This window comes from Bacillus sp. ABP14 (assembly GCF_001831375.1).
GTDB classification, from domain to species: Bacteria; Bacillota; Bacilli; order Bacillales; family Bacillaceae_G; genus Bacillus_A; species Bacillus_A paranthracis.
On the sequence record NZ_CP017016.1, the window covers coordinates 737,501 to 793,925 of the forward strand.

At 36.6% G+C, this 56,425-nt stretch carries 57 protein-coding genes, 20 tRNA genes, 2 rRNA genes, 1 pseudogene and 4 riboswitches (2 of these 84 cut by a window edge); of the genes and pseudogenes, 63 read left to right on the top strand and 17 right to left on the bottom strand.

Annotated features, from left to right (window positions below; all coding sequences use genetic code 11):
* The 24 genes from BGI23_RS03720 to BGI23_RS03835 form a co-directional block, all read left to right on the top strand.
* A 23S ribosomal RNA gene (locus tag BGI23_RS03720) occupies window positions 1-935 on the top strand; it begins 1,988 nt to the left of the window's first position.
* Between the two features lie 101 nt (window positions 936-1,036).
* Window positions 1,037-1,152 (top strand): 5S ribosomal RNA (rrf, locus tag BGI23_RS03725).
* 5 nt (window positions 1,153-1,157) lie between these two features.
* Window positions 1,158-1,233: transfer RNA gene (locus tag BGI23_RS03730), tRNA-Val, on the top strand.
* A gap of 8 nt (window positions 1,234-1,241) precedes the next feature.
* A tRNA-Tyr gene (locus tag BGI23_RS03735) sits at window positions 1,242-1,325 on the top strand.
* An 11-nt stretch (window positions 1,326-1,336) separates the two neighbouring features.
* Window positions 1,337-1,411, top strand: a tRNA-Gln gene (locus BGI23_RS03740).
* A 4-nt stretch (window positions 1,412-1,415) separates the two neighbouring features.
* Window positions 1,416-1,491, top strand: a tRNA-Lys gene (locus BGI23_RS03745).
* 14 nt (window positions 1,492-1,505) lie between these two features.
* Window positions 1,506-1,586 (top strand) — tRNA-Leu (locus tag BGI23_RS03750).
* A gap of 29 nt (window positions 1,587-1,615) precedes the next feature.
* A tRNA-Gly gene (locus BGI23_RS03755) sits at window positions 1,616-1,690 on the top strand.
* A 16-nt stretch (window positions 1,691-1,706) separates the two neighbouring features.
* A tRNA-Leu gene (locus BGI23_RS03760) sits at window positions 1,707-1,795 on the top strand.
* 3 nt (window positions 1,796-1,798) lie between these two features.
* Window positions 1,799-1,872 (top strand) — tRNA-Arg (locus tag BGI23_RS03765).
* A gap of 10 nt (window positions 1,873-1,882) precedes the next feature.
* A tRNA-Pro gene (locus BGI23_RS03770) sits at window positions 1,883-1,956 on the top strand.
* 15 nt (window positions 1,957-1,971) lie between these two features.
* Window positions 1,972-2,044, top strand: a tRNA-Ala gene (locus BGI23_RS03775).
* 20 nt (window positions 2,045-2,064) lie between these two features.
* Window positions 2,065-2,157 (top strand) — tRNA-Ser (locus BGI23_RS03780).
* Between the two features lie 51 nt (window positions 2,158-2,208).
* A tRNA-Ser gene (locus tag BGI23_RS03785) sits at window positions 2,209-2,301 on the top strand.
* 27 nt (window positions 2,302-2,328) lie between these two features.
* Window positions 2,329-2,405 (top strand) — tRNA-Met (locus tag BGI23_RS03790).
* 3 nt (window positions 2,406-2,408) lie between these two features.
* Window positions 2,409-2,484 (top strand) — tRNA-Asp (locus tag BGI23_RS03795).
* A gap of 9 nt (window positions 2,485-2,493) precedes the next feature.
* Window positions 2,494-2,569: transfer RNA gene (locus BGI23_RS03800), tRNA-Phe, on the top strand.
* 9 nt (window positions 2,570-2,578) lie between these two features.
* Window positions 2,579-2,651 (top strand) — tRNA-Thr (locus BGI23_RS03805).
* Between the two features lie 6 nt (window positions 2,652-2,657).
* A tRNA-Trp gene (locus tag BGI23_RS03810) sits at window positions 2,658-2,728 on the top strand.
* 10 nt (window positions 2,729-2,738) lie between these two features.
* Window positions 2,739-2,815: transfer RNA gene (locus BGI23_RS03815), tRNA-Ile, on the top strand.
* A gap of 8 nt (window positions 2,816-2,823) precedes the next feature.
* Window positions 2,824-2,898: transfer RNA gene (locus tag BGI23_RS03820), tRNA-Asn, on the top strand.
* 1 nt (window position 2,899) lies between these two features.
* Window positions 2,900-2,971: transfer RNA gene (locus BGI23_RS03825), tRNA-Glu, on the top strand.
* Between the two features lie 130 nt (window positions 2,972-3,101).
* Window positions 3,102-3,521 carry a CBS domain-containing protein gene (locus BGI23_RS03830; protein ID WP_000199015.1) on the top strand — a complete coding sequence of 140 codons (420 nt, stop codon included), beginning with the start codon at window positions 3,102-3,104 and terminating at the stop codon, window positions 3,519-3,521.
* Between the two features lie 294 nt (window positions 3,522-3,815).
* On the top strand, window positions 3,816-4,967 hold the full coding sequence (locus tag BGI23_RS03835; protein ID WP_000648924.1) for a DUF3965 domain-containing protein: 1,152 nt from the start codon (window positions 3,816-3,818) through the stop codon (window positions 4,965-4,967).
* Between the two features lie 224 nt (window positions 4,968-5,191).
* On the opposite strand, the gene BGI23_RS03845 is transcribed toward BGI23_RS03835, so the two are convergent.
* Together BGI23_RS03845 and BGI23_RS03850 are read right to left on the bottom strand one after the other, a co-directional pair.
* Window positions 5,192-5,530 carry a hypothetical protein gene (locus BGI23_RS03845; RefSeq protein WP_070805254.1) on the bottom strand — a complete coding sequence of 113 codons (339 nt, stop codon included), beginning with the start codon at window positions 5,528-5,530 and terminating at the stop codon, window positions 5,192-5,194.
* A 5-nt stretch (window positions 5,531-5,535) separates the two neighbouring features.
* On the bottom strand, window positions 5,536-6,696 hold the full coding sequence (locus BGI23_RS03850) for an SH3 domain-containing protein (RefSeq protein ID WP_044790929.1): 1,161 nt from the start codon (window positions 6,694-6,696) through the stop codon (window positions 5,536-5,538).
* 269 nt (window positions 6,697-6,965) lie between these two features.
* A riboswitch (TPP riboswitch) is annotated at window positions 6,966-7,078 on the top strand.
* A gap of 60 nt (window positions 7,079-7,138) precedes the next feature.
* Window positions 7,139-7,241, top strand: a riboswitch (TPP riboswitch).
* Between the two features lie 82 nt (window positions 7,242-7,323).
* On the opposite strand from BGI23_RS03850, the gene tenA reads away from it, so the two are divergent.
* From tenA to kdpDN, 18 genes are all read left to right on the top strand, one after another.
* On the top strand, window positions 7,324-8,019 hold the full coding sequence (gene tenA / locus BGI23_RS03855; RefSeq protein WP_000666831.1) for a thiaminase II: 696 nt from the start codon (window positions 7,324-7,326) through the stop codon (window positions 8,017-8,019).
* Window positions 7,988-8,737, top strand: a complete 750-nt coding sequence (locus BGI23_RS03860; protein ID WP_070805255.1) for an ABC transporter ATP-binding protein — start codon at window positions 7,988-7,990, stop codon at window positions 8,735-8,737. The genes tenA and BGI23_RS03860 overlap by 32 nt, the downstream gene beginning before the upstream one ends.
* Window positions 8,737-9,489 (top strand): ABC transporter permease, encoded by a 753-nt coding sequence (locus BGI23_RS03865; protein ID WP_044790963.1) that lies wholly within the window; start codon window positions 8,737-8,739, stop codon window positions 9,487-9,489. The genes BGI23_RS03860 and BGI23_RS03865 overlap by 1 nt, the downstream gene beginning before the upstream one ends.
* The gene (locus BGI23_RS03870; protein ID WP_070805256.1) at window positions 9,486-10,487 is read left to right on the top strand and encodes an ABC transporter substrate-binding protein; all 1,002 of its coding nucleotides are present in this window, start codon (window positions 9,486-9,488) and stop codon (window positions 10,485-10,487) included. The genes BGI23_RS03865 and BGI23_RS03870 overlap by 4 nt, the downstream gene beginning before the upstream one ends.
* A gap of 10 nt (window positions 10,488-10,497) precedes the next feature.
* The gene (gene tenI / locus BGI23_RS03875; RefSeq protein ID WP_000787179.1) at window positions 10,498-11,118 is read left to right on the top strand and encodes a thiazole tautomerase TenI; all 621 of its coding nucleotides are present in this window, start codon (window positions 10,498-10,500) and stop codon (window positions 11,116-11,118) included.
* On the top strand, window positions 11,111-12,220 hold the full coding sequence (gene thiO, locus BGI23_RS03880) for a glycine oxidase ThiO (RefSeq protein ID WP_000335189.1): 1,110 nt from the start codon (window positions 11,111-11,113) through the stop codon (window positions 12,218-12,220). The genes tenI and thiO overlap by 8 nt, the downstream gene beginning before the upstream one ends.
* A 15-nt stretch (window positions 12,221-12,235) precedes the next feature.
* On the top strand, window positions 12,236-12,439 hold the full coding sequence (thiS, locus tag BGI23_RS03885) for a sulfur carrier protein ThiS (RefSeq protein ID WP_001049505.1): 204 nt from the start codon (window positions 12,236-12,238) through the stop codon (window positions 12,437-12,439).
* Between the two features lie 2 nt (window positions 12,440-12,441).
* Complete coding sequence (thiG, locus tag BGI23_RS03890) at window positions 12,442-13,212, top strand: thiazole synthase (RefSeq protein ID WP_070805257.1); 771 nt, start codon at window positions 12,442-12,444, stop codon at window positions 13,210-13,212.
* The gene (gene thiF, locus BGI23_RS03895) at window positions 13,205-14,224 is read left to right on the top strand and encodes a thiazole biosynthesis adenylyltransferase ThiF (protein WP_001065442.1); all 1,020 of its coding nucleotides are present in this window, start codon (window positions 13,205-13,207) and stop codon (window positions 14,222-14,224) included. The genes thiG and thiF overlap by 8 nt, the downstream gene beginning before the upstream one ends.
* A 15-nt stretch (window positions 14,225-14,239) precedes the next feature.
* Complete coding sequence (thiD, locus tag BGI23_RS03900; protein WP_070805258.1) at window positions 14,240-15,052, top strand: bifunctional hydroxymethylpyrimidine kinase/phosphomethylpyrimidine kinase; 813 nt, start codon at window positions 14,240-14,242, stop codon at window positions 15,050-15,052.
* An 84-nt stretch (window positions 15,053-15,136) separates the two neighbouring features.
* A riboswitch (cyclic di-AMP (ydaO/yuaA leader) is annotated at window positions 15,137-15,284 on the top strand.
* Window positions 15,285-15,377: 93 nt separating this feature from the next.
* Complete coding sequence (locus tag BGI23_RS03905) at window positions 15,378-15,764, top strand: hypothetical protein (protein WP_000424093.1); 387 nt, start codon at window positions 15,378-15,380, stop codon at window positions 15,762-15,764.
* Window positions 15,765-15,780: 16 nt separating this feature from the next.
* On the top strand, window positions 15,781-16,011 hold the full coding sequence (locus BGI23_RS03910) for a hypothetical protein (RefSeq protein WP_061131342.1): 231 nt from the start codon (window positions 15,781-15,783) through the stop codon (window positions 16,009-16,011).
* A gap of 260 nt (window positions 16,012-16,271) precedes the next feature.
* Window positions 16,272-16,417: riboswitch (cyclic di-AMP (ydaO/yuaA leader) on the top strand.
* A 98-nt stretch (window positions 16,418-16,515) separates the two neighbouring features.
* The gene (locus tag BGI23_RS03915) at window positions 16,516-16,620 is read left to right on the top strand and encodes a SipW-dependent-type signal peptide-containing protein (RefSeq protein WP_000887889.1); all 105 of its coding nucleotides are present in this window, start codon (window positions 16,516-16,518) and stop codon (window positions 16,618-16,620) included.
* Complete coding sequence (gene kdpF / locus BGI23_RS03920) at window positions 16,620-16,697, top strand: K(+)-transporting ATPase subunit F (RefSeq protein WP_223153441.1); 78 nt, start codon at window positions 16,620-16,622, stop codon at window positions 16,695-16,697. Before BGI23_RS03915 ends, kdpF begins: the two co-directional genes overlap by 1 nt.
* Before the next feature lie 19 nt (window positions 16,698-16,716).
* Complete coding sequence (kdpA, locus tag BGI23_RS03925; protein ID WP_070805259.1) at window positions 16,717-18,384, top strand: potassium-transporting ATPase subunit KdpA; 1,668 nt, start codon at window positions 16,717-16,719, stop codon at window positions 18,382-18,384.
* 13 nt (window positions 18,385-18,397) lie between these two features.
* Window positions 18,398-20,488 (top strand): potassium-transporting ATPase subunit KdpB, encoded by a 2,091-nt coding sequence (gene kdpB / locus BGI23_RS03930; protein ID WP_070805260.1) that lies wholly within the window; start codon window positions 18,398-18,400, stop codon window positions 20,486-20,488.
* A 16-nt stretch (window positions 20,489-20,504) separates the two neighbouring features.
* A complete protein-coding gene (gene kdpC, locus BGI23_RS03935; protein ID WP_070805261.1) occupies window positions 20,505-21,086 on the top strand; it encodes a K(+)-transporting ATPase subunit C in 582 nt (193 codons plus the stop codon).
* Window positions 21,087-21,142: 56 nt separating this feature from the next.
* Window positions 21,143-22,297 (top strand): KdpD-like non-kinase potassium sensor, encoded by a 1,155-nt coding sequence (kdpDN, locus tag BGI23_RS03940; protein WP_083322650.1) that lies wholly within the window; start codon window positions 21,143-21,145, stop codon window positions 22,295-22,297.
* Window positions 22,298-22,321: 24 nt separating this feature from the next.
* Here kdpDN and BGI23_RS03945 read toward each other — a convergent pair whose 3' ends face one another.
* Window positions 22,322-23,503: an MFS transporter gene (locus tag BGI23_RS03945; protein WP_070805263.1), complete on the bottom strand. Its 1,182-nt coding sequence runs from the start codon at window positions 23,501-23,503 to the stop codon at window positions 22,322-22,324.
* Between the two features lie 139 nt (window positions 23,504-23,642).
* Between BGI23_RS03945 and BGI23_RS03950 the strand changes: the two genes are divergently transcribed.
* Both BGI23_RS03950 and BGI23_RS03955 read left to right on the top strand, forming a co-directional pair.
* Window positions 23,643-24,104, top strand: coding sequence for a MarR family transcriptional regulator (locus tag BGI23_RS03950; protein ID WP_070805264.1), 462 nt, complete (start codon window positions 23,643-23,645; stop codon window positions 24,102-24,104).
* Window positions 24,105-24,232: 128 nt separating this feature from the next.
* The gene (locus tag BGI23_RS03955) at window positions 24,233-25,087 is read left to right on the top strand and encodes a patatin-like phospholipase family protein (RefSeq protein WP_070805265.1); all 855 of its coding nucleotides are present in this window, start codon (window positions 24,233-24,235) and stop codon (window positions 25,085-25,087) included.
* A gap of 124 nt (window positions 25,088-25,211) precedes the next feature.
* Here BGI23_RS03955 and BGI23_RS03960 read toward each other — a convergent pair whose 3' ends face one another.
* A complete protein-coding gene (locus BGI23_RS03960; protein ID WP_000482728.1) occupies window positions 25,212-26,513 on the bottom strand; it encodes an NCS2 family permease in 1,302 nt (433 codons plus the stop codon).
* A 201-nt stretch (window positions 26,514-26,714) separates the two neighbouring features.
* On the opposite strand from BGI23_RS03960, the gene BGI23_RS03965 reads away from it, so the two are divergent.
* The 3 genes from BGI23_RS03965 to BGI23_RS03975 all read left to right on the top strand — a co-directional run bounded on the left by BGI23_RS03965 (window position 26,715) and on the right by BGI23_RS03975 (window position 28,766).
* Window positions 26,715-27,581, top strand: a complete 867-nt coding sequence (locus tag BGI23_RS03965) for an SDR family oxidoreductase (RefSeq protein WP_070805266.1) — start codon at window positions 26,715-26,717, stop codon at window positions 27,579-27,581.
* Between the two features lie 67 nt (window positions 27,582-27,648).
* Window positions 27,649-28,410 carry a L,D-transpeptidase gene (locus tag BGI23_RS03970; protein WP_070805267.1) on the top strand — a complete coding sequence of 254 codons (762 nt, stop codon included), beginning with the start codon at window positions 27,649-27,651 and terminating at the stop codon, window positions 28,408-28,410.
* 104 nt (window positions 28,411-28,514) lie between these two features.
* Entirely contained in the window at window positions 28,515-28,766 is a 252-nt protein-coding gene (locus BGI23_RS03975; protein WP_000834195.1) for a hypothetical protein, read from the top strand.
* Between the two features lie 33 nt (window positions 28,767-28,799).
* On the opposite strand, the gene BGI23_RS03980 is transcribed toward BGI23_RS03975, so the two are convergent.
* The 9 genes from BGI23_RS03980 to BGI23_RS04020 form a co-directional block, all read right to left on the bottom strand.
* Window positions 28,800-29,015: a DUF1540 domain-containing protein gene (locus tag BGI23_RS03980; RefSeq protein ID WP_001115394.1), complete on the bottom strand. Its 216-nt coding sequence runs from the start codon at window positions 29,013-29,015 to the stop codon at window positions 28,800-28,802.
* Window positions 29,016-29,087: 72 nt separating this feature from the next.
* Window positions 29,088-29,507 carry a thioredoxin family protein gene (locus BGI23_RS03985; protein ID WP_070805268.1) on the bottom strand — a complete coding sequence of 140 codons (420 nt, stop codon included), beginning with the start codon at window positions 29,505-29,507 and terminating at the stop codon, window positions 29,088-29,090.
* A 12-nt stretch (window positions 29,508-29,519) separates the two neighbouring features.
* Window positions 29,520-29,939: a disulfide formation protein C gene (locus BGI23_RS03990; RefSeq protein ID WP_070805269.1), complete on the bottom strand. Its 420-nt coding sequence runs from the start codon at window positions 29,937-29,939 to the stop codon at window positions 29,520-29,522.
* Window positions 29,940-30,104: 165 nt separating this feature from the next.
* Window positions 30,105-30,353, bottom strand: a complete 249-nt coding sequence (locus BGI23_RS03995; protein ID WP_001195458.1) for a YhdB family protein — start codon at window positions 30,351-30,353, stop codon at window positions 30,105-30,107.
* Between the two features lie 117 nt (window positions 30,354-30,470).
* Window positions 30,471-30,983 (bottom strand): PCYCGC domain-containing protein, encoded by a 513-nt coding sequence (locus tag BGI23_RS04000; RefSeq protein WP_070805270.1) that lies wholly within the window; start codon window positions 30,981-30,983, stop codon window positions 30,471-30,473.
* A 45-nt stretch (window positions 30,984-31,028) separates the two neighbouring features.
* Complete coding sequence (locus tag BGI23_RS04005; RefSeq protein ID WP_070805271.1) at window positions 31,029-32,138, bottom strand: GerAB/ArcD/ProY family transporter; 1,110 nt, start codon at window positions 32,136-32,138, stop codon at window positions 31,029-31,031.
* Window positions 32,139-32,154: 16 nt separating this feature from the next.
* Window positions 32,155-33,237, bottom strand: coding sequence for a Ger(x)C family spore germination protein (locus BGI23_RS04010; RefSeq protein WP_070805272.1), 1,083 nt, complete (start codon window positions 33,235-33,237; stop codon window positions 32,155-32,157).
* Entirely contained in the window at window positions 33,234-34,751 is a 1,518-nt protein-coding gene (locus BGI23_RS04015; RefSeq protein ID WP_000467475.1) for a spore germination protein, read from the bottom strand. The genes BGI23_RS04010 and BGI23_RS04015 overlap by 4 nt, the downstream gene beginning before the upstream one ends.
* A 124-nt stretch (window positions 34,752-34,875) precedes the next feature.
* Window positions 34,876-35,472 (bottom strand): hypothetical protein, encoded by a 597-nt coding sequence (locus BGI23_RS04020; RefSeq protein ID WP_070805273.1) that lies wholly within the window; start codon window positions 35,470-35,472, stop codon window positions 34,876-34,878.
* A 232-nt stretch (window positions 35,473-35,704) separates the two neighbouring features.
* Between BGI23_RS04020 and BGI23_RS04025 the strand changes: the two genes are divergently transcribed.
* The 13 genes and pseudogenes from BGI23_RS04025 (at window position 35,705) to BGI23_RS04090 (ending at window position 47,177) form a co-directional block, all read left to right on the top strand.
* Complete coding sequence (locus tag BGI23_RS04025) at window positions 35,705-36,265, top strand: nitroreductase family protein (protein ID WP_000214808.1); 561 nt, start codon at window positions 35,705-35,707, stop codon at window positions 36,263-36,265.
* Window positions 36,266-36,379: 114 nt separating this feature from the next.
* Window positions 36,380-37,798: a stage V sporulation protein SpoVR gene (gene spoVR, locus BGI23_RS04030; protein WP_070805274.1), complete on the top strand. Its 1,419-nt coding sequence runs from the start codon at window positions 36,380-36,382 to the stop codon at window positions 37,796-37,798.
* 135 nt (window positions 37,799-37,933) lie between these two features.
* Window positions 37,934-39,303: pseudogene (locus BGI23_RS26955) on the top strand (IS1182-like element ISBth7 family transposase); the annotation flags it as partial.
* A 197-nt stretch (window positions 39,304-39,500) separates the two neighbouring features.
* Window positions 39,501-40,778 carry a neutral/alkaline non-lysosomal ceramidase N-terminal domain-containing protein gene (locus tag BGI23_RS04045; RefSeq protein ID WP_070805276.1) on the top strand — a complete coding sequence of 426 codons (1,278 nt, stop codon included), beginning with the start codon at window positions 39,501-39,503 and terminating at the stop codon, window positions 40,776-40,778.
* Between the two features lie 149 nt (window positions 40,779-40,927).
* Window positions 40,928-42,592, top strand: a complete 1,665-nt coding sequence (gene cdr / locus BGI23_RS04050; RefSeq protein ID WP_070805277.1) for a CoA-disulfide reductase — start codon at window positions 40,928-40,930, stop codon at window positions 42,590-42,592.
* Between the two features lie 185 nt (window positions 42,593-42,777).
* On the top strand, window positions 42,778-43,041 hold the full coding sequence (locus BGI23_RS04055) for a metal-sensitive transcriptional regulator (RefSeq protein ID WP_000456204.1): 264 nt from the start codon (window positions 42,778-42,780) through the stop codon (window positions 43,039-43,041).
* 88 nt (window positions 43,042-43,129) lie between these two features.
* Window positions 43,130-43,690, top strand: coding sequence for a sulfurtransferase TusA family protein (locus tag BGI23_RS04060; RefSeq protein WP_070805278.1), 561 nt, complete (start codon window positions 43,130-43,132; stop codon window positions 43,688-43,690).
* A gap of 38 nt (window positions 43,691-43,728) precedes the next feature.
* Window positions 43,729-44,859 (top strand): MBL fold metallo-hydrolase, encoded by a 1,131-nt coding sequence (locus BGI23_RS04065; protein ID WP_070805279.1) that lies wholly within the window; start codon window positions 43,729-43,731, stop codon window positions 44,857-44,859.
* Between the two features lie 47 nt (window positions 44,860-44,906).
* Complete coding sequence (locus tag BGI23_RS04070) at window positions 44,907-45,137, top strand: sulfurtransferase TusA family protein (RefSeq protein WP_002035794.1); 231 nt, start codon at window positions 44,907-44,909, stop codon at window positions 45,135-45,137.
* Between the two features lie 30 nt (window positions 45,138-45,167).
* A complete protein-coding gene (locus tag BGI23_RS04075) occupies window positions 45,168-45,527 on the top strand; it encodes a rhodanese-like domain-containing protein (RefSeq protein ID WP_001092321.1) in 360 nt (119 codons plus the stop codon).
* Between the two features lie 14 nt (window positions 45,528-45,541).
* Window positions 45,542-45,838: a rhodanese-like domain-containing protein gene (locus tag BGI23_RS04080; protein ID WP_044790960.1), complete on the top strand. Its 297-nt coding sequence runs from the start codon at window positions 45,542-45,544 to the stop codon at window positions 45,836-45,838.
* Between the two features lie 61 nt (window positions 45,839-45,899).
* Window positions 45,900-46,379 (top strand): DsrE/DsrF/DrsH-like family protein, encoded by a 480-nt coding sequence (locus tag BGI23_RS04085; RefSeq protein WP_000437728.1) that lies wholly within the window; start codon window positions 45,900-45,902, stop codon window positions 46,377-46,379.
* 33 nt (window positions 46,380-46,412) lie between these two features.
* A complete protein-coding gene (locus BGI23_RS04090; RefSeq protein ID WP_070805280.1) occupies window positions 46,413-47,177 on the top strand; it encodes a sulfite exporter TauE/SafE family protein in 765 nt (254 codons plus the stop codon).
* Between the two features lie 186 nt (window positions 47,178-47,363).
* On the opposite strand, the gene BGI23_RS04095 is transcribed toward BGI23_RS04090, so the two are convergent.
* The gene (locus BGI23_RS04095; protein WP_044790707.1) at window positions 47,364-47,804 is read right to left on the bottom strand and encodes a hypothetical protein; all 441 of its coding nucleotides are present in this window, start codon (window positions 47,802-47,804) and stop codon (window positions 47,364-47,366) included.
* A gap of 148 nt (window positions 47,805-47,952) precedes the next feature.
* Window positions 47,953-49,155 carry an LCP family protein gene (locus tag BGI23_RS04100; RefSeq protein ID WP_070805281.1) on the bottom strand — a complete coding sequence of 401 codons (1,203 nt, stop codon included), beginning with the start codon at window positions 49,153-49,155 and terminating at the stop codon, window positions 47,953-47,955.
* 314 nt (window positions 49,156-49,469) lie between these two features.
* Here BGI23_RS04100 and BGI23_RS04105 point away from each other — a divergent pair, with 314 nt between their 5' ends.
* Window positions 49,470-50,468 carry a YhdH/YhfP family quinone oxidoreductase gene (locus BGI23_RS04105; protein WP_070805282.1) on the top strand — a complete coding sequence of 333 codons (999 nt, stop codon included), beginning with the start codon at window positions 49,470-49,472 and terminating at the stop codon, window positions 50,466-50,468.
* Window positions 50,469-50,503: 35 nt separating this feature from the next.
* Here the strand turns inward: BGI23_RS04105 and BGI23_RS04110 are convergent, their stop codons facing one another.
* Together BGI23_RS04110 and BGI23_RS04115 are read right to left on the bottom strand one after the other, a co-directional pair.
* On the bottom strand, window positions 50,504-52,159 hold the full coding sequence (locus BGI23_RS04110) for a Na/Pi cotransporter family protein (protein WP_070805283.1): 1,656 nt from the start codon (window positions 52,157-52,159) through the stop codon (window positions 50,504-50,506).
* A 331-nt stretch (window positions 52,160-52,490) separates the two neighbouring features.
* A complete protein-coding gene (locus tag BGI23_RS04115) occupies window positions 52,491-53,693 on the bottom strand; it encodes an MFS transporter (RefSeq protein ID WP_070805284.1) in 1,203 nt (400 codons plus the stop codon).
* Window positions 53,694-54,011: 318 nt separating this feature from the next.
* Here BGI23_RS04115 and BGI23_RS04120 point away from each other — a divergent pair, with 318 nt between their 5' ends.
* The gene (locus BGI23_RS04120; RefSeq protein ID WP_070805285.1) at window positions 54,012-55,100 is read left to right on the top strand and encodes a DUF871 domain-containing protein; all 1,089 of its coding nucleotides are present in this window, start codon (window positions 54,012-54,014) and stop codon (window positions 55,098-55,100) included.
* A 73-nt stretch (window positions 55,101-55,173) separates the two neighbouring features.
* On the top strand, window positions 55,174-56,425 hold the 5' portion of the coding sequence (locus BGI23_RS04125) for a BglG family transcription antiterminator (protein ID WP_070805286.1). The gene runs 689 nt beyond the window's last position; only the first 1,252 of its 1,941 coding nucleotides appear in the window; the start codon lies at window positions 55,174-55,176; its stop codon lies off the right edge, out of view.

Sequence of the window (56,425 nt, forward strand, 5' to 3'; positions counted from 1 at the left end):
CACGAAAGGTGTAACGATTTGGGCACTGTCTCAACCAGAGACTCGGTGAAATTATAGTACCTGTGAAGATGCAGGTTACCCGCGACAGGACGGAAAGACCCCGTGGAGCTTTACTGTAGCCTGATATTGAATTTTGGTACAGTTTGTACAGGATAGGCGGGAGCCTTTGAAACCGGAGCGCTAGCTTCGGTGGAGGCGCTGGTGGGATACCGCCCTGACTGTATTGAAATTCTAACCTACGGGTCTTATCGACCCGGGAGACAGTGTCAGGTGGGCAGTTTGACTGGGGCGGTCGCCTCCTAAAGTGTAACGGAGGCGCCCAAAGGTTCCCTCAGAATGGTTGGAAATCATTCGTAGAGTGCAAAGGCATAAGGGAGCTTGACTGCGAGACCTACAAGTCGAGCAGGGACGAAAGTCGGGCTTAGTGATCCGGTGGTTCCGCATGGAAGGGCCATCGCTCAACGGATAAAAGCTACCCCGGGGATAACAGGCTTATCTCCCCCAAGAGTCCACATCGACGGGGAGGTTTGGCACCTCGATGTCGGCTCATCGCATCCTGGGGCTGTAGTCGGTCCCAAGGGTTGGGCTGTTCGCCCATTAAAGCGGTACGCGAGCTGGGTTCAGAACGTCGTGAGACAGTTCGGTCCCTATCCGTCGTGGGCGTAGGAAATTTGAGAGGAGCTGTCCTTAGTACGAGAGGACCGGGATGGACGCACCGCTGGTGTACCAGTTGTTCTGCCAAGGGCATAGCTGGGTAGCTATGTGCGGAAGGGATAAGTGCTGAAAGCATCTAAGCATGAAGCCCCCCTCAAGATGAGATTTCCCATAGCGTAAGCTAGTAAGATCCCTGAAAGATGATCAGGTTGATAGGTTCGAGGTGGAAGCATGGTGACATGTGGAGCTGACGAATACTAATAGATCGAGGACTTAACCATATAATATGAAGCAATGTTATCTAGTTTTGAAAGAATATAAAAAACTTGTTGACTTTTAAAGCTAAATAAGTTATAATGATTCTTGTCTTAAATGAATACAGTCTGGTAATGATGGCAGAGAGGTCACACCCGTTCCCATTCCGAACACGGAAGTTAAGCTCTCTAGCGCCGATGGTAGTTGGGACCTTGTCCCTGTGAGAGTAGGACGTTGCCAGGCAAAATGGAGGATTAGCTCAGCTGGGAGAGCACCTGCCTTACAAGCAGGGGGTCGGCGGTTCGATCCCGTCATCCTCCACCATATATGTCGGAGGGGTAGCGAAGTGGCTAAACGCGGCGGACTGTAAATCCGCTCCTTCGGGTTCGGCAGTTCGAATCTGCCCCCCTCCACCATTCTTAATTAATGGGCTATAGCCAAGCGGTAAGGCAACGGACTTTGACTCCGTCATGCGCTGGTTCGAATCCAGCTAGCCCAGCCATTAAGAGCCATTAGCTCAGTTGGTAGAGCATCTGACTTTTAATCAGAGGGTCGAAGGTTCGAGTCCTTCATGGCTCACCATTTTAACAAAATATGCGGGTGTGGCGGAATTGGCAGACGCACTAGACTTAGGATCTAGCGCCTTTGGCGTGGGGGTTCGACTCCCTTCACCCGCACTTTTAATAAAATAACTCATACATGTCTTGCGGAAGTAGTTCAGTGGTAGAATACAACCTTGCCAAGGTTGGGGTCGCGGGTTCGAATCCCGTCTTCCGCTCCAATTTTCAATATGACATGCCGGGGTGGCGGAACAGGCAGACGCACAGGACTTAAAATCCTGCGGTGGGTGACCACCGTGCGGGTTCGACCCCCGCCCTCGGCACCATATGCGCCCGTAGCTCAATTGGATAGAGCGTTTGACTACGGATCAAGAGGTTAGGGGTTCGACTCCTCTCGGGCGCGCTTTTAATAACGGGAAGTGGCTCAGCTTGGTAGAGCACCTGGTTTGGGACCAGGGGGTCGCAGGTTCAAATCCTGTCTTCCCGATATTCCCAAAAACATGGGGCCTTAGCTCAGCTGGGAGAGCGCCTGCCTTGCACGCAGGAGGTCAGCGGTTCGATCCCGCTAGGCTCCACTTTATTTATTATATGTCTCGGAGGTATACCCAAGTTCGGCTGAAGGGATCGGTCTTGAAAACCGACAGGCGGTGAGAATCGCGCGGGGGTTCGAATCCCTCTACCTCCTCCATTTTCTTTTAAAATGGTTTAGACATAAATAATAAAATATTTTTTCCTTCATGGAGGTATACCCAAGTTCGGCTGAAGGGATCGGTCTTGAAAACCGACAGGCGGCGAGAGTCGCGCGGGGGTTCGAATCCCTCTACCTCCTCCATTTTTTATAAAGTAAATATTTTATCATCGCGGGGTGGAGCAGCACGGTAGCTCGTCGGGCTCATAACCCGAAGGTCGCAGGTTCAAATCCTGTCCCCGCAACCAAATGGTCCCGTGGTGTAGTGGTTAACATGCCTGCCTGTCACGCAGGAGATCGCCGGTTCGACCCCGGTCGGGACCGCCATTTATGTTTGGCTCGGTAGCTCAGTCGGTAGAGCAGAGGACTGAAAATCCTCGTGTCGGCGGTTCGATTCCGTCCCGAGCCACCATTTTTTTATGCCGACTTAGCTCAATTGGTAGAGCAACTGACTTGTAATCAGTAGGTTGGGGGTTCAAGTCCTCTAGTCGGCATCCTTTAGGGGCATAGTTTAAAGGTAGAACTGAGGTCTCCAAAACCTCCAGTGTGGGTTCGATTCCTACTGCCCCTGTAAAGTATATGGGCCTATAGCTCAGCTGGTTAGAGCGCACGCCTGATAAGCGTGAGGTCGATGGTTCGAGTCCATTTAGGCCCACCATATATTATTCCGCAGTAGCTCAGTGGTAGAGCTATCGGCTGTTAACCGATCGGTCGTAGGTTCGAGTCCTACCTGCGGAGCCATGGCCCGTTGGTCAAGTGGTTAAGACACCGCCCTTTCACGGCGGTAACACGGGTTCGAATCCCGTACGGGTCATAAAAAAAGAGTCAGCAATATGCTGACTCTTTTTTATTGTGCGTTCATTCTCCTTTATCAACTGATTTTCCTGAAATAAATAAAGGGATTTAGGAAAAGCTATGGTATGTATAAAAAGGAGGAGATACAAATGACACGAGTGAGAGACTTGATGAGCACTCATATTGTACAGTGTACACCGTTAGACAATGTATATGAAGCTGCTGTAAAGATGAAAGAAGAATCGATTGGATTGATTCCGGTTGTTGAAAATGAACAAGTTGTTGGTCTTGTTACGGACCGAGATTTAGTTGTTCGAGGGATTGCTGAAAAACATCCTGGATCTAATAAAATTACAAATGTAATGACAAAAAACATTGTCTCAGTTTCTCCAGATGATCCTATTGAAAAGGCTACAGAGTTAATGGCACAGTATCAAATTAGACGATTGCCAGTAGTTGAGAGTGGTCAACTCGTTGGGATGTTAGCACTAGGAGATTTAGCTATAAAAGAATCGGCAGATGATCAAGCGGGATTTGCTTTAAGTGAAATATCAGAGCATACGGAATGAAGTGAGACTTTAATTAGTGTAATACGTTACGTATAAAAATCAGATACATTATTCTAGTATATAGGGTTAAGCTAATATGTTAGCATGATGTATCTGAGCCATTATATAATAAGTATACAGTTAGTAATTTCGACAGTTTATTTAAATTTGTCATTCCTAATTATAAATAAGAGAAAAAATGATATACTGATAGATATAAGTATTATGATTGATTTCGAATATAACAATATTTATTGTTAATGATGTGATAATGGATTAATATTTCCTATGTAGATAAAAGGGAAGGGGAATTATATGAAGGCTGTACAGCGCGATCCAAATTGGAATTTGGTTACAGATACATATATAGAACCAAATAATTTCGCTGAATTATTTTCTTTGCTTGTACCTTGTCATCCAAAAGGTGAAGGGAAAGAACGAACTATATTAGTGTGGAAAGAAAAAGAATTTTATAAAGAAGAAAATTTAGCGGCATTTATCGTATATGGAATGAATAAAGCAAAGAATTTACCGCAATTTCATAAAGACGAAATTCCAACTTTAGTACGTATTCTTCGCTTATGCCAAGAAATTGGTTGGTATGAAGAAGCGAATACTTTTATGGTAACTCAAGGGCTAGCTGAGTTTGTTCATACTTCATTGGAATATGAAACGTGGGATCTTTTGACGCAGGCGGTTGCTTTAAACTATTTAATAATTAAATATCGTATTGGTGAATTAACTGATGGAGATGTAGAAATTTGGGATAGAGTTAAATTTAATGAGAAATGTATAACAGACTGTAAACATTTATTATCCCATAAAGAAGTATTAGAATTTACATTTTTTTATATGTGTAAGAGAGCTAAGTCACTATCAAAAGAGCAATTAAATAGTGATATGATGAGTTTAGCGATGTATTGTAATACTTTTGTTTATGACTTATATACATATGATTTATTACGAAAGTATCGTAAGTGTACAGACTTTCTATCATATTATGGACCTAGTCAAGCGGTGTTAGCTTGCCAAAGGGCTGTACTTTCTCAAATTTCAGATCGATTAGACCCACTCAAGACTACTCATGTAGATGATTATTTATATGTAATGAAAGATATGATGGAGCATATGACGATAGGGATAATGGATCGATATGATCATTTTATTGGAAAGTTATTATCATATGTGCCATTTTTTGAAATGATCCAAGTTCCACAACATGCATATTATTGTGAAGAATTATTGTATATTTGTAAGGGCATTAAATATAAAGAAGAAATATTACGCAATTATATATTTATACAATTACATGACTGTTTACCATCTTTCTTTAAACTGTTTCTTAAAAATAAGCGTTATGCAACGATTCATGATATTCTGTTCTATTGGTGTGATGATGAACAAAGAATGAGCTTAGAGAAAAAATATAATCTTAGCTTTATTTATGAAAAATATGCTTGTGGATAAAGGGCACTTTCTATATAAATTAAAAAGGATCTCAATTGTGAGATCCTTTTTTTATTAGTAAAGCAAGGAGAATGTAATTAAGACGAGAAATAACATTCCATAAAGGAGAAATTGTGCCGTATAGCTTCCTTGTATACCAAAAAAAGTATTTGTTTTTTTGTATAAATTCAATATATATTTTATCGGATTATCTTTGAAAGATTGGTACACAGTGTCTCCTCTTTCTAAGCTTCTTGTTCGTGTTTTTTGCTATTAGGGACATGAATGTATCTAGCTATGAATAATAAAACAGCCATAAAAAATACGGGAAATACGGTAGATAAATAAAAACCATTACTAATAATATTTGTTATTAAAGCACTTAATAGAAAGATGGCATTATAAATATGGGCAATTTTTTGTTTTAGTTGAACTTGAAAAGCTTCCATCATAATTTCTAAAGCAACAAAAGCAATGATAATAGATAAAAATACAGTATTTGTATTATAAATTACTAAGCAACAGATTAAGCCTAAAAAGGCTAAGTATTCAATTAAGAGAGGTATATTGATATTGCGTGGCATACAATTTACCTAACTAAATATGGCAGTGGGTTTACTGCATTTGTTTTTTCAAAATTCCATTCTCCATTGTGTAATTCAAAATGAAGATGTTGCCCGTATGAATGACCTGTGTTTCCCATATGACCTACTAATTGTCCAGCTTGTACTTGATCACCAGCTTGTACAGTGCGATCTTTCATGTGAGCATAGACTGTTGTATATAATTTCCCGTTTATTTGATGGGCGATGAACACAACATTGCCATAGCTAGCTGAATAATATGATTTCACGACTTTACCTGCCGCCGCAGCCTGGATAGAGACATTACCCTGAGCTGCGATATCTATACCATAATGCATTTGTTCCCAGCGCATATCAAATGTTGAGCTAATTTTTCCTTGAGTAGGGAATTTGAAAACGGCTGGAATGGAAGTAGGTTGAGCCGTTTGAGCTTGTGATTGCGTTTGATTTTGCACTACATAATGCTTTGCCACATATCCGTATCCTGTGCCAAAACGAATTTTATACCAAGTTCCTACAGTTTCCACTACTTGTAATTGTGTACCATTTTGTAATGAACCAAGTAGTGCGCTACTTGTACTAGCATTGCTACGCACATTAAGTTTAGGTGTTGCAACTGTGTATTTCGTATTATTTTGAACTGTGATGCCTTTTACTAAAGGCTGTGAACCATTAGATACGAATGCCTTTTGTACGTAACCTGTTTTGCCATTATGTAAAATTTTATACCATTCACCTTGTTCTTCTTGAATAGTAACGAATTTCCCATTTGGTAATACATCTAAAATTGAAGATTCTAAATTAGGTTCAGAACGAACGTTTAATGCATTGGCATTGACGATATATTGATTATTAGATTGAAGTTTGTTTTTTAGTAGAATAGAATCTTTTTGTACGTAACCTACTTTATTATTAACAGATACTTTATACCAGCCATTAGTTGTTTCAAGTATATTCACTTTCGTATTAAAGCGAATTGTATCAATTGATGAGCTATTTGCGTTATCTTTTGTATGTAAGGCTACTTGATCGACTTTGACATATCCAGTTTTCACATTAGATAATTGTTCAGCGTTGGCTGTTTGTACATTTGTTTCTCCCATAGAAGGAAGTAAAGAAGCAATTGCGACAGTAGTTGCTGTTAAAGCAGTAGCTTTCATATTCATATAATAGAGACCTCCTCTAGTTGTATAGTTGTAATTTTATTATAGTATAAAGATATAATATAGTGGGTGTATTCACATAAATGTAATATGAAATCAATATAAAAATAAATTTTTTGAGGATAATGATTCCTTTTTATCCAATTCATTAGGATAATAATTTCTAAGATAGAATATAAGTATTATATGGTTTTGTTATTTTGTTGACAATTGAGAAAATTAAAACAGTTGATGATGTCTTATTACGGTGTTATACTGACAGTGATAATTTTATAGTTTGCTAGGAGAGCTGGTGTTGCCAGCTGAGAGTAAGACCTTAAGTCTTTGATCCTTTTTATTACCTGATCTAGATTATGCTAGCGTAGGGAAGCAATTCGGACACTAATAATGAGTCCCCGTTTCTTTGCGTATAGAAACGGGGCTTTTTTATTTGAAAATTTCATATTGAAACCACTAGGGGTGCTTGTTGTGCTGAGAGAGGAATAATCCTTAACCCTTACAGACCTGATCTAGATAATACTAGCGAAGGGAAGTGGAGCAACGAATAAATTATAATTTTATTTGCTGTAACCACTTCTTATTTAGAAGTGGTTTTTTATTTAGATATATAAATTGAAAGGGGATAGAGAAATGAAATTTTGCGATAGATTATTAGAAACTGTACAACCAGTTTGGGAGATGAGTCATAATCATCCATTTGTTGTAGGTATGGGGGATGGTACGTTAGAAAAGGATAAGTTTCAGTATTATATTATTCAAGATTATTTATACTTGTTAGATTATGCAAAGTTATATGCGATCGGTGTTGTAAAGGCAACAAATCCACAAGTTATGGGGAAATTTGCTGAACAAATTGATGGGATATTAAATGGAGAAATGACAATTCATAAACAGTATGCAAAAAGACTTGGAATTTCTATAGAGGAGATAGAGTCTGCAAAGCCATCTGCTAAAAATTTAGCTTATACAAATTACATGATGTCTGTATCTCAAAATGGCACACTTGCGGAATTAATAGCAGCACTTCTTCCATGTATGTGGAGCTACTGGGAGATTGGAAAGCGTTTAAATGATATTCCTGGAGCAAGAGATCATGAGTTCTTTGGTGAGTGGATTCAAGGCTATAGCTCTGAAGAATATGGCAACCTTTGTGTTTGGTTAATCGATTTATTAAATGAAATGGCAGTTGGAAAGTCTGAAAAAGAGCTAGATCGATTAGAGGAGATTTTCCTATATTCCAGTCGATTTGAATATTTATTCTGGGATATGTCCTACCGTAAGGAGATGTGGGGATTTGAGGAGCAAGAACATACTACAGTTTCATAATGTTTCTTTTCATTATGATGAGAAGCCAATCATTAATGAATTAAATGCTTCTATACAAGATAAAGAGTTTGTAAGCATTATCGGACCGAGTGGATGCGGGAAAAGTACTTTATTTCGCCTTATTACAGGTTTAGAAGAAGCGAGTACGGGACAGATAGAACTAACAGAAACAAAGAGCCATCCTGTAGGGTATATGCCCCAAAAAGATATGCTCCTGCCATGGAGAACGATTATTGAGAATGCGGCCCTGCCGCTAGAGTGCCAAGGTGTACAGAAGAAAGAAGCACAAATAAAGGCAAAGGAACTGTTACACAAATTTGGTTTACAAGGGTATGAGGCAAAATATCCGAAAGATTTATCTGGTGGTATGAGGCAACGCGTATCTTTCATTCGAACTTTATTAACAGGCGGGGAGATATTGCTGTTAGATGAACCGTTTAGCGCGTTGGATGCTTTAACGAAGGCATCTTTACAGGAATGGTTGTTTGAACAATGGAAAGAGTGGGAAAAAACAATTTTATTTATCACTCATGATGTGGAAGAAGTATTGTTTCTTTCTAATCGAATTTTAGTGGTAGAGCAGCAACCGATAACTACTTTAACCGAGAGGATTGTACCGCTTGATCATAATCGGACAAGAAAAGATTTATATAAACCGGAAGTATTAGCGCTGAAAGATGAGCTTCTTAGTATGTTGCAAAGGCAGGTACTCGTATGATGAACCGGTTGAAGGAGCTATTACCTGCTCTTACACTTTCTAGTATTTTACTTGCTCTTTGGGAAGTAGGCGCAAGAATTGTAGATGAAATGTACATTTTACCGTCACCGTCTGCAATTGTAATGAAGATATGGAAACTAAAAGACATATTATTTACGGTTCATTTGCCAGCAACATTATATGTCGTTTTAATAGGGGTGGCTATTTCTATCGTACTTGGGGTAGGGCTAGCGATGTTAATGAATGCGAGTAATTGGATGGAGAGAGCATTTTATCCATTATTAGTTGCCTCACAAACGATTCCTATTACAGCGCTTGCTCCGCTTTTCGTTTTATGGTTTGGATATACGATCTGGAGTAAGGTTGTTGTTACGGTTTTAATTACGTTTTTCCCAATTGCGGTCAATACGTATGACGGGCTACGCAGTACGAAAAAAGAATGGGAAGAGCTTTTAGTTACGTACGGGGCAACGAAAAAAGATGTTTTTCTTAAATTAAAATTGCCGTCTGCTCTTCCTTATTTTTTCTCAGCTTTAAAAATTGCAGTACCGCTTAGTGTAATTGGGGCGGCAATTGGTGAATGGCTCGGTGCACAAGCGGGGCTAGGATATTTCAGTAAGAGAATGATGACGCAATTAGACGGGGCAGGTGTATTTGCACCCATTGTATTGTTATCATTATTAGCTATTTTCTTCGTCGTACTTATTTCGGTATTAGAAAAGAAATTCATTAGTTGGAGGAAGCATTCATGAAATTTTTAAAACGCATCTTTGTGCTTACATTATTAGTTGCAATGATTGCTGGATGTTCGAGTAATTCAGCATCAGATAAGAATAAAAAAGAGAAAGAAATAACGTTCATGCTTGATTGGTACCCAAATGCGGTACATAGCTTTATTTATGCGGCAATTGAAAAAGGTTACTTTAAAGAAGAAGGAGTAAAGGTAAATATTAAATTCCCTTCTAATCCGACTGACCCATTAACGTTAGCAGCTGCAGGAAAAGTAACAGTTGGCTTATATTATCAGCCAGATGTTGTCATGGCAAAAGCAAATGAACAAATTCCAGTGAAATCAATTGGAGCCGTCGTACGTTCACCATTAAATCATGTTGTATCGCTGAAGTCTGCAGGCATTCAATCGCCAAAAGATTTAGAGGGTAAAACAGTTGGATATTCTGGAACACCTTTAAGTGAGATGTATTTAAAAACGATGGTAAAAGAAGCTGGTGGTAATCCAGATACAGTGAAAGTAGTCGATGTTGGTTTTGATTTAGTACCAGCATTAATTACGAAAAAAGTGGATGCGGTAACAGGAGCATATATTAACCACGAAGTACCTGTTATGCGTCATGAAGGTCATGAACCAGCATACTTTAATCCAGCAGATTATGGTGTACCGAATTATCATGAGCTCGTATTTGTAACAGGTGATAAGACATTGAAAAAAGATAAAGAAGCTTTGCAAGCTTTCTTGCGTGGTACGAAAAAAGGCTATGATTTCATGAAGAAAAACCCAGATGAAGCATTGAATATTTTATTAAATCATCAAGAAAAAGAAAACTTCCCACTTGTGCCAGAAGTTGAAAAGGAAAGTATGAAAATTTTATTAGAGAAGATGGAAACGAAAGATGAGCCATTTTTATCAGATTCAAAAGAGTCATGGGAGAAACAAAATAGATGGTTGAAAGATAAAGGAATGACGAAAGAAATCGTTCCGGCCGATGAGTTATTCGAAAACATTTTAAAGTAGGCGAATGAATATGAAAAATGAGCTTCATGTAATCTCAAATGGTCACATGTCATTCGAAGAGTTAGTGAATGTAGCGATGCAAATTGAAAGTGAAATTGATTATTTGCATATTCGTGAGCGTGAGAAAAGTACGAAGGAATTGTATGAAGGTGTGGAAAGTCTTTTGAAGAAGGGCTTTCCAGCATCGAAAATAGTGATAAATGATCGAATTGATATTGCTATTTTATTAAATATTCCGCGCGTGCAGCTAGGATATCGAAGCGCAGATGTAAGGTCAGTGAAAGAAAAGTTTTCTTATTTGCATGTCGGTTATTCTGTGCATTCTTTAGAAGAGGCGATTGATGCATTTAAGAATGGCGCGGATTCACTCGTCTATGGTCATGTATTTCCGACAGATTGTAAAAAAGGTGTGCCAGCGAGAGGGCTTGAAGAAATTTCAGACATTGCAAAGTGTTTATCCATACCGATTACAGCAATTGGAGGAATCACTCCGGAAAACACTGGAGATGTTCTTACTAACGGCGTCAGTGGTATTGCTGTTATGTCTGGGATTATAAGTAGTAGTAACCCGTATAGCAAAGCGAAATCTTATAAGGAATCAATAAGAAAGTGGGCGGAAAAACATGTGTAAGAAGTATGATGTAGCGATAATTGGCGGTGGTGTAATTGGTAGTTCAGTTGCACATTTTCTAGCAGAAAGAGGCCATAAAGTAGCGATTGTAGAGAAGCAACAGATTGCATCTGAAGCCTCGAAAGCAGCCGCTGGTTTACTTGGGGTGCAGGCAGAATGGGATGAATATGACCCGCTATTTGAACTTGCTAGAGAAAGCCGTGCTATATTTCCACAACTTGCAGAAGTTTTACGCGAAAAAACAGGCATCGATATTGGGTATGAAGAGAAAGGCATTTATCGCATTGCTCAAAATGAAGATGAGAAGGAAAGAATTCTTCACATTATGGATTGGCAGCAGAAAACCGGTGAAGATTCTTACTTTCTAGCGGGAGATCGTTTGCGAGAGAAAGAGCCGTATTTATCTGAGTCAATTATAGGGGCTGTATATTATCCGAAAGATGGTCATGTTATTGCACCAGAGCTTACGAAAGCATTCGCACATTCCGCATCATTTTCGGGCGCTGATATATATGAACAGACAGAAGTGTTTGATATCCGTATTGAAAATAATAAAGTGAATGGAATTGTGACGAGTGAAGGCATGATCACTTGCGAGAAAGTTGTTATTGCGGGTGGCTCATGGAGCACGAAGTTACTAGGTTATTTTCACCGCGAATGGGGTACATATCCAGTTAAAGGAGAAGTAGTAGCGGTAAGAAGTAGAAAACCACTTTTAAAGGCGCCTATTTTCCAAGAAAGATTTTACATTGCACCAAAGCGCGGCGGACGTTACGTAATTGGAGCAACGATGAAGCCCCGTACATTCAATAAAACTGTGCAACCAGAGAGTATTACTTCTATATTAGAGCGCGCGTATACAATATTGCCAGCATTAAAAGAAGCGGAATGGGAAAGCGCATGGGCAGGATTAAGACCACAGTCGAATCATGAAGCTCCTTATATGGGAGAGCATGAAGAAATAAAAGGTTTATATGCTTGCACAGGCCATTATCGAAACGGCATTTTATTAAGTCCTGTTTCTGGTCAATATATGGCTGATTTAATAGAAGGAAAGCAGGAGAATCACTTGCTAGATTTATTGCTTTCTAAAACAGTTTAGAAAGGGGATGGAAGTTTGAATTTAAAAATTAATGGTAATCAAATTGAAGTGCCAGAGAGTGTGAAAACAGTAGCTGAGCTACTTACACATTTAGAGTTAGATAACAGAATTGTTGTAGTAGAGCGTAATAAAGATATTTTACAAAAAGATGATCATACAGATACATCTGTTTTTGATGGAGACCAAATTGAGATTGTAACTTTCGTAGGAGGCGGTTGATTATGTTAAACATTGGACCATTTTCATTTCATTCTAGACTTTTATTAGGAACAGGCAAATTCCCTGATTTTGATGTGCAGCAAAAGGCAATTGATGTATCTGAGGCAGAAATTTTAACGTTTGCAGTACGTCGTATGGATATATTTGATGCAAAGCAGCCTAATTTATTAGAGAAACTTGATGTAAAAAAATATACGTTATTACCGAATACAGCCGGAGCAAAAAATGCTGAACAAGCTGTTCGTATTGCAAAATTAGCAAAAGCTTCAGGGCTTTGCGACATGATAAAGGTAGAAGTTATTGGTGATGATAGAACGTTATTACCTGATCCGGTAGAGACGTTAAAGGCATCTGAAATGTTACTAGAAGAAGGATTTATCGTACTTCCGTACACATCTGATGATGTTGTATTAGCACGTAAATTACAAGAACTTGGCGTGCATGCGATTATGCCAGGAGCATCTCCAATTGGATCAGGACTTGGTATTGTAAATCCATTGAATTTGAGCTTCATTATTGAACAAGCGACAGTACCAGTTATCGTTGATGCTGGTATCGGTAGCCCGGCTGATGCGGCATTTGCGATGGAATTAGGAGCAGATGGTGTGTTATTAAATACAGCTGTATCAGGAGCAAAAGATCCTATTAAAATGGCACAAGCAATGAAATTAAGTATTGAGGCAGGCCGTTTAGGCTTTGAAGCAGGTCGTATTGCACGTAAACGTTGTGCAACAGCGAGTAGTCCTTTAGAAGGAATGAGCGTAGTTGAATAATCGATATTCTCGCCAAGAATTATTTTCTCCGATTGGGGAAGAAGGCCAGCAAAAGATAAGAGAAAAGCATGTGCTCATTATCGGCGCAGGCGCACTAGGTAGTGCAAATGCAGAAATGTTTGTAAGAGCAGGTGTTGGCACAGTAACGATTGTTGACCGGGATTATGTCGATTGGAGTAATTTACAAAGGCAGCAATTGTATGCAGAGAGTGATGTGAAAAATAATCTTCCGAAAGCTGTAGCAGCGAAGAAGCGTCTAGAAGAGATTAATAGTGAAGTAAGAGTAGAAGCGCTCGTTCAAGATGTAACAGCTGAGGAATTAGAAGAACTCGTTACAAACGTTAATGTAATGATTGATGCAACTGATAATTTCGAAACGCGTTTCATTGTGAATGATATAGCACAAAAATATTCTATTCCATGGATTTACGGAGCATGTGTAGGGAGTTACGGCCTTTCTTACACAATCCTTCCTAGTAAAACGCCATGTTTATCTTGTTTATTACAATCGATTCCGCTTGGCGGAGCGACATGTGATACAGCGGGGATTATATCGCCTGCTGTATCTCTCGTCGTTTCTCATCAAGTAACGGAAGCTCTTAAACTATTAGTAGAAGATTACGAATCGCTTCGAGATGGACTTGTATCGTTTGATGTATGGAAGAATGAATATTCATGTATGAATGTGCAAAAGCTTCGTAAGCACAATTGTCCTTCGTGCGGAGAGAATGCCTTGTATCCGTATTTAAATAAAGATAATACATCGAAAACAGCAGTTTTATGCGGGAGAAATACAGTTCAAATTAGACCACCTCATAAAGAGGAAATAGATTTTGAACGATACAAAGAGCTGCTGAATGATCGTGTGAATGATTTAAATGTAAATCCATATTTATTATCATTTTCTGTGGAAGAAAAGAGATTAGTTGCTTTTAAAGATGGTCGTGTACTTGTACATGGAACGAAAGATATAAGCGAAGCAAAAACGATTTATCATCGATATTTTGGATAGAAAAGGATGAGTGGGATGAAAGTAAATAAAGCTTTAACAATTGCAGGTTCTGATAGCGGAGGCGGTGCTGGCATTCAAGCAGATTTAAAAACATTTCAAGAGCTTGGCGTGTATGGGATGACGGCTATTACGGCAATTACTGCTCAAAACACGATTGGCGTTCAAGGGGTATATCCAGTTTCGTTAGAAGGTATTACGGAACAGTTGAATTCAATTGGTACGGATTTAACACCAGATGCTGTGAAATTAGGAATGTTATTTAGCAACGAAATTATTCAAATTGTAGCAGAACATATTAATAAATTTGGCTGGAATAATATTGTACTAGATCCTGTTATGATTGCTAAGGGCGGTGCATCATTATTACAACAAGAAGCAGTACAAGCGTTAAAAGAATATTTATTGCCAGTAGCAACAGTTGTAACGCCGAATGTTCCTGAGGCAGAAGTGTTAACGGGGCTAGAAATTCATAACGTTGAAGATAGTAAAGAAGCTGCAAAAGTATTGCATGAATTAGGGGCGAAATATGTACTTATGAAGGGCGGACATGCAGAATATCAAGGTAATGAAGTAATTGATTTACTTTTTGATGGAGAAAAGTTTATTGAATTTAGAAGTGAACGAATTCCTTCAAAGCAAACGCATGGAAGCGGGTGTACATTTGCTTCAGCGGTTACAGCTGGACTTGCGAAAGGATACTCAATTGAAGAGGCAGTTCAAGAAGCAAAACAATTTATTAGTATAGCAATTGAAGAGCCGCTACATATTGGAAGTGGTCATGGACCGACGAATCATTTTGCATATAAATTGAATAAAGCACATGCATAAGTAGACAAAAGTCAGTTGTATAACTGGCTTTTTTTCTGTTTACTTTTTCTAGATACAAGAGTAATATATCAGCCAGAATATATTTTTTGTAATACGCTGAGTCCAATTATATGGAGCGGAGGAACCAATTTGTGCAGTGTCACTAGGGGTGAATCTTTCAATTTTGAAAGTAGGGCTACTCTCAAAGTCCGAATCCGACAGCTAACTTCGTAAGCGTCTTGAGAGAGGACGGTGCCATGATGGATACATCACTTCATCGATCTGATTAGTATAGGGGAATATCAATCTATGTTTGAGTTCTTTTATGCTAAGGAGGATGAGGTACATGGAACTAACACTTATTTGTGTTGGAGAAGAAAGCAAGGTAAATAGTTTAAGAAATTTAGTAGCATTTCAACATGAGTTAATTATTTTTACAGCAAATGAAGAGATAGCAGCTGAAGTGAGGAATTGTGGATTTGATTGGACGTATAGTTGTAGTAAGGAGCAGGATTTTACTAGTATTTGTGAGTGTATTAAGAAGGTAATTTTACTAGGGGATGAGCTTCCAATCGTTAGTTTTTTCACAGAACACATTCGCTTTTCTTTTCAGGCACCTATTACTGTTGTTACAAGGAATAAACGATATCCAGCGAGGCTCTATGAAACAATTGGAGCTACATTTGTCGTGTTTACGAATTGTGATAATATTACTTTTTTATTTTTTGAATAGGGCGGGGGAGAAGAAGATGAAAGTGTTGTTACTAGGAGATATAGCGAATCGTTGGGCGGTATCGATAGAGCGAGTTCAAGAATTGGTGGTGCTCGATCCTATTTTTCCAAGGCCTTATATCATATTGCCATCGAAAGACGCTTTATATTTAAAAACAGATGTGATCGAATATGAGCAACTACATGCAGAATTGTCACAAGTTTATATTCGTGGGAGAAATTTACGTGCTTTTTTACGAGGGGAATAAATAGGGAGTGAAAAAGAGCGAATGCGAAGTGCAACAAGCTATGCACTTCATATCATTCGCTCTTTTTATTTCGTATTTAAAAGTTCATTTCTGTGAAAAAGAAAGAAAAGACGAGAAAAGAGATGAAAGAATATTAATAATACCTGATGTAAGCGTTTAAATAGATGGATATTTTCTTATTTTGAGTAATTTAGCTCTTTACAAGTGAAATATAGAGGAGTATATTTACTCTCATAAATCATTCATAAAATTTCCAAAAAAACCTAAAATCGCTGAGTTCCAGAAATGGAGCGGGGGAACCAATTTTGTGCATCGTCACTTGGGGTGAATCTTTCAGTTTTGAAAGTAGGGCTACTCTTTAGGCCCGAATCCGACAGCTAACCTCGTAAGCGTTTAGAGAGGAGGTTTACTTTTTGTTGTTCATTTTTTGAACACTGAGTAGAGCTCAGTGTTCTTTTTTAATATTTTAATGGTAAATTTTAACAGAAAGGTGAGAGGGTAGCTATGTTAGATGTTGTAATGATCGGAATTTTTGTTGTGTTAGTCGCATCGATGGCAAGTCTTGCAAGTTGGTCAGATAAAGTTGTGAAAGAAGGGAAGCAATCATGATGATTGTTTTATCAGTTATTGTTGCAGCAATTACGGTGTACTTAGTCTATGCATTATTAAATCCGGAAAAGTTTTAATTAGGGGGAGTCATTCATTATGATCTGGGTTGCAGTCGTTATTACAATGCTATTGTTTATTCTTGTGGCAAAGCCAACTGGAATTTATTTAGAGAAAGCCTTTCAAGGTAGTAAAAAGCTAGATAAAGTATTCGGGCCTTTTGAAAAACTTATTTTTAAAATTACGGGTGTAAAAGAATACAATCAAACGTGGAAACAGTACGCATTATCATTAGTTTTATTAAATGGATTTATGATTGTTGTCGTATATTTCATTTTCAGACTACAAGGAGTATTGCCATTAAATCCAGCACACATTGAAGGAATGGAGCCTACGCTCGCTTTTAATACAGCAATTAGTTTTATGGCTGATACGAACTTACAGCATTATAGCGGTGAAAATGGTTTATCTTATTTATCACAATTAATCGGAATTACATTTTTAATGTTTGCAGCACCGGCAACGACTTTAGCGCTCGTTATGGCATTTATAAGAGGGCTTGCTGGAAAAGAACTCGGTAACTTTTTCGTTGATTTTACGAGAGCACTAACGAGAGTATTTCTTCCTATCGCATTTATGGCGGCACTAGTCTTTGTTGCACTTGGAGTACCACAAACGTTAGACGGTGCCATTACAGCACAAACGATTGATGGCGCGAAGCAAAGTATATTACGCGGGCCAGTTGCATCATTCGTTTCCATTAAGGAACTTGGAAATAACGGCGGTGGATTTTTCGGAGCCAACTCTACACATCCTTTTGAAAATCCAGGGCAAATGAGTAATATTTTGCAAATGATGCTTATGATGTTATTGCCAACAGCACTTCCATTTACGTACGGACGAATGGTAGGAAATAAAAAACAAGGTCGCATCCTTTTCGTTTCACTATTCATGGTGTTTTTACTAGGGTTTATAACAATTACGACATCTGAACTAAACGGGAATCCAGCACTAAATGAAATGGGTATTGAACATGTACAAGGAAGTACAGAAGGAAAAGAAGTAAGGTTCGGAACAGTATTTTCTTCCCTATACGCAACAGTAACGACAGCTGCTGAAACCGGAGCGGTGAATACGATGCATGATACGTTAACACCAATTGGCGGGTTAGTACCACTCGTGAATATGATGTTAAACACAGTATACGGCGGCGTTGGAGCAGGTTTTGTGAACATTATTATGTATGCGATTATCGCAGTCTTTATATCTGGATTGATGGTTGGACGGACACCAGAGTTTTTAGGTAAGAAAATTGAAGGGAAGGAAATGAAATTAATTGCGGTAACAATACTATTTCATCCACTGCTTATTTTAGGATTTTCAGCATTAGCTCTTTCAACAAGTTTAGGAACGGATGCTATTTCTCATTCCGGTTTCCACGGTTTGACGCAAGTGGTATATGAATATACATCGTCAGCTGCGAATAACGGATCTGGATTTGAAGGATTAGCGGATAATACACCGTTTTGGAATATTACAACTGGTTTAGTTATGTTTTTAGGACGCTATTTCAGTTTAATTACGATGCTAGCTGTTGCAGCTTCATTGAAAGAGAAGACGGTTGTGCCAGAAACAGTCGGAACGTTCCGTACGGATAATAGTTTATTTGGCGGCATTTTCATCGGAACAATTGTAATTGTCGGTGCATTAACATTCTTCCCGATGTTAGTACTCGGCCCAATTGCAGAATTTCTTACATTGAAGTAATGGAGGGTAAATGATGAGACCGGTAGTAGTAAAAGAAAAAAGAGTAAATGAGTCACACATACATGCAGTAGAAGATGAGGTTAGACAAGCGAAAACGATGGATCGTGATATCGTGAAACATGCGATGAAACAATCCTTTGCGAAATTGAATCCGAAAGTTATGATAAAAAATCCGATTATGTTCGTTGTGGAGATTGGATTTATCATTACGTTCATTTTATCGTTTCTTCCAAGTCGTTCTAGTAGTGTACCAGGATGGTTTAATATAACAGTTTCTCTCATTCTATTATTTACAGTTTTATTTGCGAACTTTGCAGAAGCGTTAGCGGAAGGTCGTGGTAAAGCGCAAGCTGATTCTTTAAAGCAGTCGAAGAAGGATGTGTTTGCAAATGTTGTAAAAGAAAATGGAGAAATCGTTCAAGTTTCAGCAACGGATCTGAGAAAAGGTGATGTTGTTATTGTAAAACAAGGAGAAATGATTCCAAGTGATGGGGAAGTCATAAAAGGGTTAGCATCTGTTGATGAATCTGCGATTACAGGGGAATCAGCTCCTGTAATAAAAGAAGCAGGCGGTGATTTTTGTTCCGTGACAGGCGGTACAATGGTTGTAAGTGATGAGATTACGATTGTCATTACGAGTAATCCTGGTGAATCATTTATTGATAAAATGATTTCGTTAGTAGAAGGAGCTGCTCGTCAAAAAACGCCGAATGAAATTGCTTTAAATACAGTATTAACGAGTTTAACGCTTATTTTCTTAATCGTTGTTGTGACGCTGCCGATTTTCACAAATTATTTAGGATTTCAAATTGATACAGCTGTACTTGTAGCGTTGTTAGTTTGTTTAATTCCAACGACAATTGGTGGATTATTATCGGCCATTGGTATTGCCGGGATGGACCGCGTGACAAAGTTTAATGTGTTAGCGATGTCGGGTAAAGCAGTAGAAGCTGCAGGTGATATTAATACAATTATTTTAGATAAAACGGGTACGATTACTTTCGGGAACAGAATGGCTCATACATTATTACCTGTAGGAAATGAAACGATTGAGCAAGTTGGAAAGTGGGCTGCTATTAGCTCAGTTTTAGATGAAACACCAGAAGGTCGATCTGTTATCGAGTATGTGCAAGCGAAATCTATATCATATAATAGAGAACTTGCAGAACAAGGTGAGTTTGTTCCATTTAAAGCAGAAACGAGAATGAGTGGTGTTGATTTACAGGACGGAACGAAAGTGAGAAAAGGTGCTGTCGGTAGTGTGATTGAATGGGTTCAGTCACAAGGTGGAACAATTCCGAAAGATGTAAATCAAAAAGCAGATTTCATTTCAAAAGAGGGCGGAACACCACTTGTAGTTGCAGTGAATAATCGTATTTACGGTTTAATCTATTTAAAAGATACAGTAAAACCTGGTATGCGTGAACGTTTTGAACAGTTGCGTCAAATGGGGATTAAAACGGTTATGTGTACAGGGGATAACCCATTAACAGCAGCAACCATTGCAAAAGAAGCAGGAGTAGATGAGTTTGTTGCTGAGTGCAAACCAGAAGATAAAATTGCAGTTATTAAAGCAGAGCAAGATAAAGGAAAACTCGTAGCGATGACAGGTGATGGTACAAATGATGCGCCGGCATTAGCACAGGCTGATGTTGGATTAGCGATGAATAGTGGTACAACAGCTGCGAAAGAAGCAGCCAATATGATTGATTTAGATTCGAACCCGACAAAAATTATTGAGGTTGTAGGAATCGGTAAGCAATTGTTAATGACACGTGGTGCGTTAACGACGTTTAGTATTGCAAATGATATAGCGAAATATTTTGCAATCATTCCAGCAATGTTTACACTTGCGATTCCGCAAATGGAAGCATTGAACATTATGAAACTAACATCACCACTGTCAGCGATTTTATCAGCATTACTATTTAATGCAGTTATTATTCCATTACTCATTCCATTGGCGATGAAAGGTATCGCATATAAACCGATGAGTTCGAATGCACTACTTGGCCGAAACCTACTTATTTATGGGCTGGGCGGAGTGATTGTACCGTTCATTGGAATTAAAGTAATTGATATAATTGTCGGCTTGTTTATATAAGGAAGAGGGGAAAGAGATGGCGAAGAAACAAAGTATACTATCACCAATCATTCGTATTACTTTTACATTTTTAGTGTTGTGCGGACTTGTATATCCACTTATTGTTACTGGTATTGCACAAGCAGTCATGAAGGATAATGCGGATGGAAGTCTAATATATAATGATAAAAATGAAGTGATTGGTTCTAAATTAATCGGTCAAAATTTCACGGATCCACGTTATTTTCATGGGCGCGTTTCTAGTATTGAATATAAAGCAGAAGCGTCCGGTTCAAATAACTACGCACCGTCTAATCCAGATTTAGAGAAGCGAGTAGAGAAAAGTATTGAAGAGTGGAAGAAACAAAATCCGAGCGTTCCAGTTACAGAAGTACCAATCGATTTAGTGACAAATTCAGGTTCAGGGCTTGATCCTGACATTAGTCCGAAGGCAGCCTCCGTACAGGTAGAGCGTATCTCGAAATTAACGAAAATTCCGAAAGAAACACTAGAGCAATTGATTAAAGATCAAACAGAAGGTGCGGCACTTGGTTTATTTGGAGAAGATCGTGTGAATGTCTTAAAGTTAAATTTAGAGTTACAGAAAATAATGAAATAGTAACGGTGCTACCTCAATCTAATGGATTGAGGTAGTGTTGTTTCGAAAGAAAGGTTGTGTGTGTTTTGTATGCGGATGACTATAAACCGACGTTTCAAAGGCGAACGCCAGAAGAGTATTTAGAATATATTCGTCAGCAAAATCGTGGGAAGTTAAAGCTATATGTAGGGGCTGCTCCAGGAGTAGGAAAAAGTTATAAAATGCTCTTTGATGCTAGAGAGATAAAAAAGGATGGTACGGATATTGTAATTGGTTTAATTGAAACGCATGGGAGAAAAGAGACGGAAGACGCAATTGCTGATTTAGAAAAGGTTCCTTTAAAAGAAATAGAGTATAAAGGGAAAGTGTTTTATGAACTTGATGTGGAAGGAATTATAAAGCGTGCACCGCAAGTCGTTGTTGTGGATGAACTTGCACATAGTAATATTCCCAGCTCTAAAAACAAGAAGCGTTATATGGATGTACAAGAATTGTTAGAGGCTGGTATATCCGTATTGTCAGCGTTTAATATTCAGCATTTAGAAAGTGTTCATGATATTGTAGCTCAAATTACGAATGTAAAAGTAAGAGAACGAATTCCAGATTTTATTTTACAAAAAGCAAATGAAATTCAGCTCGTTGATGCAACGCCGGAAGTACTTCGGAAGAGGTTAATAGATGGAAAGATATATAAAGAAGAAAAAATTCAGCAAAGCTTACAAAATTTCTTTACGCTTAATAATTTAGGAGCACTAAGAGAATTATCACTTCGGGAAGTCGCTGACGATATGGACGAAAAGATTAGTCAAACAGTGATAGAACCAATCGGAGTGAAAGAAAAAATTCTCGTTTGTGTACAGTACAGTTCAACAGCAGAGAAATTAATAAGACGGGGCTGGCGCATGGCTGATCGGTTAAACGCTGAATTGTATGTATTAAATGTTGAAAGAGAAAATATAGACTCTCTTTCAGCTAGTAAAAAACAAACGATTGAAGAGTGGAAGTCGCTCACGAATCAATTTGATGCAAGTTTTGTATTAGAAGAAGCAAAAGGGAGAAAGCCTGCGGATGTTATTATTGAAGTTGCAAAAAGATTACAAGTAACGCAAATTTTACTTGGGCAATCAGCGAGAACGCGGTGGGAAGAAATTCGAAAAGGTTCTATTGTAAATGAAATTATGAGACAGACGAAACATATTGATATTCATATTGTTGCGGATCAAAGAGTTTAAAATAGAGCCGACCTTTCGGGGGCTCTATTTTGCTTTTTGTAAAGCATGAAAATGTAGCATTTTCATTGCGTATAAAATGATAAGTAGAAACATAATTGCACCTAGGAAGAAAATCCAAAAGTAGTTTTGGTTAAATAAAAGAAATCCACCTACAATAGGTCCAGTCCCCATACCGAGATAGCGGATGAAGTTGTACATACCGATAGCTGTTGCGCGTTCTTGTACGAATTCTTCTGTTAATAAAGTAGTGTGAGTTGGCATAGAAAGTCCCATACTAAAACCGTATAAAGATGTAACGATAATGAGGAATGGGATATTGACGCTATATGTGAAAGAGAATAAAGTGACACACATAATATTGAAGAAACTCGTAATGAATAAAGCTTGTTTTGTTGTGAGTCGTTTTTGCAAAAACTTGTAGTAATAACTTCCTATCATAATAGAAAGAGACATTGGTACAAACATAAGACCAATTTCACTTGCAGTTAAGTGAAATAAATTTGTTAAAATGCTCGGTAAAAAAACGAGGAAGCAAAAGTAAATAAAAAATTGAATAAAGCCAATAAGAGTAATAGAAAATCCAGTTTTATTTTTTAAGATAAGCCAGTAATTCTTTTTTGCTTGCGGTTGTTTCATTACAGTTGGTTTTGTTTCTGGAAGTAGAGAAATGTTTATCATTAATAAGAGAATGCCAAGTATAGATAAAAACAGAAATACGGATACATGGCCGTTTATACTGCCGAGATAACCACCAATGAGGGGGACAATCGTAGGTGCAAGAGCAAGTAACATTTGATAAAGGCTCATTGCTTCTCCTCGTTCTTTTCCTTCAAACAAATCACCAATAATCGTTGCTGAAACTACAGGTATAGCCGCTATTCCTATAGCTTGAATAACTCTAAAAAAGAGAAATAAATAAATGTTTGCCGAAAAAGCACATCCGATTGAACCAATTGTACTAATGACTAAACTAGGGATAAGGACGGATTTTCTCCCTTTTGTATCAATTAAAGGTCCATATACGATCTGCATAATTGCAAGAATGAATGTGAAAAGTGAAACTGTGACATTTACAAGATAAGGAGAAGTATGAAAAGAACCTTGAATCATGGGCAAGATAGGTGTGTAAATATTTTGAGCGAAGGAACCGAGTAAGGCACTAATACAGACAACATATAAAATGAAATGTAGTTTGGATTTTTTCATTATGTTAACCTCCTTCTTTTTAGTTTCCTTGGAAACTAAATTTATTTTAACATGTTTTTCTAACTTGTAAATATGAAAAAATGATTTTAAAATGGTATATAGTTAAATTGTTTCTTTGGAAACTTAGGGGGCGAATAGATTGGATTATACAACGAAACAAATGGAAATACTTTCGAACATTCGTACACTTTTGCATAAAAGAGAAGAACATTTGAAAGGACAAAATGAGAAGTTTCTTCGTGAGACGGGTGTAAGTAGTATGTCTTTATCTGAGTTACATGTAATCGAATGTATCGGAAAAAATGGTTTGATGAATGTAACGGCAATTACCACAGAAATGGGTATGACGAAGGGAGCAATCTCTAAAATTTGTACAAAGTTGTTCCAAAAGAAATTCGTTGAGAAGATGCAAATGTTAGATAATCAAAAAGAAATTTTCTTCCGCTTAACGGAAAGTGGAAATGAAATATATAAAGCTCATGAGAAATTGCATAAACAAGCTGAAGAAAAGTGGCTGTTACTTTTAGATAGATACACGAAAGAAGAACAAGATTTTATTCAAAGGTTCGTAAAGGATGTCTCCGATCATTTGGAAATATAATTGGAAGAAAAAATTCCATTTTCTCAAGTCTTTTAAATATAATTTCTGAAAGAACTCATATATAATAGAAAAAGATACTTAACATAGTGAATAATTAAAGAGTCAATATATATAGAGGAGAGAGTAACATGCTTGAAAATACAGGGTTAGTATTAGAAGGCGGCGGTATGCGTGGTGTATATACGGGCGGGATATTAGAATACTTTATGGAACAAGATTTATATTTTCCATATGTAATCGGTGTATCAGCTGGTGCTTGTCATGCAGCGTCGTATCTTTCCAGACAAAGAAATAGAAATAAAACAGTAAATATTGATTATGCATCACATCCGAAATATTTATCGTATAAAAACTTATGGAGAAAACGTCAGCTATTTGATATGGATTTTATTTTTCATGAAATCCCAGAAAAGCATGTGCCGTTTGATTTTGAAACATACTTTAATAGCCCAGAGCGTTTCCTTGTAGGAACGACGGATTGTGAAACAGGACAGTCTGTTTATTTCGAAAAAGAAGGAACGAATGATGATGCGCTAAATTTATTACAAGCGTCTAGTTCATTACCTTTCATTGCACCAGTAGTAAATTACCGAGGTAAACAATTATTAGATGGCGGGATTTCTGATCCAATTCCAGTTCGTAAAGCACAAGAAGATGGATTTAAAAAATCAGTTGTTATTTTGACGAGAAATCACGGTTACGCAAAGAAAAAATCAAGATTTGGGTGGATTGCTGCGAAAGCTTATAAAAAATATCCGAATCTTGTTAACACGATGCTAAATCGCTATGAAGTGTATAATGAAACACTGCACTACATTGAAAAAGAAGAACAAGCTGGGAATTTATTTGTTATTCGCCCAGAAGTGCCGCTTCAAGTAGATCGTATGGAAAAAGATACAGCAAAACTACAAAATCTATATGAGCAAGGCTATGAAGATGCAAAGAGACAGTTTGCAGATTTACAGTCGTTTTTACAAAAATAAGTATTAGGCTGTGGAGAAGAGTTTCTCCACAGCCTTTTTATATTGCTTTTAAAAAGGAAAATAGAGCTTCGAATTTCGATGCTCTATTTTTTATGTATAAAAAAATCCCTCTTTATGAGGGATTTTAATGCGGTAAGAATATCAATTGATAAGCAAACAAAATTCCAAATACATATACAAGTGGGTGAACAGCACGGAATTTACCTTTTGCCACTTTCATAAGTGGATATGAAATAAATCCAAGTGCAATACCTGTTGCGATACTTGATGTAAGTGGCATGCTTAAGATTACTAAGAATGCTGGGAATGCTTCATCAAATGCGTCCCAATCGATATGGCGAACTGAACCCATCATAAGACTACCAACGATAATTAGTGATGGTGCAGTAATAGCTGATACACCAGAAACGGCACTTACTAATGGTCCGAAGAATGCTGCTAGAGCGAATAGAACAGCTACTGTAACAGTTGTTAAACCAGTACGACCACCAGCTGCAACACCAGCAGAAGATTCAATGTAAGCTGTTGATGGTGTTGTTCCGAACATAGAACCGATTGTTGCTGAGAATGAGTCAGATAGAAGAGCTCGTCCAGCTTTTGGAAGCTTTCCGTCTTTCATAAATCCACCTTGTTGAGCAACGCCAAGTAATGTACCTGTTGTATCGAATAGTGTAACAAGGAAAAATGAGAATACAACGCCGTATAATCCATAGTTAATTACGTCAGATACAGCAGTAATTGGATTGGAAACGATAATTCCTTCTGGTAATCCAGGCATTGATGTAACGCCGTTTGAGAATGTTAATTGTCCTGTGAAGAAAGCGATAATACCAGTTAATAGCATACCGATAAAGAGTGCGCCATTTACATTTAAAGACATAAGAACAATCGTAATTCCAAGTCCAGCTAATGCTAGTAGTACTGGAGCAGAGTGAAGATCACCAAGTCCAACTAAGTTTGCTTCATTTTTTGTAACGATACCTGTTAAACGTAAACCGATAAAGGCGATGAAAAGACCGATACCAGCAGTAATTGCATGTTTTAAGTTTTCAGGAATTGCTTCCATTAATTTTGTACGGAAAGATGTGAATGATAACAAAATTAAAATCATACCTGCTACGAATACAGCAGAGAATGCAATTGCGAAAGTCATGCCTTCATGAGCTTTTACAACAGAGTAAGAGAAGTAAGCATTTAATCCCATACCTGGTGCAATTGCGATTGGTAAGTTTGTAAAGATCGCCATAAATAATGTTCCGACAACAGCAGCGATAATTGTTGCTGTAAATGCTTGTTCAAATGGAACACCTGCATCCCCAAGGATAACTGGGTTTACGACAATGATATATGCCATTGTTAAGAAGGTAATAATACCTGCCATAATTTCAGTTTTAATAGAAGTTTTATGTTTTGAAAGGTTAAACATATAAACATCCTTTCTGTTTACGAATAATTTTCACAACAGTTATATATAATATTCGTTTTTTATCTATTTTGCAATAGTTTTGCATAAAAAGTTTACAACAATTCATATTTTGTGTCTTAAATTCGAATATTAATCGTAAACCAATGTGTGAATTTCAGTTTTTATTATGTACATTATAAGGAAAAGGAGTTGAAAGAAGCTATGCCACAGCAAAAAAACTTTGTAACAATGCCAGCGCAACATCAAAATAAACAGCCTGGTATTGAATCATTAATGAATCCACTTCCGCAGTTTGAAGATCCAAATTATAAAGGTAGCGAAAAGTTAAAAGGAAAGAATGTATTAATTACAGGGGGAGATAGTGGGATTGGACGAGCTGTTTCCATCGCTTTTGCGAAAGAGGGAGCAAATATTGCGATTGCTTATTTAGATGAGGAAGAAGATGCTAATGAGACGAAGCAGTATGTTGAGAAAGAAGGTGTAAAGTGTGTATTGTTGCCGGGTGATTTAAGTGATGAACAGCATTGTAAAGATGTTGTTCAAGAGACCGTCCAGCAGCTAGGTAGTTTACAGGTTTTAGTAAATAATGTCGCGCAGCAATATCCGCAGCAAGGACTAGAGTATATTACAGCAGAACAGCTAGAAAAGACTTTTCGTATTAATATTTTTTCTTATTTTCACGTTGCGAAAGCCGCACTTTCTCATTTAAAGCAAGGGGATGTCATTATAAATACCGCGTCTATCGTTGCATACGAAGGAAATGAAACGTTAATTGATTATTCCGCAACGAAAGGGGCAATCGTTGCTTTCACAAGATCACTTTCTCAGTCATTAGTGCAAAAAGGGATTCGTGTAAATGGTGTTGCGCCCGGACCGATTTGGACACCACTTATTCCATCGAGCTTTGATGAGAAAAAAGTATCACAGTTTGGAAGCAATGTTCCGATGCAAAGGCCTGGTCAACCGTATGAATTAGCGCCAGCATACGTATATTTAGCGTCTAGCGATTCATCCTATGTTACCGGGCAAATGATACACGTAAATGGGGGCGTTATTGTAAATGGATAGTTTTCATTTATAAGAGTAAAGTAAAGTTAATTCCACTTATTATAGTGGCGCTAGGGGAGGGATATAGGTGAAAAAATTATGTTTCGTCATACTATTATTTTTCATCCTACCGGTTAGTGCCTTTGCTAATACAGATCATCTAATATTAGTGAATCTTACGACAAACCAATTATCTTTTTTTGAAAATGGAAATTATACAAAAACATTCCCCGTAACAACTGGAAGAGATCGTACACCTACGCCTGAAGGTAATTTTTGTATTATAACTAAATATAAAAATAAAGAATACCATCGGAAAAAAATAGCTGGTGGTGCACCGAATAACCCTCTTGGTACGAGATGGCTTGGACTAGATAAAAATGAATATGCGATTCACGGGACAAATCGGGAATGGACAATTGGAAGTAGGGAGTCAAATGGTTGCATTCGTATGCATGACAGAGATATACAGTGGCTATATGACCGAGTCCAATTACAAACAAAAGTAATCATTTCCCGTTTTCATACGAGCCCTGAATATGAGGCGAATAAGCTTGGCTACCGCGTCGTGAGCTGGAATGGTCGTAAAGTAGAGGAAGAGCAAATTGGCGTGCTTACGTTAGTAGACCGTGCCGATATATATTGGCAAGAACCGAATGGACAGCTAACGAAAGTGAAAACGGTATTGCCGAATGAAAGATATAAAGTGTATTCAAAGCGAAAAGATGGAATATATTATATAGGAAACAATTTGTATATTGTGGATGAAACTGGAGAGAAAATTCGTTACGAGCAAATTCCTTCTTCGGTTTTAAGTAATATATATAAACGAAAATATAATGTTCCGTAATAGGCTACCGTATTATAGACGGTAGCTTATTTCTACTTCGAGTTTAACTGCAACTATTGGATTTTGCTGAATATAATACAGTACAGATAGGGGGCGGTTACATTATGAAAAGTGAATTTGCCTTTAAAGTTTTCTTAGTAACGACCTGTTTATTTATCGTGTATTTGTATGCGTTTCTCGTCTTTTCGTTTTATGTTCCATATGTTGATTTAATATTGTTCTTCGGATTTATTTGGGCGTTTGTTAAGGCGAGAGAAGGGGAGAAGAGTATATATCGGCGCATTACGTTATGCGGGACGGCCGTTCTCGTTATTTTGTACTTTTTTATTATGCATGATTTTTGGAGGGGGATGTAAAAAAGCATACGATTAGTCGTATGCTTTTTATGTTTAATATTTTGGCTTAAATGTATGGCAACAAGTCTCTACACTTGTTGTTACAGAACTTTCTAGCGTCTCGTTTGTTAAAACTGCGCTTGTATACGAATCATTTGTATTCGAACCCGTTTCTTCAGCATCTGGTTGAACAATGATTGCACTTGCTTGACAAAAGTTACCTTGTCCCCAAAATGAGCAATTGGAAACAGAACATTTTACTTCTGGCATAAAACCCCCTCCTTATACATTAGTTTGGAATTTTACGTCCATTTCATGTGTAGAAGGAGTTTCCTTTTCTCGTTATTTTTTCGTTTGTTCAAACCATTCTTTGAACTTTTCTTTTGATTGTTCGCCGCTAATACGGCTTACTTCTTTACCATCTTTAAAATGAATAATTGTAGGTGTGCCTTTAATATCATACTTATCCCAAGGCTCGTTTAAATTTTCAATATCAATTACTTTCATATCAACATTTAAATCTTTCGCTAAAGGTACAACAGTAGGAGAGACCTTTTGACAATGAACACAAGAGGTTTGATAAAAGTAAATCGTTTGTTCTTTTTTATCTTCTATATTTTTATTGAGATCCTCAAGAGAAATTTTATTTGAGTAGTAATCTTTTTCATTTGTCGATGCGTTTTTCTTTTCCATTTGTGCTACAGCAAACATTGCCGCAAATAAAACGATAATAATACCGCCAAATATAAGTATTTTTTTCATTCTTTCATCTCCTTATTTGTTTTTAATGACAATAAAGCTACAAACAGCGATTGTAATAAAGCCGATAAGTGCTAAAAACGGGATTGTCACAAAGCCGAACCAGTTTATGTATTCTCCCGTACATGGTACGCGGCCGCAAGCTGCCCCAGCAGCTGAAAATGCTGCGATCTTTTGAATTGCATAGTGATATAAAGAAATACAAGCACCAATACTTGCGATTGGTAAAGAATAATTTGCGATGCGATAGTCTTTTTTTACTACAGCGATACCGAGCCATAAAACGAATGGATACATAAAAATACGTTGATACCAACAAAGGGCACAAGGCTCAAATTTCATGATTTCGGAAAAGTATAGACTTCCTAGTGTAGCAATAAAAGAAGCTCCCCACGCGGTAAATAAAGCATATTCTTGCTTTTTTTCTCGTCCCATATTTTATACCTCTCTTATAATAGTTACATACTAAATTATAGTATGAAGTGGTACAGAAAAGAAAGAAAAAATATGTTTATCAATAAAAGTTTTATAAGGGGAAACTTTTATTGATATGAACATTTTAAAAAAGCGCTATTCTCCAGAAGAGAATAGCGCTATAGTTTACATTTGAATTTGCTCTACTTCTTCTATATGTGACTTTTGGGATGCGTGGTCAATATATTGAAATAGGAGCTGCAATTGTTTATCAACTTCTGGCAGTTCTTTACTGTATTGATAAGCGTGTAAAAAATGCTCAATACGCTTAGAAAATAATTGATCGTTCGTTTGAACCATGAGAACGAGTAATTTATCCCAATTACAGCAATACGTGTAATAGAGAGCTTTATCATAGTCGTTATATGTTTGCACTGTGTACCCTCCTTACCGAGAGTTATATATAGTGTGTGATAAGTAAGGAGAAATACACTTGAAAGAATTTGTTAAGAAAAAAAGTGAATGAAAAAAAACGAGGTGTTTCCTCGTTTTTTAAGCTTTTGGCATTGGCGTAGGTGTTGGTTTTCCATAGCCTTCTTTGTATTTATTGTCGATATAGTTACGAATTTCAAGCGTTGATTTTCCTTTTTGTTGCATCGAAGCAGATTCAACTGCAATTTCTAGGCAATTGACGCAAGTCGTTGCATGGGAATCCCAAACAACTTCACCATTTTTTTTAATTTCACGAATAAAGCAATTTTTATTATTTTTATGTCCTACACTTTCACCGCAACCACAGTAACATGGAATCCAATCTAATAGCTCTACATTTTGTCCAGCGACAGTGTAAATGTCTTTCATTTGTGGATCAAGCTTGTCTAGGAAGGTAGGAAGTGTGTTGACTCCTTTTGTTTTCTCTTGAATGTCAGCTTGCTGAGTATGCGATGCGTGGTCATGTTCTTCTTTTTTTGATTCAGAAGATTTTTGGTCATTTGTACTAGTACTTCCGCATCCAGCAAGAATTAAACTCAGTACTGCAAGTAAAGAAAATACATACTTTTTCATACGCTTGTCCCCTTTACAAATGTATTAATCAAATTGTATCAGAGATTATGGTGTGTCGGGTGAAGATTTTTTTGACCGATTTTTGAAATGCCATCGTAGTGAATGGAATACAAATAAAATCGGGATATAAGCGTATACAATATATAAGCCAGCTTGAGATAGGACTGTATTTAATGTGTTGATACTTTCACGGTTTGTGAAAAATAAGGAAGCTGTAAAGACCATGAAAATAAAAAATGGTAATGTGAATTTAAAGGGAATATGGAATGAACGCTTCATCGTTTGACATGATGACCAAATGGTTAAGCAAAGGTTTGGCAAAATAATTAAAAACCAAACAAAAATAATAATGTATTCAAAGCGTTGAATAAAAGGAACCTTAATGATTTTTAACATTGTTAAAGTAGGCCAAATCGTGTGATTTAATTGCCCCTCGCTATAATACATAAAAGATACGATGGCTAAAACTACATAAATTAATGTACTAAAAACAATACCTGCATGAGCCCATCTTTTTAAGGATTTTCCTTTTTCAATAAATGGATAGAAGATTAGGATTGCTTCAAAACCAAGAAATTCTAAAGCAGAGTGTTTTGCTGATATGAGCATGTCAAAAGGTGAATGTGTAAAAACAGGTAAAATATTACGAAAATGTGCATATTTCAGCGGATAAATTAAAAAGAACACAACGAAAATAGGAAGCACAATGCCCCAAAAGCATATCCCTGTTACAGAGCGGAACCCGCCTTTTATAATATAGCAAGTCACTAATAAAAACATAAGGGTAAGTTTCCATAATTTAATAGTAGGGAAAATCCAAACTTGTATTACTTCCATATATGTGCGAAGAACAGTAAGGCAAAATAATAAGCAATAAAGAGTAAAAATTACGGAAAATATAGAACCGATCCATTTTCCAAAGGTCGTCGTATGAATGCTAATCAAATCTCCATCTTTTTCTAACATTTTTAGCATGCAAAACAGTACAATGTGAGTTGCCATGCCTGCTATGATTAGAGAAATCCAAGCGTCATAACCAGCATTTTTTAAAATTACACGTTGATATCCAAGAACTCCTATTCCAATTTGAAGCGAATGTAATAATATAAAGGCAAAGTATGGAGAGACTGTCTTTGATTTATTCATTGTATTCATTGCTTATTTCACCTCACTATTCCCCGATTCCAGATTGTACAATATTAAGATCTAAATTTATATCTACGGCTACGTTTTTATACATATTTCGAATTTGTTTTATATTCCATTTTCTCGTATGACTTCTAATTTCATCGCGTATGCCTAAAGGATCAATTTCCTTTTTTTGAAATTGTTTTATTAAATCTTCACAGTCTTTTTCAACATTGCGTTCAATTTGTTTCTTTATATAGTTGATATTTGTTTCTTTTCTCAAATCAATCCAATTAGGAGAGTTTTTAATCAATCCATTTAATTTTAAATGGATTTTTACTTTTGGTATGTCACCAGTTTGATCAATATCATACTTACTTTCCCCAGCTAAGTTTTGTATGACAACCATCCCTTTATGTTTATCCTTTGTTATCGCCGCTTCGTAACGCCCATTTTTGGTAGGATTAATTAGCAGTTTTGCTAAAACAGAATGTCTTTTATCCGTATACATGATGACTTTATCACCTTTTAAAAAGGCAAGTCCTTTGACAGCGACGGAATGATTATCGCCCATTTTTATATAAGGAACGTAGGCATCACATACAGAAGAGTAGTAATTATATAAAAAAACATTTAATTCAGTTTGTGGAATGTTCTCATTTCTTATATTTTGCTCGAGTAAATCAGCAATATATAATGATCCATTTTGTTTGCCATAATTTAAAAGTTCTTCAGCTGATCCATCTACAATTGCTAGTTGTATATCACGCCCGATATTTGGATCACGTTGTAAGTTAGTAATAATCTCTCCCATTCCTTGTTCTCCTAAATCTTTTCCAAATAGAACGACACGCATTTGACCCACAACAACATTGTGAGGGGATTTCGCATTTAATCGTGAAGCGATTGTTTCAAGTGAACGAGCAGATGTTGATTGTGTCTCAGGCTTAGACTTTACACCATGCGTGTATTCTGGGAATAAGATCGTCCCTTGGAATTGTTTGTTTTTTGTAATATCAAATCCAGCAATATGAATAATGCGCTGTGTATCCACTATATACGTTTGTGTACAGCCAGTTTGTAGAACAAAAAAGATTATAATAAGGAATAATAAAAGTTTTTTCATTCATTATCACCATCACGTTTTTGCTTCACTTTGTTCGGATTATAGCGCCATTTTGATTTTGGTCTAAGGAAAGAAGGCCTTTGTGCTGTTTGACTAAATGGTAATCGAAGAAAACCTTCTGCTGTACCTAAACCACGAAATGGATATAAAGGTAATAAATAAGGTGATCCAAGTGATTTTAATTTAATTAAATGAGCTAAAATAAATACAAATCCGACAATAAGGCCTAATCCTCCGAATGCGCCGGCTAAAAGAATAAGCGGAAATCGTAACAACCGGATAGTAGAAGACATTTTTACAGTCGGTGTTGTGAAAGATGCAAGAGCGGATAAAGCAACTGCAATTAATAAAATTGTACTTGTTAAAGCGGCTTCAACAGATGCTTGCCCAATTACAATCCCGCCAACAATACCAATTGTTTGTCCTACTTTCGTCGGTAAACGTGCTCCCGCTTCACGAAGCAATTCAATTGTAATTTCTAAAAAGAGTGCTTCTAGAATAGGAGGGAAAGGTACGTTAGCTCTCGAGAAAATAATAGGACCTAGTAAATCGGCAGGAATCATTTGATAATGATATGTTAAAGCCGCTGTATAAATAGCGGAGGAAAAAAGAGAAAATATAGCCCCGAAAAAACGAATAACACGAAAGAACGATCCAATCATCCACGGTAAATAATAATCTTCTGGTGAAATGAAAAAATCTAGTAACGTTGTTGGTCCTGATAAAGCATATGGAGAGCCATCTGTTAAAATTAAAACTTCCCCGTTAATTAAAGCAAATACAGCTCGATCTAATCGTTCTGTAGGTAATAGAACAGGAAAAGGTGAATTGCTATTATCACTAATAAATTGCTCAATCATAGTTGCATCAAATGGGACATCGAAGTCAATGTCTTCTAGCCGTTGTATTGCGGTGTTGATAAATTGTTCATTTGTAACGCCTTCTATATAAGCAACAGCTACTTTCGTTTTTGACATAGATCCGACGGTAACTTCTTTAAAAATGAGTTGCTCTGTTACAATATTTCGGCGTAATAAGTGTATATTTGTATCAAGGTTTTCAACGAAACCGATTTTAGGCCCAATTACGCTATATTCATTTTCTGTATCGTTATATAATCGTGTTCCTAAAACAGTACTTTCGGCGCGAATTAAAGCATATTGATCGGGATTCGAATTATTTTTTAAGCGTATTAAAATATATCCACCTAATAATTTCTCACGAATATCATCAATAGAAGGGGAGGTAATAATATCTTCAATAGAGACAATATTGCATAAATCAGAGATGTTTTGGATTTGTTCAGATTCCTTTTTTAGAGGAGTTAAAATAAATTGTTTAATAATAAGTGCTTCCACGACAGATTTATAATAAAACAAGCATAACGTGTCATCGTCAAGTACGTTATAGGAGACAAAATCGCTAGATTCTTTCATGCTTTTTATAAATTCTGGAATAGAACAAATTGTTTTTGTACTATTCTTTTTGGATTTCTTAGATGATAAACCGAACATTTTCTCACCCCTAACATATATCATTTACTTGTGTTAGTTTTTGGGAAAGACGGGAATTTATACTTGAAAATTGAAAGTTCATAAACAAAAGGAAGAGTATTAAAAAACTCTTCCTTTTGTTGTATTAATTTGTTTTCTTTTCTTTAATCGGCTTTACTAATTTAATTATTTCTACTCGTATATCTTCTTTCTTTACATTTAATTTTTCAGCAATTTGTTTCATATCCATTCCGTCTTTTTTCATTTTTAGCACATCATCAAGGGGAGTATTACTTTTTTGAGAGATGATTGTTAATACCGTGAGCTGACGTAATCCGATATTATATTCTTTCATTTTTTGTTTTAGCCCGTCTGGTGTAGATTTTTGCATATTTGCTAATTCTTGCAGCAGCGCCTTTTTCGTTTCTTTATTCATATGATGCTTTTTCAACTTACTTGGATCTACCCCGAAATGCTCAGCTGTTTTCTCCCAAGATTTATTTTGCTTATAGTAAGCTAAAACGTCCTTAATTTCTTTTTTACTCATTCTTGCAATGTGGGCAGCTTTCCAAATTTCATGTTTGTTATAGCCGAGTTTTTCGAACGATTGCATTTCTTCTTCTGAAATTGGCTTATGATGATGCAATGTTACTTCTTTTGGCGTAGCAGCGGAAGCAGGGAAAGTAGCTATCCCGCATAATAATGCTGCCATAGTCATACTTACTACGATTTTTTTGTACATGTAAACTCCTCCTAGATGGATAATGTGGAAAACTTTACACATAGTATTTCCATAAAATGTGAAAAACTTGTGAACGAGCTAAGTTTTTTTATTCACAGTAGAAAAAGAAGTTTTTACAAGTTTTCCAACATAAAACATTGATTAATAGTAAAAAACTAGGTTATAATCGAAATTGAAAATCAATATCAATAATAAACGTATACATATAGATAAAAATAAGGGAGAGAAAAATATGACTACATATACTTCCATCGCAAATGTGATTAAAGAAAGACGTTCTGTTCGTACATTTACAGATAAAGCAGTAGACAAAGAGCTATTAATTGAACTATTAAACGACGCAACATGGGCACCGAATCATAAACACCGTGAACCATGGAATTGTAAATTATACATTGGAGAAGGCCGTAAGAAATTGGTAGATGCAGTATTAAACTCTTTCACAGAAGAAGAAAGAGCGAAACGCGGTAAAATTTTATCTGATCGTTTCTTAAGCACGCCAGCACAAATCGTTGTATATATAAATGAAGACCCACGTCAAATTCAACGTGACGAAGATTACGCTGCAACATGTGCATTTATGCAAAACTTCCAACTTCTTGCTTGGGAACGTGGATTAGGTTGTGTTTGGAAATCAGGCGGATTGAACTACAATCCATTATTTATAGAAGGACTCGGTTTAACTAGAGGTCAACGCATCGTTGGAATTCTTCACCTTGGCTACTTCGATAAAGCGCCAGAAGGAAAAGCTCGTACACCGATTACGGAGAAGATGGAGATTATTGAGGGGTAATAGATGAGACATTCTCGTTTTTATGAGGGTGTCTTTTTATTATGCAATCAATCCTCATGAAAGCTTGTTCTCAATCATACACTTTCTTAAGGGAAAGTGTAAGGAGGGAAAATAATGAGAGCAAGTGACGATAAAGCACTGCAATATGCGATTGCGGAAATTACGGAAATTGCGACTGGATTTGGGCTTGATTTTTATCCGATGCGTTATGAAATATGTCCAGCGGAAATTATTTATACATTTGGTGCATATGGGATGCCGACGCGGTTTTCACATTGGAGTTTTGGAAAACAGTTTTTCAGAATGAAATTACAATACGATTTAGGTCTTAGTAAAATATACGAACTCGTTATTAACTCTGATCCATGTTATGCCTTTTTATTAGATACGAACTCGTTAATTCAAAATAAATTAATTGTAGCGCACGTGTTAGCGCACTGTGATTTCTTTAAAAATAATATTCGTTTTTCAAATACGAAGCGAGATATGGTAGAAAGTATGTCAGCAACAGCTGAACGGGTGAAGGCATATGAGCATAAGTACGGAAAAGAAGAGGTAGAAACATTTTTAGATGCCGTACTTGCCATTCAAGAGCATATTGACCCGTCGCTTATGCGTCCGAAACTAGCGTGGAGTATTGATGATTTAGAAGAGGAAGAAGTAGAGAAGAAAAAGGCATCGCAATACGATGATCTATGGAATTTAGATAATCGAAATAAAAAGCAGGAACGCTCTAATGTACGTAAAAAGAAGAAAATCCCACCGCAGCCAGAGAAAGACTTACTTCTCTTTATTGAAGAATATAGCCGCGAGCTAGAAGATTGGCAGCGAGATATATTAACGATGATGCGTGAGGAAATGTTATATTTCTGGCCACAGCTTGAAACGAAGATTATGAACGAAGGCTGGGCATCATACTGGCATCAACGTATACTTCGTGAAATGGACTTAACATCTGATGAAGCAATCGAATTTGCGAAATTAAATGCAGGTGTCGTTCAGCCGTCAAAAACGAGCATTAATCCATACTACCTCGGTATTAAAATGTTTGAAGATATTGAAGAACGCTACAACAACCCGACAGAAGAAATGAAACGAAGAGGTGTCAAACCAGGATCTGGTCGTGACAAAATCTTTGAAGTGCGCGAAATCGAATGGGACGTATCGTTCTTAAGAAACTACTTAAATAAAGATCTCGTAATGAGAGAAGATATGTACTTATTCCAGCGCCAAGGAAAAGAATATAAAGTAATAGATAAAGAGTGGGAACATGTACGTGATCAGCTCGTAAATATGCGTACAAATGGCGGCTTCCCGTACTTAGTAGTAGAAGATGGAGACTACTTAAAGAATGGAGAATTGTACATTAAACATAGTTACGAAGGAATCGAGCTTGATTTAAAATACTTAGAAAAGGTATTACCATATCTTCATCAGCTATGGGGAAGAACGGTGCATATGGAGTCGATTGTGGAGAGTAAGGGTGTTGTGTTTTCTTATGATGGGAAGATGGTGCATCGGAAGTATGTGTGAGGGAAAGAACGGACATAGAATGCTATGTCCGTTCTTTCAGGCTGTGGAGAAAGGCCTTTCCACAGCCTGTTTTTGTGTCTGAACCTCTTTTTATGTGTCAACACTGATAAAAAAGAGGAAAAGGAGAGATTTCTTATGATGGGTGCTTTAAAAAATCATCGTGACGAGCGTGTATCTGTTTCTGTAGAAGAGTTGGTTCCACAAGATCATTTCCTTCGTGCAATTGAAGCGACAATTAGTTTTGATTTTATTGAAGAGAAGTTACGCCCTTATTACTGTGAAAACAATGGACGCCCGTCCATTCATCCTATTGTTTTATTTAAGATGATGTTTATTGGATATTTTTACGGTATTCGTTCTGAGCGTCAATTGGAAAAGGAGATTAAAACGAATATTGCCTACCGTTGGTTTTTAGGATTTTCTCTATCGGATACTATTCCTGATCATTCTACAATCAGTTGGAATCGTCGTACTCGTTTTATTCATACAAATATTTTCGAAGAAATTTTTGATGAGATTGTGAGACAAGCGACGGAGCACCGAATGGTAGGAGGACGTGCACTGATGACAGATTCTACCCATATTAAGGCCAATGCCAATAAAAATAAATTTGTACATAAATATAAAAAAGAAAAGGCAAAGTTTTATATAGATGAACTAGAAGCTGCGGTAATCGAAGATCGCGAGGTACATGGAAAAAAGAATTAAAACCTAGAAAGGAAAGTGATACCCCAACCAAAAAAACTCGTATAAGTACAACTGATCCAGATAGTGGGTTTTTAATGAGAGATGGAAAACCAAATGGTTTTCATTTCTTGGATCATCGTACGACTGATGCGAAATACAACATTATTACAGATACCTATGTAACGGCTGGAAATATGGCAGATTCCGAGCCGTATTTAGCACGCCTCCAAGCTCAGATTGATAAGTTCGGATTCAAAGTAGAAGCCGTCGCTCTTGATGCAGGCTATTTTACAGGCTATATCTGTAAGAAATTATCAGAACGGAATATATTTATGGTGATGGGGTATCGCCGATTTGGAAAACGAAATAAAGAAGTACCGAAAAACCAATTTAAATATGTAGAAGAAATGAACGTATTCGCTTGCCCAATGGGATGTATTTTAGAATATGTAACAACGGATCGTGAAGGGTATCGTCAATACAAATCAAATCCAGAAGACTGTGCTGTTTGTCCACTACGTGAAGTCTGCTTTTCGAAGAAACAAAAACAAAAAGTTATCACTCATCATATATGGGAGAAATATAAAGATATCGCTAGAAAAAACAAGCTCACATCTACAGGGAAAAAACTGTATAAAGTACGTTGTTCAACTATAGAGCGAAGCTTTGCGGACGCCAAAGAACTACATGGCTACCGCTATGCCCGGTTTCGAGGGCTGAAGTCTGTCCAAATACAAGCTTATCTCACCGCAGCTTGTCAAAACATGAAAAAAATAGCCCTCCATCTGACCAAAAAGGGTCAGGTGGAGGGCTATTTTTCTAAATTCTATTATTTTATGTTGTTTTTATTAGCTAAAATCAAAAAAGATTCCAGAGTGTTGGGAACCCTAAAGGGTTTCCCAACACTCTGAAAGAACGGACATAGAATGCTATGTCCGTTCTTTTTTATTTGGAACACAGTCAAATATGCTATTCTTGAAAAAAGGGAGTTATATAGAGAAATGGAGCGATTCAAATGAGCAAAGTAGGGGTATGCAAGGTGGATATTACGCCGCCTATAGGTATTGATTTTGTCGGATATCATAGAGAGACAGGAATAAATAATATTGAAGAGCGTATTTATGGGACAGTTTTTGTATTTGAAAAAGATGAAATGAAAACTGTGTTTATAAGTATCGATAATATTGGGATGTTAGTAGAAGATACGAATATGATTCGTAAGCGAGTAGCAAGTAGGCTTCATGTGCCATTTGAGCGAATAACGGTTGTTTATACTCATACGCATTCCGGTCCAGAGACAGTCGGTGATGATCCGCTAGTGCAGTCGTATAAAATGATTTTAGTAAATAATGTAGTACATGGTGCTGTTACTGCAAATAACAATTTAAAGCGATGCGAAGTTGGATGGGGTGTTACGACAGGTGATATCGGTGTAAAACGACGAGAGAGAACATCTGATGGAAGAGCAAAGATGGGAACAAATATTGAGGGTGTTGTAGATAAACGAATTGGCATGTTGGGAATAAGAAATGCTGAAACGAAGGAGCTATCTGGTATTATAGTATTTTGTACGGCGCATCCGAATGTTTTAAAAGGTGATAGTGATGCATTATCAGCAGATTATCCGGGGATGACAAGAGAGATTCTTGAGAAGACCGTAAATTGTCCTGTTATGATTGTGCAAGGTGCTGCTGGTAATGTGAATGCGAAGTATCGAGGTTCAAGGGAAGCAGTAAGGCAAATGGCTTACACACTTAGTGGACATGTATTAACGATGTTACCGACAGTTACATATAGCCCAATTGTAAATGTAAGAACGATTTCGAGTATGGTGCAAATGAAGTTGAAGAATATCCCTGAAATTGATGAGATACGAAGCATGGCTTGGTTAGCTGAGAAGCAGTGGGGCGTGAATACGGATGAATGGCTTACTATAGTTTTAGAGAAATATAAGCAAGGTATTCGGCAGTTACGTATTGATTTAGAAGTGCAACTTTTTCAAATTAATGATGGTATATTCTCTGGTATACCGATGGAACCTTTTTCAGAGACTGCGTTAGAAATGAAAGAGAGTCTTCAAAATGAACTAGCTTTCTTTGGTGGATATACGAACGGATATATTGGTTACTTACCAACGAAAGAAGAATTCGCATATGGTGGATATGAAGTGGAATTAAGCCCTGTAGTGTATGGACCGGTTACGAATTTATTGATGCCACCGAAAGAGAATACAGCAGATGTAATCGTACAGAAAGTTATAGAACTATACGCAAAAGAACTTGGAGAGATCTAGGTTCTTTGTTTATTTGTTTCAAATTTGTGAAAGAAAGTCATATGGATTGAAATTCAATTTTTTATAATTTATCATATACCCATACAGGTATAGGTTTTATATATGATATATGAGGGAATTAAATAATAAATAGTATGGAGGTTTGAAATATGTCTAGAAAAATTGTAGTAGTAGGTGGAGTTGCCGGCGGGGCATCAGTAGCTGCAAGGCTTCGTCGTTTAAGTGAAGAGGATGAAATTATTATGGTTGAACGCGGTGAATACATTTCATTCGCAAACTGTGGATTGCCATATTATATTGGCGGTGTCATTACAGAAAGACAAAAATTATTAGTACAAACTGTTGAACAGATGTCTAAGCGTTTTAATTTAGATATACGTGTATTGAGTGAAGTGGTAAAGATTAATAAAGAAGAGAAAACAATTACGATAAAGAATGTAACGACAAATGAAACATATAACGAGGAATATGATGTGTTAATTCTTTCACCAGGGGCGAAACCAATTGTTCCACCTATTCCGGGCATTGAAGAAGCGAAGGCGTTGTTTACGTTACGAAATGTACCTGATACAGATCGTATTAAAGCGTATATTGATGAGAAGAAACCACGTCATGCGACGGTTATTGGTGGCGGATTTATTGGAGTGGAAATGGTTGAGAATTTAAGAGAACGCGGGATTGAGGTTACTCTTGTAGAGATGGCGAATCAAGTGATGCCACCAATCGATTATGAAATGGCAGCATATGTGCATGAACATATGAAAAATCACGATGTTGAGCTTGTTTTTGAAGATGGTGTAGATGCATTAGAAGAGAGCGGGACTGTTGTACGTTTAAAAAGTGGTTCAATTATAGAGACAGATATGATTATTTTAGCAATTGGTGTACAACCAGAGAGTAGTTTAGCGAAGGATGCAGGATTAGCATTAGGAGTTAGAGGGACGATAAAAGTAAATGAGAAATTTCAAACATCGGATCCACATGTATATGCAATTGGTGATGCGATTGAAGTGAAAGATTTTGTTACAGAAACAGAAACGATGATTCCTTTAGCGTGGCCAGCTAATCGTCAAGGTCGCATGTTAGCAGATATTATTTATGGTCATACAGATTCTGTATATAAAGGTACACTGGGAACTTCTGTAGCTAAAGTTTTTGATTTAACAGTTGCTGCGACGGGCGTAAATGAGAAAATATTAAAACGATTAAATATACCCTATGAGGTAGTTCATGTGCAGGCAAATTCTCATGCTGGATATTATCCGAATGCTACGCCAGTACTAATAAAGTTAATTTTTAATAAAGAAAGCGGAAAAATTTATGGAGCACAGGCGTTAGGACGTGACGGTGTAGATAAGCGTATGGATGTTATCGCAACGGCAATGAAGGCAAACTTAACTGTAATCGATTTGCCGGATTTAGAATTATCATATGCCCCGCCATATTCTTCTGCAAAAGATCCAGTAAACATGGTAGGGTATGCGGCAAGTAATATAGTAGATGGTTTTGTGGAAACAGTCCAATGGCATGAAATAGATCATATTGTTGAAAATGGTGGATATCTTATTGATGTTCGAGAGCCTAATGAACTAAAACAAGGAATGATTAAAGGTTCTATTAATATCCCCTTAGATGAATTACGTGATCGTTTGGATGAGGTGCCGGTAGATAAAGAAATATATATTACTTGTCAACTTGGTATGAGAGGGTATGTAGCAGCACGCATGTTAATGGAAAAAGGGTATAAGGTAAAGAATGTAGATGGTGGTTTTAAATTGTATGGAACGGTAGTATCAGAACGTGTTGTATATTGATATTTTTTCATCTTCCACTTTAAAATTTGGTGGAAGATGAAAGCCTATAGATTAAGGTTTCGCTTTGTATTTTGTGAATGTATAAGGTAAAAATTAAAAATACGGGTTTACAAAATACCCTGTAGGGTATAATATATTGTCATAGGTTATAAATAGTGACATAATGGTAATGAGGTGATTATACAATGGAATACAATCAAGATATGAAAAATAGATTAAAACGTATTGAAGGCCAAGTTCGTGGTGTGCTTCGTATGATGGAAGAAGGAAAAGATTGCCGAGAGGTTATTACACAGTTAACGGCATCTCGTTCTGCACTTGATCGTACAATTGGACTTGTTGTTGGAACAAATCTAGAGCAATGTTTACGTGAGCAGTTTGAAAAAGGTAACGGTTCAAATGAAGAGTTAATTAAAGAAGCTGTTCAATTACTTGTAAAAAGCCGATAATCTGTCAAACGTAAGAGTTGACAGATTTTCAAAAACATTTTAATATACCCCTACAGGTATATGTATATAAATTGTGGAGGAATCGACTATGAGTATAAAAGTGGATATGAGTTTAGATTGTAAAGGTTTGGCTTGTCCGATGCCGATTGTGAAAACGAAGAAGGCGATAGAAGGAGTGGCATCAGGACAAGTGATTGAAATTAAGGCAACAGATAAAGGGTCTACAGTAGACATACAAAGCTGGGCGAATAAAGTAGGGCATCAATATATCGGGACGAAACAAGAGGGCGATGTTTTGATGCATTACGTTAGGAAAGCGCATGAGCATGAAGTGAATGAAGTAGCAAAGTATCCTCATACAATTACGAATGAAGAGTTGGAAGAGATATTATTAAGTGATGAAGAGTGTATTGTATTAGATGTTCGAGAAGCGGCGGAATTCGCCTTTGGTCATATTCCATCGGCTGTTTCCGTGCCGTTAGGAGAGTTAGACAGTGCAGCTTTAGATCAGACGAAGCAAATTTATGTTGTTTGCCGAACTGGTAACCGTAGTGATGTAGCTTGCCACATGTTGAAAGAGAAAGGTTATGTAAATGTGAAGAATGTCATTCCAGGCATGTTAGAGTGGCAAGGGAATATAAAGAATTAAAATTTTTTAAATAAAAATATACCTATGGGGGTAATTAAATGGATGTTAAACCGTTACAAGCAAAAGATGTTGCAGAGAAAGTTTTATTCGGAGAGTTGTTTATTTTAGATGTTCGTAATGAGACGGATTATGAAGATTGGAAAATTGAAGGGAAACAAATCTCATCTATAAATAAACCGTATTTTGATTTGTTAGATGGTGTAGATCATATTGTAAGTGAATTACCTAAAGATAAAGATGTTTTAGTAGTATGCGCAAAAGAAGGGTCTTCTATATTTGTGGCAGAGCAATTAACAGAGGCTGGATTAGAAAATATTTATTATTTAGCTGGTGGTATGAAGGCATGGAGTGAATATGTAAAGCCTGTAAAAGTTGGAGATTTAAAAAATGGCGGAAGTATGTATCAGTTTAACCGTCTTGGAAAAGGCTGTTTATCTTATATGGTCGTTTCAAACGGTGAAGCAGCAGTTATTGATGCAGTAAGAACAGTTGAAGCGTATGAAGAATTTGCGAAAGAGCATGCTGTTACGATTACGAATGTAATGGATACACATTTACATGCAGACCATATTTCTGGAGGACGTAAGTTAGCGGAAAAAGTAGGTGGTACGTATTGGTTACCGCCAAAAGATGCGGAGGAAGTTGTTTTCTCATACGAACCGCTTGTTGAAGGATCTGTTATTACGGTGGGGGGTACTAAAATTGAAATTGACGCATTATACTCACCAGGGCATACGATTGGAAGTACGTCATTTATTGTAGATGATTCCTATTTATTATCAGGCGATATTTTATTTGTAGATTCCATCGGGCGTCCAGATCTTGCTGGGAAAGCTGAAGATTGGGTAAGTGATTTACGTAATACTTTGTATAGCCGATATAAAGAACTATCTCAAAGTTTAATTGTGTTACCGGCTCATTATTCAAAAATAAGTGAAATGGACGAAAGTGGTATTGTTAGTGCAAAATTAAAAGATTTATTTGAGCATAATGCAGGTTTAAATATTGAGGATGAGGGAGAGTTCCGTAAAGTTGTAACAGAGAATTTACCACCTCAACCGAATGCATATGAAGAAATCCGTCAAACGAATATGGGTAAAATTCACCCGAGTTTGGATGAAGAGCGTGAAATGGAGATTGGTCCAAATCGTTGTGCAGTTCACAAATAAATAAATAAATAAATAAATAAACGAATGAATGAAAAATGGAGGAATAGATGATGAATGTAAAACAAGTATTAGATGCAAAAGATTTAGCATGTCCAATGCCGATTGTAAGAACGAAGAGAGCGATGGATACTTTGCAAACTGGAGAAGTGTTAGAAGTACAGGTAACTGATAAAGGGTCAGTTAAGGATATTCCAGCTTGGGCAAATAAAAGTGGCCATGACATCGTAAAGCATGAAGAGGAAGGCGATGTGCTGAAGTTTTGGATTAAGAAGGCATAGTATTTTTATAAATGTAGAGAGGTTGATTATATGAACACAATATTAAGTACGCTTTTCATTGTACTTGCTGCATGGTTTGTTATTTCACGCTTTTTACCTGTGAAAGGTGTTCAAAATATAAACGGAAAAGAATTAAAAAGTATAGTAGGAAAACAGGGAAAGTACTTTATCGATGTTCGTACAGTAGGTGAATATAGAGGAAATCATATGAAAGGATTTCAAAATATCCCGCTAAATGACTTAGCGAGTAAGACAAATCAATTAGATAAGAATAGGGAAGTAATCGTTATTTGTCAGAGTGGAATGAGAAGTAAACAAGCAGCGAAAATGTTAAAAAAATTAGGATTTCAGCACGTTATCAATGTTTCAGGCGGAATGAATGGTTTGTGAGGAGGAAATGTAAAATGAAAGAAATGACAGCAAAAGAATTAGAAGAAAAATTGGTACGTAAAGAAGCAGTAAATATCGTAGATGTACGTGAAGTAGAAGAAGTAGCTGAAGGGAAAATTCCAGAAGCGTGTAATATTCCACTAGGACTATTGGAGTTTCGTATGCATGAGTTGGATAAAAAGAAAGAGTATATTATCGTTTGTCGTTCTGGCGGAAGAAGTGCAAGAGCAGTTGAGTTTTTAGAAAGTTACGGTTTTCAAGTGATCAATATGGTAGGTGGTATGTTAGCTTGGGAAGGTAAAGTAGAATAGGGCGAAATGCTTTTTTTATAAAAATTAGAATACCCCTATAGGTAATTGAAGGGAGAACAACATGGAACAACAAAAGAAAACAACAATCGTTTTGTTTAGCGGAGATTATGATAAAGCGATGGCTGCTTATATTATTGCAAATGGTGCAGCTGCTTATGATCAAGAGGTAACGATTTTTCATACTTTCTGGGGATTAAATGCTTTAAGAAAAGATGAACATGTAAAGGTAAAGAAAACTTTCATCGAAAAAGTGTTTGGAAAAATGATGCCACGTGGCGCTGATAAGATGGGATTATCTAAAATGAATTTTGCTGGTATGGGACCAAAGATGATTAAAGGTATTATGAAAAAACATAATGCGATGCCGTTACCAGATTTAATAGATTTGGCGAAAGAACAGGGGATTAAACTTGTCGCTTGTCAAATGACAGTAGATTTATTAGGGTTAAAAGAGGAAGAGATTATGGAAGGGGTAGAGTTTGCAGGAGTAGGAGCATATTTAGCAGATGCTTCGGATGGGAATGTGAACTTATTCATTTAATTCATCTTCTTTCTAGAAGGGAGGGGATGTAAGATGAGCTTAGTCGTATTACTTTTTATAATTGGGTTTATAGGATCGTTTATATCAGGAATGGTTGGAATTGGCGGTGCGATTATTAATTATCCGATGATCTTATACATTCCGGTATTGCTAGGATTTACTGGCTATACTGCACATGAAGTGAGTGGTATTACAGCGGTGCAAGTATTCTTTGCAACTTTTGCAGGGGCATGGGCCTATCGGAAAAGTAATGATATGGATAAAACGCTAGTTGTATATATGGGAGCTAGTATATTAATAGGAAGTTTTATAGGTAGTTTTGGTGCTAACGTATTAGCGGAACATACGGTCAATGTTGTTTATGCAACGTTAGCAACAATAGCTGCTATTATGATGTTCGTACCGAAACGAAATAATGGTGATGAAGTAAAATATAATAAATGGTTAGCAAGTTTGTTAGCATTTATTGTAGGAGGCGCATCAGGTATTATAGGTGCTGGAGGTTCGTTCCTGTTAGTTCCGATTATGCTAGTTATTTTAAAATTGCCGATACGTACAACGATAGCAACATCTATCGCTATTACGTTTATTTCCTCAGTAGGGATTACGACTGGAAAAGTAATAACTGGACAAGTAGTTGTAATTCCAGCTCTTATTATTGCGATTGCAAGTATCTTTGCTGCGCCGCTTGGAGCGCGAGTTGGGAAGAAGATCAATCAAAAAGCACTGCAATATATGTTATCGATTTTGATTGTAGGTACAGCTATTAAGATGTGGATTGATATGATATCGAAATAAAAGGATGGCGCTGCTTGCAGCCCATCCTTTTATTTATCCCGCATTAACGGGCAGTAAGACCCCACACCTCAAAATTCAGCGGAAGCAAAGAAGTTAGGTGGGGGATCAACTGCCCGTAAAAGCCCGATTGGTTCAACTAATAATCAGTGGGGGATGAACAAAACCCCCACTGATTAAAGTTTCACTTTATGCCCAAATCACTTTCATTAAATTTTTATATTCGTCATTAGCTAATTTATATAGCATTCTCGTATGTTCAAATACAAGTGCTGGATTAAAGTTTGGTTCTGAGAATGCAAGAGATGTTGAAATGTCAATTGCATTTTGCTTGTTTAATGTGAATTTTGCAAATCGGTAAGATGTGTTTAATTCATTGATAACGTGCAAAATGTCATTTGTTGCTGTTGCATCCGGTACGTGAGCAACATTGAAGCAGTATATATCTACAGTAGGATGTTCGTTTTGGAAAGCAGCGATCAGTTGAATTTTTGCGCCAGCTTCTGTCTCTAATCCTACTGAAAAGTGAACAGAGCCATCATTTTCATCTATATTTTCTTCCATGTATATATCGTTTGACTTTAAGTAGTCTCTAAAATCTGAGATGTTATGTTTTACTGCAGCTTTCATATGTATGAGCCCCCTGATAATTGGAATAGATTGCTACTATTTATTATAATTTAAAAATATTAAAAAAGATAGTTAGAAAGTTCTGATTTTTAATTATGAAGCAATAAAAAGAAGCAGTACTCTACCTCCATAGAGAACTGCTTCTTTTTTATTCATTGTCGTTAGACGATGTTTCTGTGTCTTCATTGCTATTTTTATTTTTTATTTCATTGTTACTTGATTCTCGTTCACTTGAATTTTCAGATTTAGATTCTTTTGTTTTCTCTGTATTTGTTTTCTTCGAATCAGAGTCTGTTTTTGTATATGCAGGTAATCCGAGATGAGAACGAAGATCGTTTGTAACTTTTGCTAATTCTTTTTTATCTGGATTGTAGTAATACGTTCGGCCGCCACCAGCGGATTTGCTACATGTATCGTCACCTTTTTCCATATAGCAGTCGTCACCTTGAATTTGTAATTTCTCGATTTCTGAATCCGATCCGTACTTATAGAATGAAAGCATATCATCAAATGTTAAGTTTGTAACGAATTGTCCGTTAATATCATCAATGATGTTGCCAACTTTTGTTACAGAACCAACACTTGTTAGTTTCTTTAAAATAGCCTCGATAACGAGTTGTTGACGTTGTCCACGCATTGCATCACTATCGATGTGTCTTGTTCTAGCAAGAGCAAGAGCTTCTTCGCCATTTAACTTTTGAACACCTTTTTCTAGGTGAATTGCCTCTGCATTATCATTGCTATCTTGCTCAGTAAATTCGACTGGTACATCAACTTCAATACCGCCCAAGTCATCGACGATTTTTATAAATGATTTAAAGTTAAATTTCACAAAATAATCGACAGGAACATTCATTAATTTTTCAACTGCATCAATGCTTGCTTGTGGTCCACCATTTTTTCCGTTTTTAGCAGAACCGAATGCATGAGCGTGTGTAATTTTATCTTTTTTCTTTTCTATTGGAATATAAGTATATGTGTCACGTGGGATACTTAATAGTTTAACAGTTTTGCTATCTTTATTAAACGTTGCAAGCAACAGCGCATCTGTTCTTATAGCGCCACCATATTCTTTTCCCCGGACATCACTTTCATCAACACCCATTATTAAAACAGAGACATTGTTCGTAATAGGTTTAACAGCTTTATCACGTAAATCAGATTTATCACCGCGCGCTAAATCATGTGCGGCATTTCGAACAGCAGAAGATGCTTTATTTACTAAAAACCAAGTATAACCGCCACCTACTATTAAAAAGAATAGTATAACGCTTATAATAATTTTTATTTTTTTCTTACTTTTTTTCGGTTTACTGCGTGTATTTTCTTGCAAAGATGGGTTTTGCTCCATTTCCTGTACTCCTTCATTTGGATTGAAATACGACACTCATATCCACTTATTATAATGAAATTTAGCGAAAAAAAACATTACAAATCATTTACATTTCGTAAAAATTCAATTTATTTATAAAAAGTCAGATTTTATATATTTTATTTTTTAGATGTAGAATAAGTATAAGGTTTTTTAGTAGAAATGAAAATATGTATTATGAGAAAGTAATAGAGAAGTAAGATTTGTTGAAATATAGCCAAGAAGAAATGAGTAGGTTTACTTGTTTCTTCTATATAATAAAGAAGAATTTGACGGATAAAGGAGAGAACATAATGAATCATACATCATTCCGAGCAATCGTTGTGAACGAAACAGAAAATAAGCAGTTTGTAAGAAACGTTGTCGAGAGAGAAGTAAGTAGTTTACCTGAGGGGGACGTATTAATACGGGTTCATTATTCTTCGTTAAATTATAAAGATGCGCTTTCAGCTACTGGTAATAAAGGTGTTACGAGAACATATCCTCATACGCCAGGTATTGATGCGGCAGGGGAAGTTGTGAGTAGTGAAGATGCTACTATTAAGGTAGGAGATCAAGTCATTGTAACGGGATATGATTTAGGGATGAATACTTCTGGTGGTTTCGGAGAATATATTCGCGTGCCCGCATCTTGGATTGTCCCTTTACCAGAGGGAATGTCATTAAAGGAAAGTATGATGTACGGAACAGCAGGTTTTACAGCGGCTTTATCAGTATATAAGCTTATGAGAGCAGGTATAACCCCTAGTATGGGGAATGTTTTAGTAACGGGTGCTACAGGCGGCGTAGGGAGTGTAGCTGTAAGCATTTTAAGTAAGTTAGGGTTTAACGTAGTAGGAGCGACAGGGAAAATGGAAGAGGAACAGATGCTACTACGTCTAGGAGCGAAAAAAGTGATTCATCGCGCGGAATTGAATGATGAATCAGGAAGACCGATGTTAAAAGGGATATACGCCGGAGTTATCGATACTGTAGGTGGACATATGTTAGAAACAGCTTTAAAAATAGTGAGGTATGGTGGTTGTGTAACGACATGTGGTAATGTGGCAGGCCAGGAATTACAAACAACGGTATATCCGTTTATTTTGCGAGGCATAAGCCTTTTAGGGGTAGATTCTGTGCAATGCCCAGTAGATGTGAGAAGTGATGTGTGGACGCTCTTAGCAAATGAATGGAGAAATAAAGAGTTACGATCTTATACAGAAGAATGTACATTAGAAGAAGTAGAGGAGAAGTTTACACTTATATTGCAAGGAAAGTTAAAGGGAAGAACTGTTGTAAATATGAAATAAGAAAAGAGACGCTTACATTAGCGTCTCTTTTCTTATTATAATGATTGTTTTAAATTGACTTTACCTTGTTCACCTAAAACACCATCAGCAATATTTACAGCGTGATCACCGATACGCTCTAAGTTACTTACCATATCAACGAAGATGATACTTGCATCACCTGAACAGCTACGTTCGTTTAGACGTAATACGTGACGTTTACGGAGAACACGTTCCATTTGGTCGATTTTACGTTCTTTTGCAATAACTGTTTGAGCTAGTTCAGTGTCGAAGTTAGTTAAAGCATTGATTGCATCTTGTAATGTTGAAATTGTTAACTCAAGCATTTCATTTAGTTCAGCTAGTGCTTCGCCTGATAGTGAAACGCGGTTTGAAATTTGAAAATCTACAAGTTCTACAAGATTTTCTACATGATCACCGACACGTTCAATATCTCCGACAACACCTGCTAAAACGGAATGTTTTTCAGAATCCGTAGGTGAAAGTGGCTTTTCTGATAGTAAAACTAAATACTCGGTAATTTTTTTATCTAAATTGTTAATAGCTCCTTCTAATTGAGTAGCCATATCAGCATGTTTTTTATCTTGTGTGTTTAAAAATTGATTTGCTTCTTTTAGTCCATCTAATGAAAACTCAGCCATACGGATGATTTCTTTTTGAGCTTCTGTTAAAGCAATGGCTGGAGATTGTTCAATAAAGATTGGATTTAAATGTTGCGGTTTGAAGTTAATAGATGAATCTTCACCACGGATGATTTTTGTTACAATCCAGGCTAATACTGCAATGAATGGGAACTGAATGATTGTATTCGTTACGTTAAACGTTCCGTGTGCAAATGCAATTGTCATTTCTGGATTTAAGTTTAATGACGTTTGGAAATACTGAATTAAACTTGTAAAAGGTATTAATAAAATCGTAAAGATAATTGTACCAACGATATTAAAGATAACGTGAACTAATGCAGCACGTCTTGCGGCAATTGAAGTACCGATTGCAGCTAATACAGCTGTAATTGTTGTACCTATGTTATCACCGAACAATACAGGAAGCGAAGCTTTTAAATCAATTGCGCCTTGACCGAATAGTTCTTGTAAAATACCGATTGTTGCGCTTGAACTTTGTACAATTAAAGTGAAAACTGTACCGACCACAATACCTAAAATGGGATTATCACTCATGCTAATCATTAATTCTTGGAATGATTCTAAAGAGCGAAGAGGCTTCATACCTGTGCTCATTAATTCTAAACCGAAGAATAACATACCAAAACCGAATATAACTTGTCCGAAAGAATGTACTTTTTTATTTTTAAAGAAGAATAGTAAGATAGCTCCAACTGCCATAATTGGAAGTGCGTATTCTCCGATTTTAATTCCGATAATAAATGCAGTAACTGTCGTTCCGATGTTTGCACCCATAATAACACCGATTGCTTGTCTTAATGTCATAAATCCGGCACTTACAAGTCCGACTGTTAAAGCGGTTGTTCCTGAACTTGATTGGATTAATACAGTAACTAACATACCCGCTAGTACACCCATAAGTGGGTTTGTTGTAAAGCGATCTAAAATATCGCGAAGACGATCTCCAGCAGCTTGTTGCAGTCCATCGCCCATGTATTTAATCCCGAATAAGAAAATACCTAATCCACCAATGAACTGGAAGATCATATCTTGAATATTGTATTCCACGCATTCCACTCCTTAAATTTCATGTACGATGTAATTATTAACTAAACCTTGAGGCACTGTAAACGGTTTGTCAGTAAAATTTACACTAAATTTACAAAGGGAAGAAAAGTTTACAATTCTTTAAAGAAACAGCTGGATTTAATTGGTTTAACCCCTATATAGACAGTGTTTTTGTAAAGAAATCACATTTTTTAGAATAGTGTTGTTCATTTGAATATGAAGGAAAGCGTCTACGAGTTCATCGTATATTTTTTGACGAAAGTTAAAAAAATATGTAGGGAAATGCATGTAGTTTTATAACATCAAAAATACGATAAAAAAGCTACTGAAATTATCCAGCAGCTTTTTCTCTGTTTTTATCTCCATGCTTTTGTTTCCTTACACTTGTAATGTAAATGAACAGGAAAGCAATAAGTAGTAGAGAGGAATAACGATATACAGTTGCGTAGTTTGTAAAATGTGCAATGAATCCAAAAATAATCGCGCCAGCACCAATTCCAAGGTCAAATGCTGAGAAGAATGTAGCTGTTGCGACTCCTCGTCGGTGCGGTGCTACTCGGTCAATCATCCACGCTTGTAGTGCAGGTTGAATCGCTCCGAAACCACTTCCGTAGCATGCTGCTGCAATAATTAAGCTTGGAATGGTAGTTGTATACGACAATAAAATAATCCCTGTAAACGTAATAATAACTCCTGGAATAATTACGAAGGAATGACCTTTCGCATCATATAACTTTCCGGAAAATGGACGAGTAACAGCGATTGCAAGTGCATTAAATAAGAAGAAGAGGCTTATATCAGCAATGCCGACTTCCGTAGCAAATAACGTAATAAAGCTTCCGATTCCCCCGTACATTAATGTAATACATAATATTAATAATGAAGGAAGTAAAGCTTTACGTTCAATAAATCCATCAAGGAAGGTACCAGATGTTTGCTGTGGTGATTGCGGCGATTTTTTGATTTGAAGTAGTTTCGTTAATATTAATGAAACAATTGTACAGGAAAGTGCACATAAAAAAAGAATCGTGAAGTTATATGTTTGCATAAGCCAAAGTCCGATAAGTGGACCGAGCGCCATTGCAATCGTTCCAGAAAGACCGAAATATCCCATGCCTTCACCGCGGCGAGCTTGCGGAATTAAATCTGAAACGACAGTTCCATATGTAGTCGTTGTAATACCAAAACCAGCTCCGTGTAAAATTCGAACGGCAAGCAATAGGAAAACAGTTGAAGCGAAAAGATAACTACCCATAGCGAGTAAACAAATAGCAGTACCGATCATTAAAATGATTTTTTTGCTGAATTTTTGCAAGGCATTTCCAGTTAGCGGTCTAACAAAAAGTGCCGCAACAGTAAACATACCGACAACAAATCCAATATTGGAACTTGTACCTCCAATTTCTTTCACATAAACAGGTAAAGTCGGAATTAACATTTGAAATCCTAAAAACATACATAAGTTTGCTAGAATTAGCGCAACAAATTCTTTCGTCCATAACGGTTCTCGTTTTACGAGTATTGCTTCTCCCATATATTCATCCCCTATATAAAAATTTCTCTTTTCTTTCGAGTATATGTATTGGCCAATGAAACAGTCAAGGAAGGTGCCTTGAAAACGTACAACAATTTTCGAGGTAAAAAACTGACAAATTTGTGGAAAGACTACACAACTATGAAAAAAAGATGTAAAGTATAGATGTATAGACTGGTAGTTGTTATGAATGATAGAAATTGTTTTTTCTTTAAAGAAAGCGGATTCAAAAAGTGGTGAATGAGAAGGGGATATATACTTTTTCACTACATATATTTGAAAAGGTTTACAAAACAATGAAGAAAGAGGCGTGTACATATGAGACGATTAGGTATTTCTATTTATCCAGAACATTCAACAGTAGAGAAAGATAAGGAATATTTAACATTAGCAAGTAAATACGGATTTACACGTGTATTCACATGCTTATTGTCTGTAGATGGAGAAAAAGAGAAAATTATAGAAGAGTTTAAAGAAACGATCTCTCATGCAAATGCATTAGGGTTCCAAGTATTAGTTGATATTAGTCCAGCTGTTTTTGAACAACTAGGTATTTCGTATAATGATTTATCATTCTTCCATGAACTAGGTGCGTACGGTATTCGTTTAGATGTTGGTTTCTCAGGATTAGAAGAATCAATTATGACGTACAATCCGTATGGCTTAAAAATTGAGATTAATATGAGTAACGGTACGAAGTATGTAGATAATATTATGAGCCATAGACCAAATCGTGAAAATTTAATTGGTTGCCATAATTTTTATCCGCATCGTTATTCTGGATTATCATACGATCATTTCATTACATGCTCGAAACAATTTAAAGATTACGGTATGAGAACGGCTGCTTTTATTTCATCATTTGATGCAACATATGGACCTTGGCCCGTAACAGAAGGATTATGTACGTTAGAACAGCATCGTGAACTGCCAATGACAACACAGGCGAAGCATTTATTTGCGACAGAATTAATTGATGATGTTATTATTGCGAACGCTTATGCATCAGAAGAAGAATTACAAGCACTAGGTGCATTAAATAAAGAGAAACAAACATTTGATATAGAGTTATATGATACAACGACAGAACTAGAAAGAATTATCGTATTAGATGAACCTCATTTTTATCGCGGGGATGTATCTGAATATATGATTCGCTCGACACAAAGCCGTGTGAAATATAAAAAAGAAGAGTTTAAACCTCATCATACACGTGAAATTAAGCGTGGCGATCTTTTAATTGATAATGAACAGTATGGTCAATATAAAGGTGAATTGCAAATTGCTTTAAAAGATATGGTGAACACAGGAAAAACAAATGTAGTTGGCCGAATTGTGGAAGAAGAAATTTTCTTATTAGATTATTTACAAGCATGGGATAAATTCGGATTTACATTAAAGAAATAGATAAAATGAAAAAGGAAAAAACTACTGACCTCAGCAGCTTTTTCCTTTTTATATAAGTGCGAGAGGAAGAGCTATGACAAAGGTGCATCAGCGATTAGTTTCTATTTTAGAGGAGTTTTTAGAAGAGAAATCGATGTTAAATCGAGCTTTTTTAGCGAGCCGTTTACATGTATCAACGAAGACGATTCAAAAAGATATAAAGTTATTGAATGATATATTGGAAGAAAACGGAGCGAAAATTGAATCGCAAAGAGGGACTGGATACGAACTAGAAATTATACAAGCGAAGAAGTTTGAAGAGTTTTGCGTGAGTCTATTTCAAAAACAGACAGAAAAAATCCCGACTTCTTATGAAGAAAGGGTAGCTTACATTCTGCAACGTATTTTAACGACTGAGGGATATGTGAAGCTTTCACAGTTAGCAGAGGAGATTTATGTCAGTAAATCGACTGTAAATTTAATTATGAAAGATGTTACAGATATATGTGGCCGCTATCAATTACAAATTGAAAAGAGACCGTATTATGGTATACGTATTGTCGGAGAGGAGTTTCATATTCGTTCTTGTTTATCACAATATGGTTTACCGCGTTATGACCATACTCCGTTTCATGAGCAATTTGAGCAGAGTGATACATACTTATCGTTACTTCATATACCGCTTATCCGTTCGGTTATACTAAAGTATATCGAAGGAGGAGCGATATATTTATCAGATATAGAAATTGATAATTTAGTCATTCATATTGCAATTGCATTAAAGCGTTGTGAAGATCAACATTATATGAAAGGACTACATGTAGAGCAAGCTGAACTTATCATAAAGAAAGAATATACAATTGCGAAAGAGATTTTAGAGGATTTAGAGAAAGAGTTGCATCTTTCATTTCCAGAAGAAGAAGTTTTATATGTGACGATGCATTTATTAAGCACTGCTGTTACAACGAAAGATCGTTATGAAAATGTGGAAGAACTATTAGGAAAAGATCTATATGCATTCATGCAACATATTCTTTTTAAAGTAGCGGAAGAACGGAATCTTATTTTTTATTATGATGAAGAATTATTATTCGGGTTTGGTGTTCATTTAAAAACGTTATTAAACCGTTTGAAGTATAAGTTAAATACGAGAAATCCTCTTTTGGCAGAAGTGAAAAAGAATTATCCGTATGCTTTTGAAATTGCGGTTCTCGTTGGAGATATAATTGGTGAATACACGGGAGAATTGATTCCGGAAAGTGAGATTGGTTATATTGCGATTCACTTCGGCGGAGCGATGAGTCGTTTACAGGAACAGAATCAAAAGAAAAGATGTTTATTAGTTT

What these genes read in the sequence shown, in the direction of transcription:
- BGI23_RS03830 (WP_000199015.1), top strand. Translation starts at nt 3,102, where the DNA reads ATGACACGAGTGAGAGACTTGATGAGCACTCATATTGTACAGTGTACA.
- BGI23_RS03835 (WP_000648924.1), top strand. Translation starts at nt 3,816, where the DNA reads ATGAAGGCTGTACAGCGCGATCCAAATTGGAATTTGGTTACAGATACA.
- BGI23_RS03845 (WP_070805254.1), bottom strand. Translation starts at nt 5,530, where the DNA reads ATGCCACGCAATATCAATATACCTCTCTTAATTGAATACTTAGCCTTT.
- BGI23_RS03850 (WP_044790929.1), bottom strand. Translation starts at nt 6,696, where the DNA reads ATGAATATGAAAGCTACTGCTTTAACAGCAACTACTGTCGCAATTGCT.
- tenA (WP_000666831.1), top strand. Translation starts at nt 7,324, where the DNA reads ATGAAATTTTGCGATAGATTATTAGAAACTGTACAACCAGTTTGGGAG.
- BGI23_RS03865 (WP_044790963.1), top strand. Translation starts at nt 8,737, where the DNA reads ATGAACCGGTTGAAGGAGCTATTACCTGCTCTTACACTTTCTAGTATT.
- BGI23_RS03870 (WP_070805256.1), top strand. Translation starts at nt 9,486, where the DNA reads ATGAAATTTTTAAAACGCATCTTTGTGCTTACATTATTAGTTGCAATG.
- tenI (WP_000787179.1), top strand. Translation starts at nt 10,498, where the DNA reads ATGAAAAATGAGCTTCATGTAATCTCAAATGGTCACATGTCATTCGAA.
- thiO (WP_000335189.1), top strand. Translation starts at nt 11,111, where the DNA reads ATGTGTAAGAAGTATGATGTAGCGATAATTGGCGGTGGTGTAATTGGT.
- thiG (WP_070805257.1), top strand. Translation starts at nt 12,442, where the DNA reads ATGTTAAACATTGGACCATTTTCATTTCATTCTAGACTTTTATTAGGA.
- thiD (WP_070805258.1), top strand. Translation starts at nt 14,240, where the DNA reads ATGAAAGTAAATAAAGCTTTAACAATTGCAGGTTCTGATAGCGGAGGC.
- BGI23_RS03905 (WP_000424093.1), top strand. Translation starts at nt 15,378, where the DNA reads ATGGAACTAACACTTATTTGTGTTGGAGAAGAAAGCAAGGTAAATAGT.
- BGI23_RS03910 (WP_061131342.1), top strand. Translation starts at nt 15,781, where the DNA reads ATGAAAGTGTTGTTACTAGGAGATATAGCGAATCGTTGGGCGGTATCG.
- BGI23_RS03915 (WP_000887889.1), top strand. Translation starts at nt 16,516, where the DNA reads ATGTTAGATGTTGTAATGATCGGAATTTTTGTTGTGTTAGTCGCATCG.
- kdpF (WP_223153441.1), top strand. Translation starts at nt 16,620, where the DNA reads ATGATTGTTTTATCAGTTATTGTTGCAGCAATTACGGTGTACTTAGTC.
- kdpA (WP_070805259.1), top strand. Translation starts at nt 16,717, where the DNA reads ATGATCTGGGTTGCAGTCGTTATTACAATGCTATTGTTTATTCTTGTG.
- kdpB (WP_070805260.1), top strand. Translation starts at nt 18,398, where the DNA reads ATGAGACCGGTAGTAGTAAAAGAAAAAAGAGTAAATGAGTCACACATA.
- kdpC (WP_070805261.1), top strand. Translation starts at nt 20,505, where the DNA reads ATGGCGAAGAAACAAAGTATACTATCACCAATCATTCGTATTACTTTT.
- BGI23_RS03945 (WP_070805263.1), bottom strand. Translation starts at nt 23,503, where the DNA reads ATGAAAAAATCCAAACTACATTTCATTTTATATGTTGTCTGTATTAGT.
- BGI23_RS03955 (WP_070805265.1), top strand. Translation starts at nt 24,233, where the DNA reads ATGCTTGAAAATACAGGGTTAGTATTAGAAGGCGGCGGTATGCGTGGT.
- BGI23_RS03960 (WP_000482728.1), bottom strand. Translation starts at nt 26,513, where the DNA reads ATGTTTAACCTTTCAAAACATAAAACTTCTATTAAAACTGAAATTATG.
- BGI23_RS03965 (WP_070805266.1), top strand. Translation starts at nt 26,715, where the DNA reads ATGCCACAGCAAAAAAACTTTGTAACAATGCCAGCGCAACATCAAAAT.
- BGI23_RS03975 (WP_000834195.1), top strand. Translation starts at nt 28,515, where the DNA reads ATGAAAAGTGAATTTGCCTTTAAAGTTTTCTTAGTAACGACCTGTTTA.
- BGI23_RS03980 (WP_001115394.1), bottom strand. Translation starts at nt 29,015, where the DNA reads ATGCCAGAAGTAAAATGTTCTGTTTCCAATTGCTCATTTTGGGGACAA.
- BGI23_RS03985 (WP_070805268.1), bottom strand. Translation starts at nt 29,507, where the DNA reads ATGAAAAAAATACTTATATTTGGCGGTATTATTATCGTTTTATTTGCG.
- BGI23_RS03990 (WP_070805269.1), bottom strand. Translation starts at nt 29,939, where the DNA reads ATGGGACGAGAAAAAAAGCAAGAATATGCTTTATTTACCGCGTGGGGA.
- BGI23_RS04000 (WP_070805270.1), bottom strand. Translation starts at nt 30,983, where the DNA reads ATGAAAAAGTATGTATTTTCTTTACTTGCAGTACTGAGTTTAATTCTT.
- BGI23_RS04005 (WP_070805271.1), bottom strand. Translation starts at nt 32,138, where the DNA reads ATGAATACAATGAATAAATCAAAGACAGTCTCTCCATACTTTGCCTTT.
- BGI23_RS04010 (WP_070805272.1), bottom strand. Translation starts at nt 33,237, where the DNA reads ATGAAAAAACTTTTATTATTCCTTATTATAATCTTTTTTGTTCTACAA.
- BGI23_RS04015 (WP_000467475.1), bottom strand. Translation starts at nt 34,751, where the DNA reads ATGTTCGGTTTATCATCTAAGAAATCCAAAAAGAATAGTACAAAAACA.
- BGI23_RS04020 (WP_070805273.1), bottom strand. Translation starts at nt 35,472, where the DNA reads ATGTACAAAAAAATCGTAGTAAGTATGACTATGGCAGCATTATTATGC.
- BGI23_RS04025 (WP_000214808.1), top strand. Translation starts at nt 35,705, where the DNA reads ATGACTACATATACTTCCATCGCAAATGTGATTAAAGAAAGACGTTCT.
- spoVR (WP_070805274.1), top strand. Translation starts at nt 36,380, where the DNA reads ATGAGAGCAAGTGACGATAAAGCACTGCAATATGCGATTGCGGAAATT.
- BGI23_RS04045 (WP_070805276.1), top strand. Translation starts at nt 39,501, where the DNA reads ATGAGCAAAGTAGGGGTATGCAAGGTGGATATTACGCCGCCTATAGGT.
- cdr (WP_070805277.1), top strand. Translation starts at nt 40,928, where the DNA reads ATGTCTAGAAAAATTGTAGTAGTAGGTGGAGTTGCCGGCGGGGCATCA.
- BGI23_RS04055 (WP_000456204.1), top strand. Translation starts at nt 42,778, where the DNA reads ATGGAATACAATCAAGATATGAAAAATAGATTAAAACGTATTGAAGGC.
- BGI23_RS04060 (WP_070805278.1), top strand. Translation starts at nt 43,130, where the DNA reads ATGAGTATAAAAGTGGATATGAGTTTAGATTGTAAAGGTTTGGCTTGT.
- BGI23_RS04065 (WP_070805279.1), top strand. Translation starts at nt 43,729, where the DNA reads ATGGATGTTAAACCGTTACAAGCAAAAGATGTTGCAGAGAAAGTTTTA.
- BGI23_RS04070 (WP_002035794.1), top strand. Translation starts at nt 44,907, where the DNA reads ATGATGAATGTAAAACAAGTATTAGATGCAAAAGATTTAGCATGTCCA.
- BGI23_RS04075 (WP_001092321.1), top strand. Translation starts at nt 45,168, where the DNA reads ATGAACACAATATTAAGTACGCTTTTCATTGTACTTGCTGCATGGTTT.
- BGI23_RS04080 (WP_044790960.1), top strand. Translation starts at nt 45,542, where the DNA reads ATGAAAGAAATGACAGCAAAAGAATTAGAAGAAAAATTGGTACGTAAA.
- BGI23_RS04085 (WP_000437728.1), top strand. Translation starts at nt 45,900, where the DNA reads ATGGAACAACAAAAGAAAACAACAATCGTTTTGTTTAGCGGAGATTAT.
- BGI23_RS04090 (WP_070805280.1), top strand. Translation starts at nt 46,413, where the DNA reads ATGAGCTTAGTCGTATTACTTTTTATAATTGGGTTTATAGGATCGTTT.
- BGI23_RS04095 (WP_044790707.1), bottom strand. Translation starts at nt 47,804, where the DNA reads ATGAAAGCTGCAGTAAAACATAACATCTCAGATTTTAGAGACTACTTA.
- BGI23_RS04100 (WP_070805281.1), bottom strand. Translation starts at nt 49,155, where the DNA reads ATGGAGCAAAACCCATCTTTGCAAGAAAATACACGCAGTAAACCGAAA.
- BGI23_RS04105 (WP_070805282.1), top strand. Translation starts at nt 49,470, where the DNA reads ATGAATCATACATCATTCCGAGCAATCGTTGTGAACGAAACAGAAAAT.
- BGI23_RS04115 (WP_070805284.1), bottom strand. Translation starts at nt 53,693, where the DNA reads ATGGGAGAAGCAATACTCGTAAAACGAGAACCGTTATGGACGAAAGAA.
- BGI23_RS04120 (WP_070805285.1), top strand. Translation starts at nt 54,012, where the DNA reads ATGAGACGATTAGGTATTTCTATTTATCCAGAACATTCAACAGTAGAG.